This is a genomic window from Paenibacillus sp. 01T442 (assembly GCF_056398345.1).
In genome coordinates, this window is sequence record NZ_JBFTPF010000023.1 from 1 (window position 1) to 57671 (window position 57671).

54 protein-coding genes, 1 riboswitch and 1 other annotated feature (1 of these 56 running past the window's edge) are annotated in these 57671 nt (G+C 45.3%); of the genes, 47 read left to right on the forward strand and 7 right to left on the reverse strand.

Going from position 1 to position 57671, the window contains the following annotated elements:
* The first annotated feature begins 831 nt into the window (after positions 1–831).
* From AC1DLM_RS18450 to AC1DLM_RS18485, 8 genes are all read left to right on the forward strand, one after another.
* Positions 832–1119 carry a CD3324 family protein gene (locus AC1DLM_RS18450; protein ID WP_028556449.1) on the forward strand — a complete coding sequence of 96 codons (288 nt, stop codon included), beginning with the start codon at positions 832–834 and terminating at the stop codon, positions 1117–1119.
* Positions 1120–1222: 103 nt separating this feature from the next.
* Positions 1223–1600, forward strand: coding sequence for a gamma-glutamylcyclotransferase family protein (locus AC1DLM_RS18455; RefSeq protein ID WP_477570782.1), 378 nt, complete (start codon positions 1223–1225; stop codon positions 1598–1600).
* Positions 1601–1696: 96 nt separating this feature from the next.
* Positions 1697–2071, forward strand: coding sequence for a response regulator (locus AC1DLM_RS18460; protein WP_171630088.1), 375 nt, complete (start codon positions 1697–1699; stop codon positions 2069–2071).
* A 59-nt stretch (positions 2072–2130) separates the two neighbouring features.
* A complete protein-coding gene (locus AC1DLM_RS18465) occupies positions 2131–3894 on the forward strand; it encodes a GGDEF domain-containing response regulator (protein WP_441992084.1) in 1764 nt (587 codons plus the stop codon).
* Between the two features lie 151 nt (positions 3895–4045).
* Positions 4046–4534, forward strand: a complete 489-nt coding sequence (gene nikR / locus AC1DLM_RS18470; protein WP_477570783.1) for a nickel-responsive transcriptional regulator NikR — start codon at positions 4046–4048, stop codon at positions 4532–4534.
* A 55-nt stretch (positions 4535–4589) separates the two neighbouring features.
* Positions 4590–4994 (forward strand): DUF2203 family protein, encoded by a 405-nt coding sequence (locus tag AC1DLM_RS18475; protein ID WP_477570784.1) that lies wholly within the window; start codon positions 4590–4592, stop codon positions 4992–4994.
* Positions 4995–5004: 10 nt separating this feature from the next.
* Positions 5005–6657: a copper resistance CopC/CopD family protein gene (locus AC1DLM_RS18480; RefSeq protein ID WP_477570785.1), complete on the forward strand. Its 1653-nt coding sequence runs from the start codon at positions 5005–5007 to the stop codon at positions 6655–6657.
* A gap of 38 nt (positions 6658–6695) precedes the next feature.
* Complete coding sequence (locus AC1DLM_RS18485; protein WP_441992088.1) at positions 6696–6881, forward strand: hypothetical protein; 186 nt, start codon at positions 6696–6698, stop codon at positions 6879–6881.
* An 81-nt stretch (positions 6882–6962) separates the two neighbouring features.
* Here AC1DLM_RS18485 and glsA read toward each other — a convergent pair whose 3' ends face one another.
* On the reverse strand, positions 6963–7916 hold the full coding sequence (glsA, locus tag AC1DLM_RS18490) for a glutaminase A (RefSeq protein WP_477570786.1): 954 nt from the start codon (positions 7914–7916) through the stop codon (positions 6963–6965).
* Positions 7917–7940: 24 nt separating this feature from the next.
* On the reverse strand, positions 7941–8861 hold the full coding sequence (locus tag AC1DLM_RS18495; protein WP_477570787.1) for an aldo/keto reductase: 921 nt from the start codon (positions 8859–8861) through the stop codon (positions 7941–7943).
* Between the two features lie 138 nt (positions 8862–8999).
* Between AC1DLM_RS18495 and lepB the strand changes: the two genes are divergently transcribed.
* Positions 9000–9530 carry a signal peptidase I gene (lepB, locus tag AC1DLM_RS18500; protein ID WP_477570788.1) on the forward strand — a complete coding sequence of 177 codons (531 nt, stop codon included), beginning with the start codon at positions 9000–9002 and terminating at the stop codon, positions 9528–9530.
* A 44-nt stretch (positions 9531–9574) separates the two neighbouring features.
* Here lepB and AC1DLM_RS18505 read toward each other — a convergent pair whose 3' ends face one another.
* Complete coding sequence (locus AC1DLM_RS18505) at positions 9575–11122, reverse strand: MDR family MFS transporter (protein ID WP_441992098.1); 1548 nt, start codon at positions 11120–11122, stop codon at positions 9575–9577.
* 127 nt (positions 11123–11249) lie between these two features.
* Positions 11250–11678, reverse strand: a complete 429-nt coding sequence (locus AC1DLM_RS18510; RefSeq protein ID WP_477570789.1) for a MarR family winged helix-turn-helix transcriptional regulator — start codon at positions 11676–11678, stop codon at positions 11250–11252.
* 206 nt (positions 11679–11884) lie between these two features.
* Positions 11885–12139: a binding site (T-box leader), on the forward strand.
* A 70-nt stretch (positions 12140–12209) separates the two neighbouring features.
* Between AC1DLM_RS18510 and pheS the strand changes: the two genes are divergently transcribed.
* From pheS to AC1DLM_RS18535, 5 genes are all read left to right on the forward strand, one after another.
* The gene (gene pheS, locus AC1DLM_RS18515; protein WP_441992093.1) at positions 12210–13244 is read left to right on the forward strand and encodes a phenylalanine--tRNA ligase subunit alpha; all 1035 of its coding nucleotides are present in this window, start codon (positions 12210–12212) and stop codon (positions 13242–13244) included.
* A gap of 26 nt (positions 13245–13270) precedes the next feature.
* Positions 13271–15763: a phenylalanine--tRNA ligase subunit beta gene (pheT, locus tag AC1DLM_RS18520; protein WP_477570790.1), complete on the forward strand. Its 2493-nt coding sequence runs from the start codon at positions 13271–13273 to the stop codon at positions 15761–15763.
* Positions 15764–15857: 94 nt separating this feature from the next.
* On the forward strand, positions 15858–17969 hold the full coding sequence (gene zapA, locus AC1DLM_RS18525) for a cell division protein ZapA (RefSeq protein ID WP_477570791.1): 2112 nt from the start codon (positions 15858–15860) through the stop codon (positions 17967–17969).
* Positions 17970–17975: 6 nt separating this feature from the next.
* Positions 17976–18530 carry a CvpA family protein gene (locus AC1DLM_RS18530; RefSeq protein ID WP_441992096.1) on the forward strand — a complete coding sequence of 185 codons (555 nt, stop codon included), beginning with the start codon at positions 17976–17978 and terminating at the stop codon, positions 18528–18530.
* 991 nt (positions 18531–19521) lie between these two features.
* Positions 19522–20136 carry a transposase gene (locus AC1DLM_RS18535; protein ID WP_477570792.1) on the forward strand — a complete coding sequence of 205 codons (615 nt, stop codon included), beginning with the start codon at positions 19522–19524 and terminating at the stop codon, positions 20134–20136.
* A gap of 60 nt (positions 20137–20196) precedes the next feature.
* Here the strand turns inward: AC1DLM_RS18535 and AC1DLM_RS18540 are convergent, their stop codons facing one another.
* Together AC1DLM_RS18540 and AC1DLM_RS18545 are read right to left on the reverse strand one after the other, a co-directional pair.
* The gene (locus AC1DLM_RS18540) at positions 20197–20619 is read right to left on the reverse strand and encodes a cupredoxin domain-containing protein (protein WP_441992253.1); all 423 of its coding nucleotides are present in this window, start codon (positions 20617–20619) and stop codon (positions 20197–20199) included.
* Between the two features lie 174 nt (positions 20620–20793).
* Positions 20794–21162 (reverse strand): phage holin family protein, encoded by a 369-nt coding sequence (locus AC1DLM_RS18545; RefSeq protein WP_057315456.1) that lies wholly within the window; start codon positions 21160–21162, stop codon positions 20794–20796.
* Positions 21163–21402: 240 nt separating this feature from the next.
* On the opposite strand from AC1DLM_RS18545, the gene AC1DLM_RS18550 reads away from it, so the two are divergent.
* The 32 genes from AC1DLM_RS18550 (at position 21403) to AC1DLM_RS18705 (ending at position 55507) form a co-directional block, all read left to right on the forward strand.
* Complete coding sequence (locus AC1DLM_RS18550; RefSeq protein ID WP_477570793.1) at positions 21403–23763, forward strand: endonuclease MutS2; 2361 nt, start codon at positions 21403–21405, stop codon at positions 23761–23763.
* Between the two features lie 92 nt (positions 23764–23855).
* Entirely contained in the window at positions 23856–24536 is a 681-nt protein-coding gene (locus AC1DLM_RS18555) for a PspA/IM30 family protein (protein WP_441992251.1), read from the forward strand.
* Between the two features lie 118 nt (positions 24537–24654).
* The gene (locus AC1DLM_RS18560) at positions 24655–25074 is read left to right on the forward strand and encodes a DUF350 domain-containing protein (RefSeq protein WP_056609395.1); all 420 of its coding nucleotides are present in this window, start codon (positions 24655–24657) and stop codon (positions 25072–25074) included.
* Between the two features lie 229 nt (positions 25075–25303).
* On the forward strand, positions 25304–25804 hold the full coding sequence (locus AC1DLM_RS18565; protein ID WP_056609397.1) for a hypothetical protein: 501 nt from the start codon (positions 25304–25306) through the stop codon (positions 25802–25804).
* A gap of 27 nt (positions 25805–25831) precedes the next feature.
* Positions 25832–27154 (forward strand): MFS transporter, encoded by a 1323-nt coding sequence (locus AC1DLM_RS18570; protein ID WP_477570794.1) that lies wholly within the window; start codon positions 25832–25834, stop codon positions 27152–27154.
* A gap of 63 nt (positions 27155–27217) precedes the next feature.
* A complete protein-coding gene (gene cysK / locus AC1DLM_RS18575; RefSeq protein WP_477570795.1) occupies positions 27218–28138 on the forward strand; it encodes a cysteine synthase A in 921 nt (306 codons plus the stop codon).
* A gap of 199 nt (positions 28139–28337) precedes the next feature.
* A complete protein-coding gene (locus AC1DLM_RS18580; protein ID WP_056609404.1) occupies positions 28338–28829 on the forward strand; it encodes an Lrp/AsnC family transcriptional regulator in 492 nt (163 codons plus the stop codon).
* Positions 28830–28844: 15 nt separating this feature from the next.
* Positions 28845–30047 (forward strand): aminotransferase class I/II-fold pyridoxal phosphate-dependent enzyme, encoded by a 1203-nt coding sequence (locus AC1DLM_RS18585; protein WP_171630067.1) that lies wholly within the window; start codon positions 28845–28847, stop codon positions 30045–30047.
* A 68-nt stretch (positions 30048–30115) separates the two neighbouring features.
* A complete protein-coding gene (locus AC1DLM_RS18590) occupies positions 30116–30382 on the forward strand; it encodes an aspartyl-phosphate phosphatase Spo0E family protein (RefSeq protein ID WP_441992248.1) in 267 nt (88 codons plus the stop codon).
* Between the two features lie 63 nt (positions 30383–30445).
* Positions 30446–30973, forward strand: coding sequence for a hypothetical protein (locus AC1DLM_RS18595; protein ID WP_441992247.1), 528 nt, complete (start codon positions 30446–30448; stop codon positions 30971–30973).
* A gap of 32 nt (positions 30974–31005) precedes the next feature.
* Positions 31006–31158: riboswitch (cobalamin riboswitch) on the forward strand.
* 150 nt (positions 31159–31308) lie between these two features.
* The gene (locus tag AC1DLM_RS18600; protein WP_441992246.1) at positions 31309–32319 is read left to right on the forward strand and encodes an ABC transporter substrate-binding protein; all 1011 of its coding nucleotides are present in this window, start codon (positions 31309–31311) and stop codon (positions 32317–32319) included.
* On the forward strand, positions 32319–33356 hold the full coding sequence (locus AC1DLM_RS18605; protein ID WP_171630063.1) for a FecCD family ABC transporter permease: 1038 nt from the start codon (positions 32319–32321) through the stop codon (positions 33354–33356). The genes AC1DLM_RS18600 and AC1DLM_RS18605 overlap by 1 nt, the downstream gene beginning before the upstream one ends.
* A gap of 5 nt (positions 33357–33361) precedes the next feature.
* The gene (locus AC1DLM_RS18610) at positions 33362–34138 is read left to right on the forward strand and encodes a heme ABC transporter ATP-binding protein (protein WP_477570796.1); all 777 of its coding nucleotides are present in this window, start codon (positions 33362–33364) and stop codon (positions 34136–34138) included.
* Positions 34139–34161: 23 nt separating this feature from the next.
* Positions 34162–35316: a nicotinate-nucleotide--dimethylbenzimidazole phosphoribosyltransferase gene (locus AC1DLM_RS18615; protein WP_477570797.1), complete on the forward strand. Its 1155-nt coding sequence runs from the start codon at positions 34162–34164 to the stop codon at positions 35314–35316.
* A 26-nt stretch (positions 35317–35342) separates the two neighbouring features.
* Complete coding sequence (gene cobU, locus AC1DLM_RS18620) at positions 35343–35897, forward strand: bifunctional adenosylcobinamide kinase/adenosylcobinamide-phosphate guanylyltransferase (protein ID WP_477570798.1); 555 nt, start codon at positions 35343–35345, stop codon at positions 35895–35897.
* Between the two features lie 627 nt (positions 35898–36524).
* Positions 36525–37520 carry an adenosylcobinamide-phosphate synthase CbiB gene (cbiB, locus tag AC1DLM_RS18625; RefSeq protein WP_477570799.1) on the forward strand — a complete coding sequence of 332 codons (996 nt, stop codon included), beginning with the start codon at positions 36525–36527 and terminating at the stop codon, positions 37518–37520.
* Positions 37499–38320, forward strand: a complete 822-nt coding sequence (cobS, locus tag AC1DLM_RS18630) for an adenosylcobinamide-GDP ribazoletransferase (protein ID WP_477570800.1) — start codon at positions 37499–37501, stop codon at positions 38318–38320. Before cbiB ends, cobS begins: the two co-directional genes overlap by 22 nt.
* A 39-nt stretch (positions 38321–38359) precedes the next feature.
* Positions 38360–39466 carry a threonine-phosphate decarboxylase CobD gene (gene cobD, locus AC1DLM_RS18635; RefSeq protein WP_477570801.1) on the forward strand — a complete coding sequence of 369 codons (1107 nt, stop codon included), beginning with the start codon at positions 38360–38362 and terminating at the stop codon, positions 39464–39466.
* Complete coding sequence (locus AC1DLM_RS18640) at positions 39459–41057, forward strand: cobyric acid synthase (protein WP_477570802.1); 1599 nt, start codon at positions 39459–39461, stop codon at positions 41055–41057. The genes cobD and AC1DLM_RS18640 overlap by 8 nt, the downstream gene beginning before the upstream one ends.
* The gene (locus AC1DLM_RS18645) at positions 41054–41623 is read left to right on the forward strand and encodes a cob(I)yrinic acid a,c-diamide adenosyltransferase (protein WP_441992237.1); all 570 of its coding nucleotides are present in this window, start codon (positions 41054–41056) and stop codon (positions 41621–41623) included. Before AC1DLM_RS18640 ends, AC1DLM_RS18645 begins: the two co-directional genes overlap by 4 nt.
* Entirely contained in the window at positions 41620–42561 is a 942-nt protein-coding gene (locus AC1DLM_RS18650) for an RluA family pseudouridine synthase (RefSeq protein WP_477570803.1), read from the forward strand. Before AC1DLM_RS18645 ends, AC1DLM_RS18650 begins: the two co-directional genes overlap by 4 nt.
* A 127-nt stretch (positions 42562–42688) precedes the next feature.
* Entirely contained in the window at positions 42689–43054 is a 366-nt protein-coding gene (locus AC1DLM_RS18655) for an arsenate reductase family protein (protein WP_171630054.1), read from the forward strand.
* Positions 43055–43061: 7 nt separating this feature from the next.
* Positions 43062–44162: a site-2 protease family protein gene (locus tag AC1DLM_RS18660; protein WP_477570804.1), complete on the forward strand. Its 1101-nt coding sequence runs from the start codon at positions 43062–43064 to the stop codon at positions 44160–44162.
* Between the two features lie 31 nt (positions 44163–44193).
* Positions 44194–45369: an aminotransferase class I/II-fold pyridoxal phosphate-dependent enzyme gene (locus tag AC1DLM_RS18665; RefSeq protein WP_477570805.1), complete on the forward strand. Its 1176-nt coding sequence runs from the start codon at positions 44194–44196 to the stop codon at positions 45367–45369.
* An 88-nt stretch (positions 45370–45457) separates the two neighbouring features.
* On the forward strand, positions 45458–46624 hold the full coding sequence (locus AC1DLM_RS18670) for a DNA sulfur modification protein DndB (RefSeq protein WP_477570806.1): 1167 nt from the start codon (positions 45458–45460) through the stop codon (positions 46622–46624).
* Positions 46624–47799 carry a DNA sulfur modification protein DndB gene (locus AC1DLM_RS18675; protein ID WP_441992232.1) on the forward strand — a complete coding sequence of 392 codons (1176 nt, stop codon included), beginning with the start codon at positions 46624–46626 and terminating at the stop codon, positions 47797–47799. The genes AC1DLM_RS18670 and AC1DLM_RS18675 overlap by 1 nt, the downstream gene beginning before the upstream one ends.
* A gap of 182 nt (positions 47800–47981) precedes the next feature.
* Complete coding sequence (locus tag AC1DLM_RS18680) at positions 47982–48182, forward strand: hypothetical protein (RefSeq protein WP_441992231.1); 201 nt, start codon at positions 47982–47984, stop codon at positions 48180–48182.
* A 173-nt stretch (positions 48183–48355) separates the two neighbouring features.
* Positions 48356–48586, forward strand: a complete 231-nt coding sequence (locus tag AC1DLM_RS18685; protein ID WP_235550349.1) for a DUF7667 family protein — start codon at positions 48356–48358, stop codon at positions 48584–48586.
* A gap of 81 nt (positions 48587–48667) precedes the next feature.
* A complete protein-coding gene (locus AC1DLM_RS18690; RefSeq protein ID WP_477570807.1) occupies positions 48668–51910 on the forward strand; it encodes a glycosyltransferase family 39 protein in 3243 nt (1080 codons plus the stop codon).
* A 166-nt stretch (positions 51911–52076) separates the two neighbouring features.
* Complete coding sequence (gene ssuE, locus AC1DLM_RS18695) at positions 52077–52619, forward strand: NADPH-dependent FMN reductase (protein WP_441992229.1); 543 nt, start codon at positions 52077–52079, stop codon at positions 52617–52619.
* Between the two features lie 131 nt (positions 52620–52750).
* Positions 52751–53626 carry a 5'-3' exonuclease gene (locus AC1DLM_RS18700; protein ID WP_477570808.1) on the forward strand — a complete coding sequence of 292 codons (876 nt, stop codon included), beginning with the start codon at positions 52751–52753 and terminating at the stop codon, positions 53624–53626.
* A gap of 543 nt (positions 53627–54169) precedes the next feature.
* The gene (locus tag AC1DLM_RS18705) at positions 54170–55507 is read left to right on the forward strand and encodes an ABC transporter substrate-binding protein (RefSeq protein ID WP_477570809.1); all 1338 of its coding nucleotides are present in this window, start codon (positions 54170–54172) and stop codon (positions 55505–55507) included.
* A gap of 83 nt (positions 55508–55590) precedes the next feature.
* Here AC1DLM_RS18705 and AC1DLM_RS18710 read toward each other — a convergent pair whose 3' ends face one another.
* A complete protein-coding gene (locus AC1DLM_RS18710; protein ID WP_477570810.1) occupies positions 55591–56439 on the reverse strand; it encodes an AraC family transcriptional regulator in 849 nt (282 codons plus the stop codon).
* Between the two features lie 177 nt (positions 56440–56616).
* On the opposite strand from AC1DLM_RS18710, the gene AC1DLM_RS18715 reads away from it, so the two are divergent.
* Positions 56617–57671, forward strand: partial view of a tagaturonate epimerase family protein gene (locus AC1DLM_RS18715; protein WP_477570811.1) — the 5' portion only. The gene runs 430 nt beyond the window's last position; the window shows 1055 of its 1485 coding nt (coding positions 1–1055); it begins with the start codon at positions 56617–56619; its stop codon lies beyond the right edge, outside the window.

Below are 57671 nucleotides of genomic sequence, written 5' to 3' on the forward strand. Positions count from 1 at the left end.
GTCCAAGCCGATATCATGAGGCCTGGAAGGCAAATAAATTAGGGGTAGTGGAGATTACCCTTTAAAAAAGGTTGAATACGAAAAATGAGAAACTGCGAGAAAGCAAGTATTCAGCAGATAGACTCCATAATTAAGGGGCCGAACCGATTTCATCATAAAGCGGGTTAAATTCGAATTTTAGCTGTAGGTTTTCCAGTTAAATCTGTTTTTCTCCGAAAAATGAGGGAATTAGATGTAGTTTTTACAGCTAATTCGCCAATTCGGCGAAAGTCCTCACTCACTCCCCAGAAGGAAAGAATCCCTATAACCATTCTTTCACTTGAGACCAGCTCGGCAATATGAGTTAATAGGTATGTAGCCGGCCGGCTAATGCCTTCGGAAAGGAGTGATCAAGGTGATTACAACGCAAACAGAGGTGATCTCTGCGTAAGCAGAGGTCACTGTTCCAAGCGGGGGCCACTAGGCCCTCGCATAACTTTTACTTACGAGTAGACAGCGAGAAGCTTTTTACATATAATGAGAAATGTGAACACGAAGTGAACACAACAATAAACTACGGTGAAGGGAGTGCTTTTTAATGAACACAATGACAATGACAGTAGCGATGAATGTTGCGGCCGCCGCAGAGGTACTCGTCTCCTAACTGAATATCATTCGTGGAATAACCGTTCACCTGAATTGTATAATTGCATATACAACCGACAGGCACGATTATGATCGTGTTTTTTTTATTCCATTTTTGAGAATGGTAGGAGGTTAAGGGGCGATGAAGATACTCTCTGCAAATCAGTCAAAGTTAAGCTTTGCGACAATTTGAGGAGGTTTTCATCCATGAGTTATAAGAACGGGAAAGATGTTCTTCCCCCTAACCTATTAAAACAATTACAAGAATATATCCAAGGCGAAATCGTCTATATCCCTAAGAAAGAGCAGAAACGCGCTGGCTGGGGAGAGAATAACGGCACTCGCATCATCATTGAGCGGAGAAATCGTGAGATTTTCCGATTGTATCAAACGGGTTCGACGGTGTTGGAGCTGATCAAGGTGTTTCATTTGTCCGAAGACAGCATCCGCAAAATTATCGTCAAAACACGTGAATTAACAGCCAATCAGGCATAGCAGCGGCATCCTTCGTGATGCTGCTTTTTTTTTGTAGGAAAACTTAGTTTCCATGCCGAAATCATTCATACAGTGGATGTAAATGTATAGGAGGAGTAGAGAGATGATAACTGTATTTGTATATGGCACGTTACTAGCGGGGGAAAGCAATCATCATGTTGTCTCTCCGTATTTATTGGAAGTGCAACCTGGCGCGATCTATGGACGTTTATATGATGTAGGACCTTACCCTGCGTTAGTACTTACAGACGATGAACATAGGATTGAAGGAGAATGGTTTGAAGTGACCGAAGAGGGACTGGCCGCTATGGACATTTTGGAAACGTACTACAGTCCAGGTCATGCTGATAATGAGTACGAGCGAATTTGGGTAAAAGATGCCACTTTGGAGAAGGAAGGTTGGGTGTATTGTTATCCTAATCCGCGCGGTCTTCCAGCTATTCACGGCTCCTCTTGGAAATCTTACCTGCACAATAAGTAGGCGTGACTTTATTCGAGTTTTTCCGACATTTTCCTATCTTGGCCACAGATATGATGATATAATTAGTACTAATTTATGGACTCGAGGAGAGAGAATATGTCAGCTTACAAAATTTTGCTAGCCGATGATGAATTGGCACTTCGCTTTCTGCTGACGGAGACGTTATCGGATGAGGGATATCTCATCACAGAGGTTGAGGATGGTCAACAAGCGATCGAGCAGCTCAGCAAGGAAGCCTACGATTTAATTATTCTGGATTACATGATGCCGGAACGTACGGGCGTAGAGGTGTGCTCCTGGTTGAGACAAAGTGATAATGTGAATAAGGACTTGCCGGTGATTCTGCTGACGGCTAAAGCGCTGGAGAAAGATAAAGAGAAAGCGAAGGCAGCGGGTGTCACCACGTACATTGTAAAGCCTTTCAGTCCACTTCAATTATTAGATACCGTCGGACAGCTATTGCAACGCTAAGTTGGAGATGGATGCGCTGGGATCAGCTAGATTAAGCTTATAAAGGGTGATTGTCTGCTATGAGCCATAGGAATATAGAGAGAGCCAAGGATTCAGCTTCTGAATCCGATCGTGATGCAAGAATCCTCAAACAAGGAAAAAAGCTGTTTATTCGTGAATATGACAAGCAACTGCAGCAGTTGCAGTCCTTACTGACAGCGGTTCAGATGAAGCCGATCCTAGAGGATTTGCAACAATGCTATCGGATTGCACATACACTCAAAGGTAGTGCGCCAGTCTTTGGTTATATGCGAATTGGTAAACTAGCGGAAGACATGGTGCGGAAATGGGAATGGACCCTAGCTATTGAGAAGCCCGACAATGAGTTGCTTCTTTCGATGAGCCCTGTACATGAGAGTATTGAACGAACGGATGAGTTATTGCTTGAATTGAAAATGGAACTGGATATCGGCTTAACGGAAACTCAGCTGGATGAGGAGAAGGATCCTGCCTCAGGCTCCATGCTTCGAACGCTCAAAAGTCGTATTTTACTCGTTGATGATGACGATGCACTTCGCTCTTATTTGACTAGACGATTGCAACTTGATGATTGTGTGGTTGATGAAGCTGCTGATGTCGAGTCAGCGAAAAAGTTACTGCGCGAGCATACGTATGATCTGGTTACGCTAGATCTTATGATGCATCCGCAGTCAGGCTATGAGCTGTTCGATTTTCTCAAAGAAGATCCTACGCTGAAATGGTTGCCGCTTATCGTGTTATCCGGTCGTGATGATATCAGCGATAAAGTTCGTTGTTTCCATTTAGGAGCGGATGATTATGTGACAAAGCCATTCCAATATGAGGAATTGGCAGCGCGTATCTATGGACTCCTTAAGCGGACCCGGAATTTTGAACAACTGGCCTTTCGCGACCCGCTGACGGGTGTGTTTAATCGCCGCTATTTTGATCTGCAAATTGGATTAGAGCTGCAGCGCATCGAGCGCTACCCAGCGCCAATTTCTCTCGTGTTTATCGATATTGACAGCTTCAAAAACGTCAATGATACGTATGGACATCATGTAGGGGATCTGGTTCTCCAAGGTCTGGCACATCTGTTGCAGGTCAATCTGCGTTCGACAGATTTATTGGCCCGTTTTGGCGGTGAAGAGTTTGTCATCGCACTTCCGAATACGACAGTGGATCAAGCTAGGTCTATTATGCAGGATATTTTAGATAAAGTTCGTATGAAGCCCGTAGCGCAGAATGAGGGTCAAACGTTCTCCATTACGTTCTCAGCTGGTGTAGCCGAATGGCAGGTAGGGATGACGATTGCGGAGTGGGTAGCGAAAGCAGATGATGCGATGTATCAAGCGAAACAGCAAGGTAAGAATCGCATTGTTCTGGCTGACTTAGAAGATGAGGGTGCACAATTCACGAAGTTGGTTGCCCATGCGAATGCCCAGCTGCAGAAGAAAAAGCTCTTGATCGTTGATGATGACCCGATTCTCAGAGCGATTCTGATTTCGCAATTGGAGCACTTGCCGATTGTAATTACGCAGGTGTCTGATGGTGAAGCGGCATGGCAGCTATTGAGTGCTCAAGTGTTCGATGCTTGTATTTTGGACGGCATCTTGCCAGGACTTGACGGGTTTACGATCTTAGAGAAGCTCAAGACGGATACGAATGTGCGATCCAAGGATCTGAAGGTACTGATGCTTTCTGGTAAGAAGAAGGAAGCGGATGTGGCGAAAGGTCTGCTAATGGGAGCTGACGATTATATGACGAAGCCATTCTCACTCGTGGAGCTGGAGAATCGCGTCAAACAGTTAATGAAACTTATCTAGGAAGGAGGGGGACATGTCCTCTCCTTTTTTTTGCTTTTTCGTCACATGAACGTTGTCTAGGGTTCAATTTCCCTTGAATGAGGTTTGCGACTCCAACACTTTCTGATACAGTAGAATGATAGATGAAGATACAGATGAAGGAGCAAGATGAATGTCGGATAAAGACAATCTCGTACGTTTTGGAATTTCGATGCCGCAGTCTTTAATCGAGCAATTCGACCGGTTGATTGCCTTACAAGGGTATGATAATCGCTCGGAGGCGATTCGTGATCTGGCGCGCAAAGCGCTTTTGACCTCAAGCAGTATGCAGCCAACAGAAATGGTCGCGGGCACCATTGTTATGGTATATGACCACGATAGCCGTGATTTGCCGATCACCCTAATGGATCTTCAGCATGACTATCATCATGCCATCATTTCAACGATGCATATCCATTTAAACCATCAGCAATGCTTGGAAATACTCGTCGTTCGCGGTGAAGTTCAGAAGCTTCGGGAGCTGCAGCAGCGCATACAAGTGTTAAAAGGTGTTGCCTACGCTGAGCTGTCTGTTACGCATGTGGACGAGCATAGTCAAAGACATGGACACAGCCATCATCATGGGCATCATCACGCTCACGATAAGGCTGAGACGGAATAGTGGAATTCGTAGTTCGTTTGTTTTTTTGCTAAAATAAAGGATATGGAGGTGCGTTATGTCGGAGAAGAGATGGTTCTCTTTGGAAGAGGCCAATCATTTATTGCCATTTGTTGATCAGGAATTGAAGAAGATGCAAGCCTTGAAGCGTGAATTCGAGGACAAATATATGGAGTTGCGACATAAGAAGAATGAATATGCGGAAAAGCCTAGCACGGAGAAGGATCCCTTTTTCGTTATGGAAGCTGCGCTTGAATTTCTTCAACTTGAAGCGCGTGGACTTATTCAAAGTTTTCAAAAGACGGGCATTGAGCTGAAGGATATCGATACGGGACTTGTTGATTTCCCGGCGTTCATGAATGGACAGGAAGTGTTGCTGTGTTGGAAGCAAGGAGAGGATAAGATTCGTTATTATCACGGCGAGCAAGATGGTTTTGCTGGCCGTAGACCGATAGCGGATTAGAGGGATACGAATGGGAATATTACATCAACGAAGTAAAATTTGGTTCCTTCGGCTGCCGCTAGGCGTGATTGCTGTGTTAGCGATCATGCTGATGAGTGCTGTCCTTGCGCCCCAATCCGTCTCTGCGCATGCTTCACTAGTTGAAGCGACACCAGAAGCGGGAGCAAAGCTTGAAAGCTCGCCAGCTGTGGTGTCCGTCACGTTCAATGAACAATTAGACAGCGGACTCTTTTATATTAAGGTTTATGATCATAGCGGAGCGGAAGTAACGAATCGCAAAGCGATGATGAATAAGGATCAAATGGGTATCAAGCTGGATGTGCCGAAGTTGGCAGAAGGCGTGTATTTGATTAGTTATCACGTCATTTCAGCGGATGGTCATCCTGTGGGTGGAAGTTATCCGATTACGGTCGGGAATCCGCCTCAGGAGGATCTACTTGATGTACCATCCGCTCATACAGGACACGATCACAGCGCAGGACCGCTGACGACCAAGGGGCTGCTACAATACGCTTCCCGCGGCTTATGGTTTCTGATGCTGTTGGCCTTGACGGGTTGGGCATTTTGGTTACGATTGGTGAGAACTCAAGGTGAGGAAGCTCAGAAATCGGTCTCAAGTTGGTCGCTCAATCTTCAACGCGGACATATTGTTGCCCTATTACTGCTCATTTTCACACATATTGAGGATCTATTGGGCGGCGGTGGTGTGGATGAAATATGGCAGCTGCTGAGCGCGACCAATATCGGGATATCTTGGGTACTGCTTCTTGTTTTATCATTCATCGGCTTTGTACTACTGGGCAGGGCGGCATGGTTGGATGTGAGTTGGGCTTTGGCTCTTCTGGCAGTCAAAAGCTTCAGCGGCCACGCAGCCTCCTTCTCACCTCTGTGGGCGACGATTGGACTCGATTTTATTCATCTTGTAGCCGCAGCTTGTTGGGTTGGCGGATTAATTTTGCTGTATGCGAAATGGCGCCATAACAAGACGGGGCTAGGCAGTTACATGCAGAAGTTTTCCAAATTTGCACTGATCTCGATTATTGTTTTAACCGTTTCAGGGATCCTGTCAGTTTTGCTATTCTTACCGAGTCTGCGTTACTTGACTTACACAACGTGGGGAATTCTCCTGCTTGTGAAGGTAGGCGTAGTGGTGCTTGTGGCCGTGCTGGGGTTCGTGATTCGACTCTTCCTACGCAAAAAGCAAGTCAATCAATCGATCGTTTGGGTCAAGCTAGATCTATCCCTTATGGTCATCATTGTTGTGCTTGTCGGACTGCTTACCTATATGGCACCAATTCCTGCGAATGCGCCGCTTCAGTGGCATCAGATGGGAGAAAAGGTCCATGTTTCGGTCGATATTACGCCTAAAATTCCAGGCAATAACAACTTCGTTGCGAAAGTATGGCTGCCTGAAAAATCAGGTCAACCTAAGCAGGTTCTTTTGATTTTGCATAATAAGGATGATAAAGAGATTGCTCCGATTTCTATTCCATTAACGATCTATACAGATAATAAGGAAGAGGAGTCCTACGGTTTTGCTAAATATAGTTACAAATCGGAAGGGCCTTACCTGCCATTTAGAGGCAATTGGGAGTTAGAAATGCGCGTCATGGATACGGAAGATAATGAGACCGTGTATACCAAAGACTTCATTGTGTATTAAGTTTGAAAAGGTAGATTGACTATGCGAGGAGGATAACCATGGCTTGGGTTCAAATCCTAGATAAAGACCATCTTTCCGTTAAACTCGATGACAAAGATGATTCCGCTCTAATTGAAGTCAATGACGGCGGCATTTCACCGAACTATGTGACAATTCGATTGAATGAGCATGAAGTGGATGAATTGATAGAAGCCCTTCAACGGATCAAGAGATCGATGCAATAAGGTGTGGTAAGAAAGAACCTTCCCTGAGACTGAAGATAGTCAGAAGGGAAGGTTCTTTTTGTACGCATGGAAGTAGGTGCGTTAAAACATGCTCCAGTCGAACTCCTGCGATAGAATGCCAAGCAGATGCACACCTGCCGTGCTGTTGCCTTTACGGTTCAGTGCGGGTCCAACGATACCGATGCCGTATTGCCCCGGCACCATCGTCAGGATGCTGCCGGACACGCCGCTCTTAGCAGGCAGCCCAACATTCATGGCGAATTCACCAGAGGCATTGTACATCCCGCAGGTAAACATGAAGGTCTTAGCAATTTGCACGAAGCGCCGCGGAATGAGACGTTGCTTGCGGATTGGATCCACGCCGTTATGAGCGAGTACGAGCGCCATCCGCGCAAGATCTGTGCAGTTCACTTCGATGGAGCAGTGACTGAAGTACACACGAAGGATATCATCAACTTCTTTGTCCAATACACCGTTATCCTTGAGAAAATAAGCTAAAGACCGATTGCGGTGAGCGGTATCTGATTCGGACTTGAATACATTTTGATTAATGGAGAGCGAAGGGTTATCCGCAATATCTCTGAAAAAATGCAAGATCCGATCAACCTGTTCATCCGTGCTATTCCCAGCGATTAAAGAAGAGATCGCAATGGCTCCCGCATTAATGAGCGGATTGAAAGGGATGCCCGGCTCGATAAGCTCGAGCTTCAGCATCGAGTTGAAGTCATCGCCTGTCGGCTCCATCCCAACTTTGGAGAATACAACGTCTTCGCCATTATCCAAGAGTGCAAGAATGAGTGAAAAAACTTTCGAAATACTTTGCAAGGTGAAGCGAAAGTCAGAATCACCGGATAGGATTGTTTGTCCTTCGCTATCCATGATGCATATACCGAGAATATCGCCAGAAGCGTTAGCTAGCTCGGGGATATAGGAAGCGACATGACCTTCTGACGTATGCGTTGTACTAACAGCAACCCATTCGTCGATGTGGCTATGAAGCTTCTTCCAGGTTTCATCGTGCTGTTGGTGAAGCATGGCGAAGTCAGTCCTTCCTCTTCTCTAGGCTTTCCAAGCCTGCGGATGATTGTCGCTGATCAGCTCTGTCGCTGCTGCATTCGCAATGACTTGCTCTGGGTTCTTGCAGCCTGGAATAACGGATGTAACCGCGTCATGCTTCAAGCACCAAGCCAGTGCCCACTTGGCCATATCCATGCCTTCAGGCACTTCGTTTTGCTGAATGCGCTGAACTTCCTCTAGCTTCTGTCTCACGCTGTCAGCATCGTGACGATGACGAACGTCCGTGTTACTAAATACAGCACCTGGCTTATATTTACCGCTGAGATAGCCACTGGCCAACGGAACACGTGCGAGTACGCCGAGGTCTTGATCGATACAAGATTGGAAAACCTGATCTTCCGGCGCGCGATCCAGACGGTTGTAGACAACTTGAATAGCTTTGGAATTCACCTTTGTAGAAGCGGCAGTCTGATGGATATTGGCATTGCTGCCGATCGACGTGCCTAGGTGACGGATTTTGCCAGCTTGTACTTGTTTATCTAAGGTCGTCCATAGATCATCATTATCGAATAAAGCATCAGGTCCGGAATGGAATTGGTATAAATCAATATAGTCCGTATGTAAAGCTTTTAGAGATGAGTCAAGCTGCTTGATGACGGATTCAGCGCTAAACTCATCAGTTCGTGTGAATAAATCATGGAAATGATGACCGAACTTCGTCGCTACAACCCACTTATCGCGATCGCGGCGGGATAAATAATTACCGATGAATGACTCGGAAAGATGATCTCCATAGCATTCTGCCGTATCTATTAAGTTGATACCAAGCTCAGCAGCTTGATCCAAAATCGCGTCCGCTTCTGCTTGTGTATAGGTTAATCCCCACTCACCGCCGAATTGCCAAGTACCAACACCAACGATGGAAACTTTCAGATCTGTTTTGCCAAGTCTACGAAATTTCATGTGTAGCACTCTCCTTATATAGGGTATCCAAATTCATTATACAACAACATTTTATTTTATCTCACCTTAATGTAAGCTTTTCATAAATGGGTTACTGTGTAAATAGGAATAATTTAAGGCGAAAGGATGTTGTTTCTATTGTTCAAAAAATATGTGCTAGGCCTATTGAAAGAATGGGTGCCTACTATAGCGTTTGCAATCATTATCGCACTTGTCGTCAATACCTATGTTGCGCAAGCAATGACAGTTCCAACTGGTTCGATGCTGCCTACTATTCAATTACAAGATGAGCTGATTGTTGAGAAAATGAAGCCACTAACCGACTTTGAATTCGGCGATATCGTTGTGTTTTGGCCGCCAATCGAGGGGAATGAGGATCGTTATGTGAAGCGTCTGATTGGATTGCCTGGCGATACGATTGAAGTCAAAAATGGGGCTTTATATAGGAACGGAGCTAAGGTAGACGAGCCCTATATCCAAGCGCCTATGACATATACTTTTCATCAAGTGACAGTACCTGAAGGGAAGTACTTCTTCTTAGGGGATAATCGCAACGACAKCTATGATTCTCATTTATGGCCGGCAACACCTTTTGTAGCTGAAAAAGATATTATCGGTAAAGCCGTATTTCGCATTTTTCCTCTGAGCCAGATCGGGACAATTGATTAAGTGAAAAGAAGCTCCCAACCTCATTTAGAGGAAGGGAGCTTTTTTCAATGAGCAAGATGAGGAGAAACCTGGTTCTCATCTTCACCGTCATCTTCTTTTTTCTTTTTACGGTCGGAAAGCTTGATGTTCCCAACGAAAAGCGTAAGGACCGCGCCGAGTAGCACGAATACCAGACCGTAGATAAACACTTGATGGAGAGAGGAAATAAGCGCATCTTTAATAATTGGCAACTTCTCCACTAATTCTTTTGGCAATTTGGCCAACTGCTCAGGACTTAATAGGGAGGAGTAAAGCGATTGCGGGTTTTTATGGATCATATCAATTAACGGACTCCCTACTTCCGCGGGGAACTGTTTCACTACTGGCTCTAGATTTTGTTCAAGTAAAACTGTTGATTTATGATTCATAATAGCGCCGAGAATCGTCATCCCGAAAGTACCACCAATTTGACGGAAAAATTGGCTGGAAGACGTTACAACACCAAGCTCCGATTTCGGGAAGCTTTCTTGTAAAGCGAGAGTCAGAATTGGCATGACAAGCCCCATTCCTAAACCGAGTAGAACCATGTAGCTAGAAGCTATCAACTTCGTTGTAGAAATACCCATTGTGCTAAGTAAAACAAAGCCAACAGCCATGACTATCATACCGATGAGCATTTGTCTGCGAACACCAATCTTATCAATTAATTGGCCTGAAGCGACGCTGGCAGCAATCATTGTAATCATAAGCGGTGTCATGACAGTTCCAGAAGCGGACGCGCTAATACCGACAATCCCTTGCATGAAGAGCGGAACGAACATAATTGCACCGAACATGCCAACCGCCATCAGGAAGCCTACGCCATTTATGGTGGAGAAGGTTCTATTTTTGAACAAACGAACTGGAAGGATTGGCTCCTGTGCTTTACTTTCAATGAAGACGAACGAAACTAATGATACGACAGCTAGTATGAACAGACCAATAATCTGCCAAGAGCCCCAAGCATACTCACTACCGCCAAATGTGAGCGCAAGAAGTAAACTCACTACACCGACAATCATCGTGACGATACCTGGTACATCGAACTTAACTTTTCCTACTGATTTATGCTTCGGCAAAGCAATTGCGATCAAAATAACTGCTAGAATACCAACAGGCAGGTTGATGTAGAACACCCAACGCCAGTCCCAAGCATCTACGATCCAGCCACCGACTTGCGGCCCGATTACGGAGGATAAACCAAAGATCGCTCCGAAAACACCTTGCCATTTGGCACGCTGCTTACCAGTGAATAAATCCCCGATAATAATCATGGCCATTGGCATCATGATACCACCGCCAAGACCTTGCAGACCGCGGAATAAGATAAGTTCAGTCATGTTCTGCGACATACCGCAAAGCGCTGAAGCAACGATGAAGATGATGAGTCCTGTTACATAAATGACGCGGCGGCCTATTAAATCAGCCAGTTTACCAGCGATGGGTACGATAACCGTGGAAGTCAGCATGTAAGCTGTCGTTAACCAGGTCATCAGCCCGAGTCCGCCGAATTCACCGACGATACGCGGCATGGCTGTTCCTACAATCGTACCGTCCAAGGCTCCGAAGAGCATGGCAATGATCAAGCCAGTGAGGAGGAGTCCCCTATTTTTGAGCTCAGGCGCAGCAGCTTCGGAGACATCCTTAGGCGCTGCTTTTTGAATAGATTCCATTTGTATCACTCCTTAGATGAAATGAAAATTAATAAAATGAAGTAAATTTTTCGAATGCATTTACGAAAATATGAAGTTCATCAGGCGGAAGCTGCGATAATCCACGGGCAATTACTTTCTTCTGAATTTCGGTGGCTTCAGCGAGAATCTCATCTCCCTTAGGCGTATTTTCAACGAGTACAATACGACGATCAGTCTCATGATGCTTACGTATTACATGCCCACTTTGGACAAGCCGATCAATCATGACAGTTATTGCACTGGGCTTTACACCTAATTTCTCAGCAAGTTGAGATTGTTTCGGTGATTGTTCCTTTGAGATCATCGCTAACATAAATAAATGCCGCGGTGTTAGTTCTGAGTCTATTTCGGCAATAACCACGTGAGCTAATCTGCGATGCGCTGTCTCAAATGCTGTGCGGAAGCGATTGGTATAGTCCGTCAATTYATCTTCCAAGTCAAGACCTCCTAATAAATTGTTAGAATTGTCTAATAATTAAACAATATAATAATTAAATCAAGTAATAGTTAAACTGTTTAAGTAAAATATAAACCTGTCGATGAATGAAGTCAATAGGTCATTTCTGAAAATTTCAGAAAACCAAGGAGTGATGTACTTGCATATCCTTTGTATCTTGCATATAATAACTGGTACATATACGTGGAAATGCTTTGACGGAGAAGAGTATGCAGTGCTTCTTGACAGGGAGGGAAAGCCGATGATTGAGAGCTGGCCCCGAGAATCAGGCTGCGGAAGTTCGCTCCCGAGCAGTCCTTTGAACAGAAGCGCTAAGTAGCTTCTCAGTAGAGGGAACCGGACACATCGTCCGTTATCTGGAATGAAGTGAGACTCGTTTATTTGTCAACTGGACATAGACGAATCTAATTAGGGTGGTACCACGGCTTTTCGTCCCTTGCGAGGGAGCGGAAAGTCTTTTTTGTGTTTTCATAAAGGGCGATTCAGAGGCCTAAATCAGGAGGGATTTCGATGAAAGAGCGGTTAGAGGCTTTGAAGCAGGAAGCGCTGCAGGAGCTAAGCTTTGTTGCAAGTCAGCAGGAGCTGAACGATTTAAGAGTTAAATATTTGGGCAAAAAAGGACCGTTAACCGAGGTTCTTCGCGGCATGGGCGCGTTAAGTGCTGAGGAAAGACCGGTCATCGGCCAAGTAGCGAATGATGTTCGCGCAGCGATCGAGGCTGTTATTGAAGAGAAACAAGCAGCGTACACGAAGGAAGAAACTGAAAACAGACTTCGTTCTGAAATGATCGACGTTACGTTACCAGGACGTCCTTCCCAGCAAGGTGCTGTACATCCGCTAAGCAAAGTTATTCAAGAGATTGAAGATATTTTCATCGGGATGGGCTACACCGTTGCAGAAGGTCCAGAGGTTGAGCAAGACTATTACAACTTCGAAGCTTTGAATCTGCCAAAGGATCATCCGGCTCGTGATATGCAGGATTCGTTCTATATTACGGAAGAAATTTTGATGCGTACGCAAACATCCCCTGTTCAAGTAAGAACGATGGAGAAGCGCAAAGGTGAAGTGCCGATCAAAATCATCTGCCCAGGCAAAGTATACCGCCGCGATGACGACGATGCCACTCATTCGCACATGTTCCAACAAATTGAAGGTTTGGTCATTGACCGCAACGTGCGGATGAGTGATCTCAAAGGGACATTGCTTCAGTTCGTACAAGAAATGTATGGCCCAGCGACCAAAATCCGCATGCGTCCAAGTTTTTTCCCGTTCACAGAGCCGAGTGTTGAAGTCGATGTGAGCTGTGCAATGTGTGGCGGTGAAGGCTGTCGTACGTGTAAGCAAACAGGTTGGTTGGAAATTCTCGGAGCGGGCATGGTTCATCCGCGAGTTCTTGAAATGGGTGGCTATGATCCGAAGGAATACACAGGCTTCGCATTCGGTATGGGTGTTGAGCGTATCGCTATGTTGAAATATGGTATCGAAGATATTCGTCATTTCTATACGAATGATTTGCGCTTCTTAAAGCAATTTTTACATGTGTAAGCATTAGGAAAAGGAGGGTATAAAGCATGAAAGTTTCTTATCAATGGTTATCGGAATATGTTGACGTTACTGGCTTCACTGCCGAAGAATTAGCTGAAAAATTAACCCGCAGCGGTATCGAAGTGGATATCGTCGAGGATCGTAATAAAGGTGTATCGCATGTTGTAGTTGGATTTGTAAAATCCCGTGAGAAGCATCCGGATGCTGACAAACTGAGCGTTTGTGTGATCGATGCTGGGCAAGGCGAAGACTTGCAAATCGTGTGTGGTGCCAAAAATATTGATGCTGGTCAAAAGGTTCCTGTTGCGATGATCGGTGCTGTCCTTCCGGGTGGACTGGAAATCAAGCGCGCTAAGCTGCGCGGTGTAGAATCCCAAGGGATGATCTGCTCCGCGAAAGAACTAGGATTGAACGATAAACTGCTTCCAAAAGAAATTCAAGAAGGTATCTTGGTCTTGCCTGAAGATACAGAAATTGGCCAATCGATTCTAGATGTATTGGCAATTAGCGATAAAGTTATGGAGCTCGACTTGACGCCAAACCGCTCCGATTGCTTGAGCATGCTCGGAGCGGCATACGAGATCGCGGCGATCCTTGGCCGCGAAGTTAAACTGCCAGATGCGGAAGCTGCGCTTCAAGCGGCAGGAACTGTCGGCGTGAAAGCTGCGGACCGCATCAGCGTGAAGATCACAGCGACGGAACAGTGCACGCACTACGCGGCTCGCCTGATCGAAGGCGTGCGCGTGGGCACTTCACCGCTGTGGATCCAGAATCGCTTGATGGCTGCGGGCATCCGCCCCATCAATAACATCGTCGACATCACCAACTTCGTGATGTTGGAATACGGCCAGCCGCTTCACGCGTTCGACGCGGAGAAACTAAACAACGGACACATCGACGTACGACTCGCTGAAGCTGGCGAGAAGCTCGTTACACTTGACGATGTGGAACGTACCCTAGAACCGCACATGCTGCTCGTCACGGACGGCACCAAGCCTGTGGCGATCGCCGGAGTTATGGGCGGAGCCAACTCCGAAGTGACGGATGGAACTTCGCGGATCCTGCTTGAATCCGCGAAGTTCGCTGGCAGCTCTGTGCGCCGCACATCGCGCCAGCTAGGTCTTCGCTCGGAAGCGAGCCTTCGCTTCGAGAAAGAAGTGAACCCGGAATCGGTGATTCCGGCATTGAACCGTGCTGCTGCGTTGATTGCGCAATACGCAGGCGGTAAAGTCGCTGACGGCATCGTAGAAGCCGCTAGCGGAACGCACAAGTCGGTCAGCATCGAGCTAGCAGCTGACCGCGTGAACAACTATCTCGGCACAGCGCTTTCCTTGACCGAGATGGGGCAAATCCTTTCACGCTTGCATTTCACATTCGAGCAAGCTGGCGAAGGCAAGCTGCTCGTGCATGTGCCGAGCCGTCGCGGAGACATTACGCGTGATGTCGATTTGATCGAAGAAGTGGCACGTCTCTTCGGCTACGATAACATCCCGACAACCTTGATGACCGGTGTTACGACGCCAGGGTCACTATCCAAAGAGCAATCCATCCGCCGGATTACACGCAATATTCTGACGCAAAGCGGATTGAGTGAAGTGATTACGTATTCCTTCACCAACCCGCGATCACACGGTGGCGCAGGTGTTGAAGTGAATCCTCAAGCACAAGTCGATGCTATTCCTGGTCTATACCGGGCAGCGAAGCCGATTTCACTCGCGATGCCGATGAGCGAAGACCGCAGTCAACTGCGCACAAGCTTAGTACCACATTTGCTTGATGTTGTTAGCTATAATCGCAATCGTACGATGGATGATGTCGCCATTTTCGAAATTGGCAAAGTATTTATTACGGACGAAGCAGCGCTTACGGCTCTACCGCAAGAAAAGCTGTTACTGTCTATCGTATTGACAGGCAAACGTCGCCAAGCTCATTGGGCTCAGAAGGCAGAAGCTGTTGATTTCTACGACATCAAAGGGATTTTTGATCGTTTAGTGGGGTACCTTGGAATTAAGGGACTGACATATACGTCCGCAGCACCAGAAGGCTTCCACCCAGGTCGTACTGCAGAAATCTCACTAGCTTCCGCTGAAGGTCCCAAAGTAATTGGTCGTGTAGGCCAACTACATCCGACTGCGCAACAACAGCGCGATCTGGATGATACTTATGTGCTTGAAGTTGAACTAGCGCCTATCTTGGAAGCTGCTGGCGAGGAGATTGTTTATAAGTTGTTGCCTCGTTATCCGTCTATCGGACGTGATATTGCAGTAGTGGTGAATACAAGCGTCCCGGTTGGACTTATGGAGCAAGCGATTTCCGAAGTTGCAGGGGAGTTGTTGGAGTCCATTCAGGTATTTGATATCTATACGGGAGAGCGCCTAGGTGCTAATCGTAAAAGCGTAGCAATCGCACTTGTGTACCGTCATGCTGACAGAACTTTGCTTGATGAAGAAGTAACTGAACTCCACGCCAAAGTTGTGACAACACTTGAACAACAATTTGAGGCAGAGTTAAGAAAATAGTGTAACTTTCCTTATAGGTTGCAGGAATATAGGCTGGTCTTATCGAAATTATTCTCGATAGGACCAGCCTTTCATCTTAAGGGAGGATTTTAATTTGACTACTGAAGATAAAACAAGAATTACTGTTGATATATATGGACACCAATACAAGCTCAAAGCAGATACAAGCACCAACCATATGAAGGCCGTTGCAGAATATGTGAATGACCAAATGTTCCGTATTGCCAAAGGTTACCCTCGTTTGGATTCGCAGCGGATCGCTGTTTTAGCCGCAGTAAACATGGCTGATGAGTGCTTCCGAATGAATGAAATTTTGGAAGAGCTTAGCAAAGTTCAGAAAGAGCAGGAAGCGACGAAAATCGCCTACGAGAAGCTAACAACACGGTATCATGAATTGAAGCAAGAGGACGACAAGAACCAAGCCTTACTCGCTGAGCAAAAAGGGAAGTTGGAACAAATCCCAGAACTAGAAAAACAATATAAGCAAGAAATTAGTAAGGTAAGACAAGAACAAGAACAATCGAATCAGCAAATGCTGCAAATGAAACAGAAATATGAACTTGGTAATCAACAGTTAGACCAGACCAAGCAACAACTGGAACAAGCAAAGCAACAGCAGGTTCAAGCCAAACAACAAATTGATCAAACGAAACAACAGATCGAACAAGCCAAGCAACAGATCGAACAAGCTAAACAACAGAATGATCAAGTGAAACAACAACAAGAGCAAGCAAATAAACAAATAGATCAACTCAAGCAACAGCTTGACCAGGAGAAACGCCAAGCCTTACAAGTCAAACAGCAACTTGACCAAGAAAAACAACAGCATCAACAAAGCAAGCAGCTGCTTGATCAAGAAAAGCAACAGCATCTACAAAGCAAAAAGCAGCTTGAGCAAGCGCAGCAACATAAATCGCAGCAGCTTCTAAAGTTAACTGAACAACATAAAGTTGAGTTAGATGCCATCGCGGACGCACATCGCAAAGAAAATGAAAGTTTGCACCAACAACTTGAAGAAGAGAAACAATCGCTTATCCAGTTACATCTGCAAGATAAAGAAAACGCAGAAATTCAGCACCAAGAAGAGTTGGCATTACTATCCAAGCAAAGTGGATCTGATATCGATGTCATCCATAAGCAGTACCAAGCACAAATCAAATCTATAACCGTGCAACACCAGGAAGTACAAGCTTCCATGGCTCGAGAACATCAATCTCAACTAGCGTCTTTGAGACAAGAGCATCAATCCGCTATCGAGACACTTACAGACGGTCATCAAGCTGCAATAGCACTTTTGGCAGAGGAACATCAATTTGCCATCGCGATCTTGACTGAAGAACAACAAGAGGCAATCGCACTCATGACAGAAGAGCATCAAGCAGAATTAGTAGCTATTTCAGATAGTCATCTCAATGAAATTGAAACAATTTCAGAAGAATACCAATCGGAGTTAAAAGTAATTACGGATAAACTCCAAAGTGAATTAGCAAATCAAATGGATGAGCACCATTTCGAGATTGCTTCATTGACAGAAAATCATCAAAATGAGATTGCTTCACTCACAAATAAACACCAAAATGAACTGAGTGCAATTTCAGAGAAACATCAAAATGAATTGGAATCGCTCTCTAAGCAGCACCGAGATGAATTAACCTTGAACAATACGAAAAATCATAACGAAATAGCAGCCATTGTGCGAGGCCACCATGCTGAGATTCATGTGATTAAACAAAAACACCAAGCTGAGTTAGAAGTAGCAGCAAGCGCTCATAAAGAGGATATCGACTCGCTCGCGTTGCTATATCAGGAAGAAGAAGAGGCTAAAGCCCGCCGATTCGAAGAGGCGAAGGGTGATCTAGAAGGTCACTATCACAAACAACAAGCATCGTTCCAACAACAGCTTGAGGAGCAAAAGGCAGCGATCATTCAGCATTATCAAGGGAAAATTGAACAATTACTTGCACAAATGCAGACGGAACGAGAAACACGCGCACAAGAGTTCGAAGAAGAGAAAGAACTTATTTGGGCTCAAGCACAGCAGGAAAAGGAAGAACTTCTACAGCTGAGCATGAACGACGAAGCTCAACAAGAAGAACTTCATGCGGTCAAAGAGGAATATCGGAAATTGCGTGAAGAATATGCGAAGCTTCAAATCGAATATAACGAATGGATTGAGCTTGTAGAAGCCGATAGTCCAATTGGGTAGCCCTAAGTGACAGTGAACCTATTGGATTACGTCTTAATGTCGGTCATTGCCTTAGGACTGTTGATTGGCTACTTTAGAGGATTTATTTCACAAATCGTTTCTATTTCGGGTATGATCCTAGCTTATCTAGTTGCCTTTTATTTTTACAAGGATCTTGCTCCGTTACTCAAGAGCGCGATCTCATTACCAACTTATCAAAATTATCAAAAATATGAATTCATCGTAAAAGGACTCAATTTAGATACTTATATTCTAAATGCCATTGCCTTTGCTCTCCTGTTTTTTGGTGTCAAACTTGCACTTATGGTTATCGGCAGAGCCTTGAATCTTCTTGCCAAAACGCCAGGACTAAGTGCCATTAACCGTTGGAGCGGCGCATTACTGGGGTTAGCAGAAGCGCTGCTCATCATTGTAATTGCTGTAAATGTCATGACCATCATTCCATCAGACGGCTCCCAGAAGCTGCTAGCAAGCTCATCTATAGCTCCTTATTTGATTAACGAGCTGCCGCAGGTTGCGGGTAAACTCCATGACCTGTGGAAACAAGGAATTTCCCTATAGAAACTACTGCCTTTTGAAAAAAATGCGGTAGTTTTTATTTGTTATACGGGGAGACAACCTATAATGCAAAGGGGATAAGGGATAAGGGATAAGGGATAAGGGATAAGGGATAAGGGATAAGGGATAAGGGATAAGGGATAAGGGATGAGGATGAGAGGTAAGAGAAGAGAGAAGAGAGAAGAGAGAAGAGAGAAGAGAGAAGAGAGAAGAGGGGGAGGTGTAGAGTAGAGGTTGAGGTTGAGGTTCAAGTAGCATGGGTAGGCCTGCCGTGGGGCAACTACATCGCAAAATATTTTTTCTGAAGTATCTACAATTTCAAAATTAGCCGATTCCCCCAAATAGTTAACACTTTCACAATCTCAGAAATGACTTTTAGGAACCTTCTGTACAATATTTCGGATCCAATTTATGAATACAATGAGTCAATCGAAATCGAGGTGCATTGCTACTCCGCCCTATAAGAATTCTATTCCCACATAAATCAGGTAAACAATTAGTCAATCGAAATCGAGCCCGCACCACTACTCCATCGTCAAAGAATTCCACTCCCACACAAATCAGGTAAACAATGAGTCAGTCCAACTCGAACCCGCATCACTACTTCACCTAAAATAATTCGATTTATTAACAAAACGGTTAAGAAATTAGGCGATCTAATTCGAACCCACGTCACTTACTCTGCCCTGAAAGAATTCCATTCCTACAAAAATCAGTACACAATGAAATCTAAGTCGAGTCCACTTCGTCCTTAAAGTAAKGTTCCACTTCCATTCGAAGCTGTTTACAGATCTCCTCCCCATACGATGCGCCGCGAGTGTTGTAACATAATTAGCTTAAACAAGTAGACAATTGCAATCAATTGTAGGTATCTCAGAAAAGATAATAATCCAGAGTACTCTCGCCAAAATAAACATTTTTTTCTTTACATGGAAACAAATGTTCGATATAATACATATAGGAACACAAGTTCTAATAATGGGGAGGATCTGATATGGAAATGCATCTTTTAGGTTCAATGAGTAATGCTTTCCAATCAGAGGAAGAGTGTGAGCAGTTCTTAATGAGAAGTCGCTGGGCGAATGGGTTCTCTTGTCCGAGATGTGATCATAATTCATTTTATAAAGTGAAAACACGTAGTTTACTTGAATGTAAGGAGTGMCGGACTCAAATATCTATTACTGCTGGTACTGTCATGCATAAATCGAAGTTACCTTTATTACTCTGGTTCAAAGCCATTCGAAAATTGATTCAAGATGAATTGACCTATTCTATCCCAGCTTTTGCAAATTTGCTTAGTGTGAACTATCGGACTGCTAAGTTGATACTTGAAAAAATTCAATTAGCCTTACACAAGCAATATGCCCGTATGGGGAAGCCTAAGACAGAAAAGCTTACTGCAGAGTCTATAGCAGACAATTTTGAGCAACCAAAGAGTGAAGAGAAAAGCATTAGAGTTAAGAAGAATACGAGTATTTTAGCAAGCTTCCTGTTTAGGACTTCTAGAAACGTTAAATATGCCGAAGAAGATATGTTTAAAAAGTGGATGCATGCGTGTATATCTGTGTTTTTGTATCCGCATTTTTTACGATATTTTCAAGTCGTCTGAAAATAAAGAAAAACCTGATCACAGAAGTCGTGAAAAGGTTATTTGAGTAAGAACTAGTAATTATTCAACGATAAGCGTTGTTTTCATATTCGCATGGCCAGATCCGCACATGATGGAGCAAGTGATAGGAAATGATCCTGTTTTATCTGGTGTAAAGGTAACGGTTTTATTTCCATTGTTGAGGTTGATGTTAAACTCTTTAATGGATGCTCCGTGAATACCTTGGGAATTGTCGAGTGTGATTGTGACAGACTCGCCTTTTTTGATGCGATATTCGGTTTTATCAAATTGAAAATTTGTAGCTTTTAATACAACTTCTTGTCCACCTGCTGCAGCTTTCGTAGTAGCGGTTGGTGAAGCTGTGGCTGCCGTAGTTGCAGCTGACGTTGTAGTAGTTGGTGTTGTTTTGGAGTCTTTGTTTCCACATGCTGTGATGGCAATAAGTACTGCTAGTCCCATCATAAGAATTGTAAGTTTTTTCATGGGTACCCCTCCGTATACATAATAATATCCTCATTATTGTACACGACCTATTTCCAAATTACAGTGACAAACTGGTGAAACCACAAAGAAAAGATCGGCCCGGCGAGTGAGAACGCTGCAGGCCGATCTTTTTTTTGGCTTTACCTTAGCTATCAGTTATGGAAACTGACAAGTTTATCGACGATCTTCTCTGCCTGTGAGCCCTTGTTCGAAAGGGGTTTTTACAGGAATGAATAGGTCGATGATCCCAATGACTAAAGCAGCTAAAATGGCACCTATCATGCTCGTAGACACATTGGTCACAATAAATTGAGCGGCCCAAATGACTAATGCGCTCACAATGAAACCTACGAGACCTCTGCCAAATGGAGTGATTTGTTTGCCGAAGATTCCTTCAATGATCCAAGCCGCGATTGCGATAACGAGCGCCAAGAAAAATGCACTCCAGAAACCACCGACTTTAAATCCAGGGACTAACCAGCTTACAAACATTAAAACCAAAGCTGAAACAATAAACCTTACCAGATGTCCAAGAAGATGCATGTCGTGAACCTCCTTCTTTCTGTCATGGTATGGAACCATTGACAAAAAAACGATTTTTTGAGCTGAATGCTTTGATTGTGATGATTTGCAGTTCCTTTTGGCAGAGGAATAGATGCACAACTTAGTGTAACCAACTTTGTAATAATTATGGGGGCAGTAACTTCCATATAATCATTGTCTCCGTAGCTAATCAGGATCTATTTGGTTTATAATATAGGTTAGAGAAAAGAGGTTGGAACATTGAATCCGAAAATAATAAAAACATTAGAATATCAGAAGATTTTACATAAAGTAGCTCATCATGCTTCGACATCTTTAGGTAAAGAGACAGCAGAGAAGCTGGAGCCTAAAGGGGATTTCGAACTCGTTAAGCTTCGCCTACAAGCTACTGATGAAGCGGTAAATGTAGAGAGGTTAAAAGGTAATGCACCTTTCGGAGGCATCCGAGATATTCGTGCGCCTCTGCATAGAGCTAGAATTGGTGGCATGTTAAATCCAACAGAGTTGCTGGAGATTTCAACCACGATGTTTGGATCGCGAAGATTGAAGCGATTTGTACTTGCTGCCCATGAGGAATATGCCATCCCTATGTTAAAGGCACAAGTGGAGTTGTTGACTGAAAACAAACAACTAGAAGATAAAATCAATAGCTGCATCGATGAGAATGCAGTAGTTGTGGATGGAGCTAGCCCTGAACTAGGGCGAGTTCGAAGTGAGCTTCGCACAGGTGAAGGTAGAGTTCGCGAAAGATTGGAACAAATGATTCGCAACTCTTCTGTCCAAAAGATGCTGCAGGATGTGCTCATTACGATTCGGAATGACCGATTCGTTATTCCTGTGAAATCAGAGTATCGTTCCAGCTTTGGCGGCATGATTCATGATCAATCGGCTTCTGGTGCGACTCTCTATATCGAACCAGATGCTATTGTGCAATTAAATAATAAAATTCGTGAACTCAAATTTAAAGAAGAAGCTGAGATCGAGAAAATTCTGCGGGCGTTGACTGAGCTAGTTGCTGAACAAGTGGAAGTACTTGTTTTGGATGTGGATCAATTGGCAGAGCTTGATTTTACTTTTGCCAAAGCAGGTTTAGCTAGAGAATTAAAGGCGACAATGCCAAGGTTGAATGATAGAGGCTTTATTAAGATTAAAAGAGGAAGACACCCGCTGATCGCGGCGGATGCCGTTGTGCCACTCGATCTGGAGTTGGGCAACGATTACTCACAAATTATCGTCACAGGCCCGAATACAGGCGGTAAGACGGTGTCTCTTAAAACTGTTGGCCTTCTGAGTCTGATGGCGATGTCTGGACTGTTTGTACCCGCTGAAGAAGGGACACAGCTCTGCGTATTCGATGCCATTTATGCGGATATTGGCGATGAACAAAGTATTGAGCAAAACTTAAGTACGTTTTCCAGTCATATGACGAATATCATAAGCATTTTACGCGATATGACACCGAAAAGCTTAGTATTACTGGATGAGCTAGGCGCAGGTACCGATCCTGCTGAAGGATCCGCACTTGCGATTTCAATTTTGGACTACATTCATCAAATTGGCTGCCGCATTATTGCAACTACGCATTATTCCGAATTGAAGGCGTATGCTTATCAAAAGCAAGGCACGATTAACGCTAGCATGGAGTTTGATATTCAAACGCTTAGCCCCACATATCGCCTGTTAGTCGGTGTTCCTGGTCGAAGTAATGCGTTTGCTATTGCTGAGCGACTTGGATTGTCTCGTCGCATTATTGAACATGCGCGCACGCAGGTAGGAGAGGAAGATCAGCGCGTAGAGTCGATGATAGCATCCCTCGAGGAGAATCGCCTGATCGCAGAATCTGAGCGTTATGCTGCGGAAGAGCTGCGCAAAGAAGCTGAAGCGATGCGCAAATCGCTGGAGGCGCAGCAGCTTAAATTCGACGAGCAACGTGATAAGCTGCTCGAAAAAGCGGAGCGCGATGCACGCGAAGCCGTTATCAAAGCTCGCCGCGAAGCTGACGAGGTTATCGCGGACCTGCGTCGCATGGCATTGGAAGAAGCCGGAGGGGTCAAGGATCACAAGCTAGTTGAGGCGAAGCGACGTCTGGATCAAGCGACACCAGAACTGCGCAGCAAGCAAGTGCGTGCTTTGAAGAAGCGTCCTGAGCAAATTGAAGCAGGGGATGAAGTCAGGGTGATTTCATTAGGACAGAAAGGTCACGTTGTTGAGCTTGTAGGATCAACCGAAGCCAATGTTCAAATGGGTATTATGAAAATGAAAGTTCAGTTATCCAACCTTGAGAAAACTGGCAATGCGCCTCAGTCAAAGCAACCGCAGAAAGTGGCCACGACGCTGAAGCGAACGCGCGATGATAATGTCAAAATGGAATTGGATATGCGCGGCATGAATATGGAAGAAGCTTTGATTGAGGCAGACCGCTTCTTAGATGAATCCTTCTTGAGTAATTTTGGCCAAGTGTATTTGATTCATGGTAAAGGCACAGGTGTGCTTAGAACGGGGATGCAAGAATATTTGCGTCGACATAGACACGTGAAAAGCTATCGGATGGGTAATTACAATGAAGGCGGAGCCGGGGTTACAGTTGTCGAATTGAAATAACTTATAAATTTTTGATCCTTTTTGAAACTCATTCTTCGGTAATGCGTATGAAATAGATATAAAAGAGTATTAAACCTTAGGAGGAATTTTAGATGGGAATTTTCAAAAGACTTCGTGATATGACAATGGCTTCAATTAATGATTTATTGGATAAGGCAGAAGATCCTGTCAAAATGTTAAATCAGTTTTTACGCGATATGGAAGAAGATATTTTGGAAGCTGAGGCGGCAGTTGCGAAACAAATTGCTATCGAAAAGAAATTTAAACTACAATTTGAAGAGTCCGAAGAGATGGTTACAAAACGTACAGAGCAGGCTATGAAAGCCCTGGAAGCAGGGAATGAAGATTTGGCCCGCCGCGCACTGGAAGATAAGAAAGAGCACCAAGGTCGTTATGATGAATTGAAACGTCAATATGATCTAGCCAAAACGAATGCGGATCAACTTCGTGCACAATTGACAGAGATGAAAGACGAGTTCAATAAAATGAAAAACAAAAAGGATTTGTTAATTGCTCGCGCAGAAACTGCGAAGGCACAAAAACAAATCAACCAAGCAATGTCAGGGTTTGGTACAGACAATGCGGCTAAAGGCTTCGATCGCATGAGCGAAAAAGTGTTGCAAATGGAAGCAGAAGCACAAGCAAGTGGAGAAATTCGTGCCAAAAACCGCAGCTTGGACGATGAGCTTGATGGTTTAGGCTCAAGTAGCAGTGCAATTAACGATGAATTGGCTGCAATGAAAGCTAAGCTTGCTGAAAAAAAACAATCCTAATGTTATACTAGTTGTACCTGCGAGAGACTGAGTCATACTCAGTCTCTACTACCATATATAGGGAATAGGGAATGGAGTTCGAGTCTCTCTACTTGTGTAAAGGAAGGCAGGAGATGATATGAACGAAGAGGTGGATGTCTTGTTAAGTAATCCGTATTTAGCAACGCTTGCTTTTTTTGCTGTAGCAGTGGTCGCGCTTGTTGTTTTCCTTACCATCTTCGAAATGGTCACAAAGTATGATGATTGGGCTGAAATTAAAAAAGGAAATCTATCGGTTGCCATGGCTACTGGTGGGAAAATTTTTGGGATTTGCAATTTGTTCCGTTTCGCCATTTTAAACAATGACACCATGATTCACTCTCTCGTTTGGGCCGGATATGGCTTCGTGCTGTTGTTGGTTGCCTACTTTATCTTTGAGTTCCTAACGCCTTATTTCAAAATTGATGAGGAAATTAAGAAGGATAATCGTGCGGTAGGTTTCTTATCCTTAACGTTGTCTGTCTCCTTATCCTATGTGGTTGGAGCTTGCGTAACTTAGTATCATAAAATATAGAATGTATTGTTTCACTTAATAATTCGGCTATATTTCTTGATAAACGCATCCGTCCTATAAGGACGATGCAGCCGTTTATTTTGCATAGTCTTGGAGGCTTGAACAATGAAATACCTGTGGGGAACCTTGTTTGCTATTGCACTTGTGTTTGTAGCGGCAGGGGTTTATTATGTATGGAAATATGCATAGATGCAATTAGCTGGAGGATTTCGCAATGAGTAGCAATGAAGAAGTTGTATGTCCGTGGTGCCAAACCGAGATCGTATGGGATCCCGAAATTGGGCCAGAGGATGAGTGTCCACACTGTTTTAATGAATTGAATGATTACCGCAGCATTGATTTGAAGGTTAAGCAGACAGGGCAGAAGCTTCGTTTCAATGAGCAAGAATATGCCGAATCCGATGAGGATTTATCATTGGCTTGGGATGATTCCGATGAGCCGCTTGATAAGTATGGCGAGAAGGTCCAACAATTAACAGATGAGCAGGAAGAAGCACCAGAGTGCTCGAGTTGTCATGAATTCTTGCTCCTAGCTGGAACTGAAGTGACAAGCGGAGCTTCCTTCACCCCCACTATTCCMAAAACGTTGGGGAGTGCGTTCTTAACAGGCCCTTTCACGACGGATGTTTATGTGTGTCCATCTTGCTTCCGAGTTGAGAAAGTGCTCTCAGATACGGACCGATTGCTGATGGTTGAACGCATCAAATCAGAATAAGATCGTTGAAAATGGAACCGAGTCCTCGTGGATTCGGTTTTTTTGCATGCATGTGGTCATATTTTCACTCCAAAGGGGAAGCTTAACAAGAGCCCATATTCGGTCTTAGTTAGGAGGAGGAATATGCAAACGAATCAAACGAATGTGAAAAGCAAAGGGAAGCTGGACGCTCAAGCGATCCTTCTGCTCGTTGTTCATGCACTATTCGGCGGAGCAAATGCCTTATCAGGTACATTCGTCGGTGTTTATCTATGGAAAGCCAAAAACGACTTTACGTTAATCGGTTGGTTCACCTTAACGACCCATTTGACGATGGCTATTACTTTTTGGTTAGCCGGAAAGTGGGTGAAAGAACACAATAAAATGAATTGTTTGCGTATTGGTGTATCCATATCGGCCTGTTTTTACATGCTGGTGCTCTGGATGGGGACTAGCAGTGTCCATTACTTCGTTTGGTTGGGTATGGTCCAAGGAATCTCTGTAGGCTTATTCTGGATAGCTTTCAACGTCGTTTACTTTGAAGTGACAGATCCAGATAATCGCGATCGATTTAATGGTTGGGTTGGCCTATTAGGTGCTGGTGCRGGGATTATTGCTCCGTGGATTTCAGGTTTACTCATCGTTTCATTAGGGGACGGAGCAGGATATCGTCTCATCTTCTCTATCTCGTTAGGCATATTTCTATTAGGCGTTGTGGTTAGTTTTTTTCTGAAGAAACGGAAATTGAGTGGCACTTACGAGTGGCTCTTGCCGCTGCGGATCCTTAGGCAACCTCAAACGCCTTGGAAGCGAGTAAGTCTGGCTTTACTTTTTCAAGGCGTGCGAGAAGGTGTATTTGGATTTATGATTGGATTACTCGTGTACATATCGACTTCAAGTGAAGCAAGTTTAGGTAATTTCGCTCTAATTACTTCATCCGTAGCGTTAGTTAGCTTCTGGGCAGCAGGGCGCTTCATTCGACCTTCTTTTCGTAAAAAGAGTATGTTTATCGGCTCGGTGATGGTCGTTCTCGTGATCTTTCCATTTTTTTGGAAAATGTCGTTCAGCACCTTGCTGATATTCGGGATTGGTTCTGCACTCTTTTTTCCCATGTACTCGATTCCAATGGTGTCCGCAGTGTTTGATTTGATTGGATCGGATGATGAAAGTGCCAAACAACGGGAAGAGTACATTGTCTTGCGTGAGTTATCACTGAATGTGGGGCGCGTATGTGGCGTGCTTATATTTATATGTGTTATTTCTTGGAGTAAAGAGCCTCTTGTCATCAATGTGCTGTTACTCGTCATCGGAAGCTCCACTTTCTTCTCATGGGTATTTATTCGAAACCAGTTGCCGGCAGCCAAGTCTTGACAGCGGCTAGGTTTCAGGCTGAAAATGTGAGTAGCATGAGTATGGGATGAGGAGGGGGCACCAATGCCGCCAAAAATGGTGAATAGCATCACAGAGCTGATCGGAGATACCCCCGCGRTGCGCGTCAATCGCTTATTGGAACCGGAAGCTGCTGAGCTGTATGTAAAGTTGGAGTATTTCAATCCGAGCGGGAGCGTAAAGGACCGGGCTGCATGGAATCTCATTGATCAGGCTGAGAAGTCAGGACAACTTCAGCCAGGTGCAACTATCATTGAGCCTACAAGCGGAAATACGGGGATCGGACTAGCGATGAACGCGGCTGCCAAGGGCTATAAGGCTATCTTGATTATGCCGGACAATATGAGCAAGGAACGCATAAATATCCTGAAAGCATACGGCGCCGACGTTGTTCTAACGCCAGCCGCATTACGGATGCCAGGTGCAATTGCTAAGGCTGTGGAGTTACGGGATCAAATCCCCGGAAGCTTTATCCCACAGCAGTTTGAGAATCCAGCGAATCCGAGCATTCATCGCATTACGACTGCACCTGAAATTTTGCAGCAAATGGAGGGCCGGTTAGATGCTTTCGTTGCTACCTCAGGAACTGGAGGTACGATTACGGGGACTGGTGAAGTGCTTCGGGAGCATTTGCCGAATATCCAGATTTATGTAGTGGAGCCAAAGGGGTCACCAGTACTGTCTGGTGGATGCCCAGGGCCACATAAGCTCGTGGGGACAAGTCCAGGCTTTGTTCCGGCTATTTTGAACACAAGCGTCTATGATGAGATCGTGCAAGTGGCGGATGAGGATGCCATCCAAACGATGAGGGATTTGGCGAGCAAGGAAGGTATCCTTGTCGGTCCTTCGGCTGGAGCCTCAGTATGGACGGGGATGCAGGTTGCAAGAAAGCTCGGAGCAGGAAAGCGAGTGCTTTGCATTGCACCAGATACAGGTGAGCGATATTTAAGTATGGATCTCTTTTAACTCGTGTACGAGGTGGAAAGGGGCGCTAGAGTCACTTGGATGGTTATCCAGTGGCTTTTTATTTTGCCAATTCTAGTGGAATTTTCGAATATAGATAAATATTCTGCCTTTCTTCCGCGATCAGTAATTGAATTAGGACAGCAATTCATTGTAAGATGAATGGATGAATGAAACATATCTCAGAAAGGTAGGTTTAACCATGGATACTTTGAAGCTTAAAATTCTCGATTTACTAAAGGAAGACGCCCGCAGGAGCGCGGATCTGATCGCCACCATGTTAGGAACGGCGGAGGCCGAAGTTGCGCGAGCGATAAGCGAGATGGAAGCGGATAAGGTCATTGTCAAATACGCGACAGTCGTGAACTGGAGCAAAGTAGATGACGAAAAGGTTACCGCCCTAATTGAAGTGCAAATTACGCCGGAGCGCGGGCGCGGGTTTGATGCGATTGCGGAACGGATCTATTTATATCCGGAAGTCAAATCGGTGTATCTCATGTCTGGCGCGTATGACTTGCTCGTTGAGATTGAGGGGAGCTCGCTCAAACAGGTGGCTTCATTCGTTTCCAACAAGTTATCGCCAATCGACCGTGTGCTTTCTACGAAAACGAATTTTATTTTGAAAAAATACAAACAAGACGGCATTATTTTCGAAGATCAGGAAGATGATCACCGAATGCTTGTTTCGCCGTAAGGGAGAGGTAGCGCTATGATCAAGGATGAGACTACGATTCAATCAAGCAAAAAATCGATGCAGGACTACCTCGCTCCTGCGGTACGTGAAATGAAGCCTTCTGGGATTCGGAAGTTTTTTGATCTCGTTAGCAATAGTAAAGAGGACATCATCTCACTAGGTGTTGGCGAACCTGACTTTTCCACACCTTGGCACGTTCGTGAAGCAGCTGTACATTCCTTGGAGCGCGGCAGAACGAAATATACGCCAAACTCTGGTATTCCTGAGCTCCGCGAAGCGATTGCAAACTATTTGTATACATCCTTTAAAGTGAAATATGAGCCTTCGAACGAGGTGCTTGTAACGGTAGGCGGCAGTGAAGCTATTGATCTAGCGCTGCGTTCACTAATTACACCTGGGGATGAGATTCTGATTCCTGAGCCTTGTTATATTTCTTACTCGCCAATCACGGCCATTAGTGGTGGTGTGCCAGTGGGTATCGAAACTTTTGCGAAGGATCAGTTTAAATTGACGGAAAAGGCACTTCGCGATGCGATTACGCCAAAATCCAAAATATTAATTCTATGCTATCCTAGTAATCCAACTGGCGGCATTATGACGTATGAAGATTGGCTCCCGATTGCCAAAGTTGTTGAAGAGCATGATCTGATTGTCATCTCCGATGAAATTTATGCGGAATTGACGTACGGCCAGAAGCATGTGAGCTTCGCAGCAGTTCCTGGGATGCAGGATCGGACGATTCTCGTTAGCGGATTCTCCAAAGCTTTCGCAATGACAGGCTGGCGGATGGGGTATGCTTGCGGTCACAGAGAGCTCATCTCAGCTATGACCAAGATTCACCAATATACGGTCATGTGTGCGCCTGTCATGGGGCAAGTAGCTGCACATGAAGCGTTGACGAATGGCTTGGAAGAGAAAGACCGGATGATTGAATCCTATAATCAACGGAGACGATTAGTTGTCAAAGGCTTCCGTGAAGTCGGACTTGAATGCCATGAACCACAAGGCGCATTCTATGCGTTCCCTAGCATTGTGGCAACAGGATTAACTTCGGATGAATTCGCACAACGACTTTTGTATGAGTCTAAGGTAGCTGCAGTGCCTGGTGATGTATTTGGTTTAGGTGGAGAAGGTTTTCTACGATGCTCTTATGCCTATAGTGTTTCCCAACTGAATGAAGCATTAGAGAGAATCGGTAATTTCTTACGGAAATTATAATATTCTTTGTAAATTCATATGTTCATAGGAGACGAAAACTGGTATTCTAAGAGTAAGGAGGGATGAGCATGGCTTTTATGGAATATCAGCTTACTAACTTTCAGAAGCAATTTCAAATTCGCGAGCAAGAGTTCGGACAGCGTTGGCTGACCAGAAATGCCAAGAAGCAAAATTCCCTAGCTTTACTTGAAGAAGAGATCCATACATTGAGACGTAAAATGGAACAGATGGTCATGGAAGGTCGAGAAATGACATCTGATGCGGTAGTTGAATTAAGTACGATACTGGATCAAAAAATAAATGAATATATGACATCTGGAAAGAAAAGTCGGTGAAAACCGACTTTTCTGGCGACTATCGATAAAGAGAGAGTACTTGACGGAGGGAAATACATACACATGAAAGCAAAATGGTTATTCGTTGTCATGCTAGGAATGATATTAATGCTTACAGCTTGTGGTGGACCGAAGGCAGATGTATCGGTATTTATGATGGGACCAAACGGGTTTCCAAGTGAAGCGGCGGAGAAGCTGGAAGTATCTCTGAAATCCAAGGTAGGCGAAATTCCTACAGTGAAGTTGAATACATCACCTATTTTTTCATTGGAAAAAATGATTGTTGAGCTTGCTGCTGGTGGTAACGGGATCTTCATCTTGGGAGAAGAGCAGTTCAAAGGCTTGAGCAACCAAGCAGGATTCGTTTCATTGGATAACATCATCAACCCTAAGGATTATCCAGATGGGGTTATCGAGATCAAAGAAGAAGGTAAGGCCGCGGAGAAGCATCTGTACGGCATTCCACTTACTGGAAACAAATGGATGAAAGAACAAGGCTTTGAAGGTAAAGGATTATACGCGTTCATTCCTCAGAATGCTCCAAAAATGGACGAGGCGCTGAAAGTTATCCAAATTATTGCGCAAAAATAAGCGAACATCTATAATCGACTAATAGCACCAATGTATAATTTGCAACTGTAGGTACTGGTAATATTCCAAATGGAACATTATTAGTTCAGGGGAAGCCGGTTAAAATCCGGCACGGTCCCGCCACTGTAATTCAGTCTTGTGAAAGTCTGGAGAGTCAGAATACCTGCCTATAGTGCCGATACAACATCCTTCGAGGAAAAGGATCGCGTTAAATCAGGAAGCAGCGCACGTAAGTTCGTTGCCATATACCGCGATTTATCGTCTCCTTCGTTCCTAGTGAACAAGGGGATTTTTTTTGGCTGTAAATTGAAAATAAGGAAAAGAGGGCTAAAGTGATGAAACAGAGCAATTTCAAAAGGGGTCTTATCTTAACATTAGCGGTTGCGACCGCGATCTCGTTAGCGGCATGTGCGAAGAAGGAAACAGAAATTACGGATCCATCGAAACTAGGTGGTGCGGGGACGAAGGCACCCGTAACGTCGGCAACTCCTGCCGCTGCGAAGAAAACGACGTATCCATTGAAAGTAAAAGATGTGACAGGTAAAGAGTTTACGTTCGACAAAGCGCCAGAACGAATCGCGTCGGTCTCGCCAGCAGAGACAGAATCGCTGTTTGCGATTGGACTAGAAGCGAATATTGTCGGTGTATCGGATTATGACGATTATCCGGAAGCAGCAAAATCGAAGCCGAAGCTAGGCAGCATTACGAAGCCCAATATGGAGGCAGTCATTGCTACGAATGCGAATATTGTTATCACTGGTGTTTCCATGAATGCTAAAACAGTGGATGACTTGCGTGCGATGAACATTAACGTGTTTAAAGTAGATCCCAAAACACTTGATGATGCGATCAATAATATTCAAACGTTTGGACTGATTACCGATCATCAAGAACAAGCGGAGAAAGTTGTCGCTAAAATGAAAGCGGATCGTCAGAAAGTTGTCGATGCTGTAAAAGATGTGAAGCAAGAGAATAAGAAAAAAGTGTATATGGAATTTGCCCCAGGCTGGACCGTAGGAAGCGGTGTGTTCATGGATGAATTAATTACCCTATCTGGGGGGATTAATGTTGCTGCGGATAAAGCAGGCTGGTATGAAATCAGTGAAGAGAAAATCATTCAACAGAACCCGAACGTGATCTTATTCGCAAACGGGATTGTTGATATCAAGAGCAAGAAGCCGTTAGAAGAAATTATTCGTACGCGCGGTGGGTGGGATGCGATTGACGCCGTGAAAAATAAACGTGTGATAGGTCTTGACCAGAACTCCGTAAGCCGCCCAGGTCCGAGACTGACGGATGGACTACTGGAAATGGCGAAAGGGATCTATCCTGAATTGGTGAAATAATGAAAAGAAAATTGATGTTTGGAGGAGGAGTAGGCGTTCTACTCCTTCTTCTTTCTATTGTGGTGAGTTTATCCATCGGGTCGGCACAGCTTCCACTTTCACAAATCGTGGGGATTCTAGCGAAGCATCTTCCTTGGATAGGAAGTCATGTCGAGGTGAACTGGCCGCAATCTTCGGAACAAATCATTAATAAAGTAAGAATCCCTCGCATGTTACTAGGTATTCTTGTAGGGGCTGTACTCTCCATAGCTGGTGCTGGTTTCCAAGGGGTTCTGCGCAATCCGCTTGCCGATCCTTACTCGTTGGGCGTATCTTCAGGAGCTTCTGTTGGGGCTGCAGTTCTTATTTATTTCGGGCTGCAGTTCGCTTGGTTCGGGCAATGGTCGATCCCCATTGTGGCTTTCGCGACGGGGCTTATTTCCCTGTTCTTGGTCTTGAAGCTAGCGATGATTGATGGGAAGCTAAAGATGGAAACGCTGATTCTATCCGGCGTTGTGATGCAAGCCTTTCTTGGGGCGTTTGTATCGTTCTTAGTTTCGATTTCGAACCAAACGGTGAATGAAATTATTTTCTGGCTCATGGGCAGTCTATCGATGCGTGGATGGGCATATACGTATATGATTTTACCTTATCTACTAATCGGTATAGTGATTCTGCTAAGCTATGCGAGATCATTAAACCTGCTGGCATTAGGAGAGCGTCAGGCTGCACATCTCGGTGTTCATGTTGAGCGTACGAAACTGATCGTACTCATCGCTTCGACGTTGATCACGGCTGCTGCCGTGTCTGTCGCAGGGGTGGTTGGCTTTGTTGGGCTGATCGTACCGCACTTGGTGCGACTGTTGGTTGGTCCGGATTATCGACTAATCATTCCTTTATCCGCGATCTGCGGTGGTATTTATGTGTTATGGGCGGACACATTAGCTCGAACTCTCCTAAGTCCTACGGAAATTCCTCTGGGAGTGATTACGGCGTTTCTGGGTGCACCATTTTTTGCCTATCTGCTCCATAAAGATAAGAAAACGTTAAGAGGTTGATCACGATGATTCAAGTGGAGGGGCTCTTTCAGAGCTTTCGAGAACAACAAGTGTTGGATAATATAAGCTTCGAGGTCGAGCAAGGGGAGTTTTTTGGGATCATTGGTCCGAATGGCAGCGGGAAATCTACATTACTGCGACTTTTATCCGGCATGGATCCGGTCATGCATGGCCATGTGCTTTTAAAAGGAAAAAAGGTATCATCGTATTCGCGCAAAGAATTGGCCAAATGGCTCGCTGTACTTCAGCAAGATGCGTTGCCGCCTGTTGGCTTCACGGTTCGTGAAGTCGTGGAGATGGGACGCTACCCGTTCCAAAATTGGTTAGGGGAAGATACGACTGAATCAGATGGACTCATTGATGCCATTATCACAAAGCTTGAGTTGGAAGGACTCGTAGATCGCACGATTGAGCGACTAAGTGGTGGGGAGCGGCAGCGTGTTGCACTTGCCAAGGTGATGGCTCAGCAGCCAAGCTTGCTCATGCTCGATGAGCCGACTACTTTTCTAGATATCGGTTATCAAATACAGATGATGGATTATATTCGTTCTTGGCAGCAGGAGTCGGAATTAACGGTTATAGCTGTTCTGCATGATTTGAATTTGGCTGCGCAGTATTGCACGAGATTGATGATCGTACATGAGGGGCGAGTAACCGCCATCGGAACACCTGCAGAAATTATTACAAGTACACAAATAGCTGAAGTATATGGAACAGAGCCGATTGTACTTAAACACCCGGTGAGTGATGTTCCACAGATTTTATTACAACCTGGGAATTAATAAAGGGCTGGAGGAAGTTGATAATGAACAATTTACATAACTTGATAAACGCGATTGAACCTATCCATCAAGAGGTGGCTCTGCAAGCCAATGACCATTTGAATCAATTGACGAAGCCGCAAGGAAGCTTGGGAAAGCTTGAGGATATCGCACGCCAAGTCGCTGGGATTACAGGTGAAGTGATGCCGACTTTTGAGAAAAAAGCGGTTATTGTCATGGCTGGTGATCATGGTGTTTGTGAGGAAGGCATCAGTGCCTTCCCGGCGGCAGTGACACCGCAAATGGTACTCAATTTCTTGTATGGCGGGGCTGCTGTAAATGTCCTTGCTAGACATGCCGGAGCAGATGTGGTTTGTGTAGATATGGGGGTTAATGCGGATTTGGAGCACCCCAATCTTGTCTCTCGCAAAGTTAGAAAAGGCACGCGCAACATGGCGAAGGAAGCGGCACTTTCTTTGGAGGAGACGACCCAAGCGATTGTAGCTGGCAGTGAAATTGTGGACGATTTGGTGGCAAAAGGGTACCGGCTTTTCGCTACGGGTGAAATGGGGATTGGCAATACGACGGCGAGCGCAGCAATCTTATGCGCACTGACGGGATTAGACGCTAGTATTGCTGTAGGTCGTGGAACCGGCATCGACGATGCGACTTGGCTGCATAAGCAGTCGGTTGTGAGTACGGCGCTGGATGTGAATGGGTTGACTGGGCGTGGAGTAGGTGCGAGTGCAAGTGCAAGTGCAAGTGCAAGTGCAAGTGCGAGTGCAAGTGTGAGTGCAAGTGTGAGTGCAAGTGCAGAAGAAGGGTCAAGTGGTGATTATGCACTTGAGGTGTTGAGCAAAGTCGGCGGATTGGAGATCGCCGGTCTCGTTGGGGTAATTCTGGGCGCAGCGAAGCATCGCTGCCCGGTTGTCGTCGACGGTTTCATTTCGTCGACCGCGGCGCTCGTGGCGAGCCGATTAGCCCCACTAAGCGCGTCCTACATGCTCGCCTCGCACTTATCGCAGGAGCAGGGACATGCGAAGGTGCTCGAGTCGGTTGGCCTCGCGGCGATGCTGCAGATGGATATGCGACTGGGTGAAGGCACAGGCGCAGTGCTTGTGTTCAACTTGATCGATGCCGCAGGCAAGATCATGAAGGAAATGGCGACCTTCGAAAGCGCAGGCGTTTCGAGGGAGTAGCAAGCAGAGAGAAGGAGGAGAACACGATGGCGGTTCTGGTAACGGGCGGCGCGCGCAGCGGCAAGAGCTCCTTCGCAGAGAAGCTAGCCATGCATCGCTGCCAGCAGGGGATTTACATTGCGACCTCCCACATCTACGATGAAGAAATGAGAGAGCGGGTGAGTCTGCACCAGCAGATGAGACTTAACTCGGGTTTCCCTTGGGAAACCCGGGAGGAGCCATATGCGCTGCGAGACTGTCTCACGCAACTTCAGGAGAGCGGMGAGGGTGCTGTGGTGTTAGTAGACTGCCTGACACTATGGCTGACGAACTGGCTGCTCTACTACGAGCAGGAGAGCGATGCAGTTCAACTCGTATCCCATCAAATTGACGAGTTAGTGGATGTTGTGTCCTCCTACAGTGGACAACTTATTTTAGTTACGAATGAAGTGGGCGACGGTATTGTGCCTGAATACCCGCTTGGCCGTCAATTCAGAGATTTGGCTGGACGGATGAATCAGCGTGTGGCTGAAGTCTGTCAGCAAGTTTTTCTGGTTACGGTCGGTATCCCGATCGAATTAAAAAGTAGAGCTTATTTGTAAAGAATTTATATGTTACACATAATAAGTTGGCAATATTTCTCTATATAATCTTCCGTCCTTGAAGGACGAGTAGCCGTTTATTTTGACATCTAAATTATAAGTTTGTTTGGTTCGGGTTAAGTGGAAAGAGAGTAGTTGTAGGAGTAGACATATAGGGATGGCATTGCTGAATCACATGAAAGAGGTTGTAGCTGGAAGTATCGTAAATATACGGTGGGCCAGAGGCAAATAGATGGATTTTATACAGTTATATTTGGGGATTTTTCGAGCGTATTATGAATAAATGGAAAAACTGCAGTTAATTTTGTACATTTACCCAATATGAATAAAAAAAGGTGAATTTAACGACATATTTTACAGTTAAATCGAGTTTTCAAAGAAATTTCTCATAAATAGCTGTATATTTTATTTTCCATTTAATACAAATGTGCAACCTATGCGACCCTCAAATCAATAAACAACACCAATACCGTCTGAAATCCCGTGTGTTAGGAGTCTTTGTGGAAAAATAATGTTTGTGTTTCATGTGATTAGGCGGCTATATGTCCTCATAAACAATTTGAGACGTTTAAGAGGGCAGCGTAGCCGTAATTTATAGACAAGTAAGTACGGAATGGTGAAGCCCTTATGTGGATATATACATGGCAGGAAATCGTCTGGATGACGGCTGCTGCAATAGCACTAGACTGGTTGGTTGGTGATCCGAAATGGCCCACGCATCCGGTTATACTCATTGGACGCTGGATCCACTGGGTAGAAGACAGACTGTACCCAAGGAAGGTCACATCAAGCAACGAAGAGGATGAACACCGCACAAGGCTGCGCATAAAGGGCCTTTTGCTCATGCTTTCCACAATTACTCTAAGTTTTATTGTGGTACTTGTGCTCGTACATTTCGCAAACGATATTCATCCGTGGCTAGGGTATGCGGTGTCAACCTGGCTCATCTCCACGACGGTGGCGATCAAAGGCTTAAAGGATGCAGCGTATCTCGTCTACAATCCGCTGCGTGAAGGGAATCTCGCGGATGCTCGCAAGTACACCGGCTATATCGTTGGCCGGGATACGGATGCGCTCCACGAGGAGGAGCTCACGCGAGCCGTCGTGGAGACGGTCGCGGAGAACATCGTGGACGCGGTCATCGCGCCCTTGTTCTATGCGCTCATCGGCGGTGCGCCGCTGGCGATGTTATACCGGGCATCGAATACGCTGGATTCGATGGTCGGCTACCGAAATGACAGATACCGTCATTTCGGCACCGCGTCGGCCCGCTGGGACGACGCCCTAAACTGGATCCCGGCGCGGCTCACCGGGATCCTGCTGATCCTCGTGGCCATGGCGAAGCCGGGCCTCTCAGCTCCGCGTGCGGCGGCGGCGATTCGCCGCTTCGCGCATCTACACCCCAGCCCGAACAGCGGGATCCCGGAGTCGGCGGTAGCCGGGGCACTCGGGATCGAGCTCGGCGGGCTGAACGTCTATGGCGGCGCGGCGAGTGAGCGCGCCCGCCTGGGCTGGCCGCTGCGTCCGCGAACGCAGCGGGATATCGTGAACGCCGTGAGCATGCTATACGGCATCAGTTATCTAGTGATGGGAGGACTCCTATGCGTCGTACTCATTTTTTAATGGACTGGCTGCGTGCCTGTGCAGCCGCCTTTCAATTCCTAACACGTCTGCCGATTCCGGTGCAGATTGATTATACCGAGCGCGTGTTTCAGCGCAGCTCCATGTTTTACCCGCTAGTTGGTTTCGTAATCGGACTGCTACTCATGGTGGCAGGAGCTGGGCTTTCCTATGTGCTGCCAACGATGCCAGCATCCATCCTGCTCCTAGCGATTTGGGTCATTCTCACAGGCGGACTGCATCTGGATGGCCTAATGGATACCGCAGATGGAATTCTCAGTCACCGTCCCCGCGAGCAAATGCTTGAGATTATGAAGGATAGCCGCGTGGGTGCAATGGGCGTTATTGTGTGTGTCCTGCATCTATTACTAAAATTTTCCTTGCTCTATACCTTGCTGGATACCTACCAAGCAGGAGACCGAGGAAGTCTGCTTCTTCTACTGGCCATCGTGCCGATATGGAGTCGTTGGTTCATGGTAGCAGCCATTCGAATGTGGCCTTACGCAAGGCCGAATTCGGGGTTAGGCAGTCTGTTCCGTGGCGTTAACAGCAAGCATGTCACGATATCCTTAGTAGTAGCCCTATTAACGACTACGCTATGTATTTGCACTGCGAACCCAACTTCGTTACCGAGTTGGAGCATTGTTCTAGGCTATATGGCCATCACCACGCTAGTTGGAAGCGGAATTGCCGCTTATATCAGCAGCAAGCTTGGTGGACTTACCGGAGATACGTATGGCGCTTTAAATGAGCTGCTGGAGAGCGTGCTTTTACTAGCCGTCATCATCATCATTGGCCTGTAGGGTAGGGGCTGTCATCTTCTCGTGAAAGGAATGACCATTATGTTAGAGCGTTATGGACACGGAGGCGATCTGTGGACAGCGGAAGAAGCTTTTAATCGGCCGAAGGAACAGTTTCTGGATTACAGCTCGAATATGAACCCTCTGGGGCCTCCAGAGGTCGTCAAAGAGATTCTAACAACAAGCTGGCGCGATATTGTCAAATATCCCGATCCTGCTGTGCGTGAGCTTCGCCGAAAACTAGCTCAGAAGTACGAGATTGATCCGGAGAGTATTTTAGTTGGCAATGGAGCCGCAGAGCTGATCGATTTGATCATCCGTGTTGTGAAGCCAAGCACGACGGGGCTTGCTAGGCCGTCTTTTAGCGAGTATGAGGAAGCAGTTCACAAAACGGGTGGCAAGTTAACCAATATCCCCCTACTTCCTCAGCATCAATTCGAACTACGATGGCAGGATGTTGAAGCAGCACTGCCAGCCCTTGACTTGTTTTTCCTCGGGCATCCTAATAATCCTACAGGCAAACTGATTCCTCGCAACGTACTAAGCAATCTGCTTCAGAGTGGGCGTAAGCTCGTGCTGGACGAGGCTTTTATGGATTTTGTTCCACAGGAGTCGGAACATTCGCTGCTGAAACTTGCTTCAACAAGCCAAGACTTAATTGTGATCCGTTCGATGACGAAGTTTTATTCCATCCCAGGCATTCGTTTAGGTTTTATGGTAGCTCACCCTGATTTTATCCAGCAACTGCGACAGCAGCAGGTACAATGGAGTGTGAATTATCTCGCCCAACGTATGGGGGTTGCGGTTCTGGAAGATGATGCGTTTGAACAGTCTACTAGAGAGTGGTTGCGCATCGAGAGGCCTTGGCTCATCGAGCAATTAAGTCATATCGGCTTGGATGTTGTGCCAAGTGATGTGAATTTCTTGTTATTTTCATTTCCTGTGTCGAGTGGGATTAGCGTGAAACAGGCTCAACAGCATATGGGTCGCCAAGGCATTCTGATTAGGGATGCTTCATTATTCGAAGGGTTGAATGAACGTTATTGTCGCGTAGCCATTCGTCTTCGTGAGGATAATGAGCGTTTACTGCAAGCCTTAAGAAGTATGATGAACGATTTAACAAGGAGCGGAGGTACCGGCCATGAGTGAATCAAAGTCAGCAGTTCTCATGATTCAAGGCACAGCTTCTGATGTTGGCAAAAGTATTCTTACGGCGGCCTTATGCCGTATTTTCGTGGGGGACGGCTGGCAGACAGCGCCTTTTAAATCGCAAAATATGTCCCTCAATTCTTACATTACGTTTGATGGCAAAGAAATTGGCAGGGCGCAAGGTGTGCAAGCAGATGCATGCCGAATTGTCGCTACGACAGATATGAACCCGATTCTCCTTAAGCCTAAGCAAGACATGGTGGCTCAGGTTGTTGTTCATGGGAAGCCATATGCCGATTTAGAGGCAAGGGCGTATAGAGAGTCCTATTTGCCCAAAGCCGAAGTTATCGTGAAAGATGCTTTAGAACGCTTGCGCTGCGCATATGACATTGTCGTTCTAGAAGGAGCAGGAAGTCCGGCGGAGGTCAATCTAAAAGATCGTGACATTGTCAATATGCGTCTAGCCGGTTGGGCAGATTCACCGGTACTGCTGGTAGCTGATATTGATCGTGGCGGGGTTTTTGCTTCGATTGTGGGTACGCTTGAAATCTTGACCCCAGAGGAACGAGACCGGGTGAAAGGCTTTATTATTAATAAATTTCGTGGGGACGTCAGCTTGCTGAAGCCTGGCTTGGATTGGCTGGAAGAGCGAACAGGGAAGCCGGTTCTTGGCGTCATTCCCTATTTGCAGCAGCTAGGTATTGAGGACGAAGACTCGGCATCACTCGATTCCAAACGTACGCTAAGCAGAAGGTCTTCGAACCATCAAGGGAAAAATCCAGATCAATTGGACGTTGCTGTCATTCGCTTGCCTCGTCTTTCGAACTTCACGGATTTTGATCCGCTGCAAGAAGAAACCGACATACATTTCCGATACATCGATTCGTTAGCTGAATGGGGTGAGCCGGACGTCGTTTTACTTCCAGGAAGTAAGAATACAATGGAAGACTTGCACTATCTGAAGGAGTCGGGTCTGGCTGGGCGATTAGTTTCTTTTGCTCATGAGGACAGAGGTTGGATCGTTGGTATTTGTGCAGGTTATCAAATGCTAGGCGTCACACTCTCGGATCCAGGAAGGTACGAATCAGAGCATGCTGAGCTTGAAGGCTTAGGGCTGCTTCCGACAGAAACGGTGTTCACGCCAGACAAACGAACTGTAAGGGTGCGAGGCATCAGTACGCTTTTCGCTGCTAATTTGGTTATCGATGGTTATGAAATCCACATGGGACGGACGCAATATGTGCATGAAATCGTACCTCCTTTCCAAATTGCTCCTCAATTAAGCACCGATTCAGAGGAGCCTCTTGAAACTTCGCTTCATCCTGACGGAGCAGTCTCACTAGATGGCCGTGTGTGGGGAACCTACATCCATGGTATTCTGCACAATGATGATTTCCGTAGAGCTTGGTTGAACCAGATTCGATTGCATAAGGGTTTATCCCCAATCTTACAAGGACTAAGGTATAAGGAACGCCGAGAAGCGGCATTTGATCGATTAGCTGACCATGTACGAGCTCACTTGGATATGGAGCGAGTTTATGAGATGATGGAAGTAACACATCCTACGAGGGCTGGAGGAGTTTTAAGATGAAAATATATACGCGCACAGGAGATGCAGGCCAAACCGGTGTGATTGGTGGTCGTGTGGACAAAGATGATGATCGTGTCGAGGCCTATGGAACGACGGATGAGCTGAATAGCTTTCTAGGTCAAGCGATGAGCTTCATGGATCCGCAGAAATACCCCGATTTATTGGCGGATTTGCTGCAAGTTCAGCATGAACTCTTTGATTGTGGTTCAGATCTTGCGCTGTTGAAGCAGGATTTGCGTCCTTATAAAGTAACAGCAGATATGGTAGATGCGTTAGAAGCTTGGATTGATAAATATGATGCCGAAACGCCAGATATCACTCGCTTTATTTTGCCTGGAGGCGGGACTGTATCCTCTACCTTGCATGTTTGTCGTACAGTTTGCCGTAGGGCTGAACGTCTTGTCGTTACACTAGCCCGCACACAGGAGATTAATCCCGAGGTGCGCCGATATTTGAACCGGTTGTCGGACTTTTTCTTCACGATTGCTCGCACAGCGAACTTCCGAGAGGGGATTGCAGATGTGGAATATATACGCAGTGCTGAGGTGTTTAAACGTAAATCATGAGCTACTATGAACCATTAGTATACATTGTCCCGCCAGAGGAAGAAGGCTTCATCCTCAAAACGGTGCTCCAAAAAAGATTGATGGTCTCACGCAAGTTGTTATCCCGCATCAAACTTACGGAGCGAGGGATTACGGTTAACGGGGAAAGGCAGTACATCAATATCAAAGTGAAGGCTGGCGACCGTGTCGAAATTCGAATGGAAGAAGAGCAATCCGAGGATATTCTGCCTCAGGATCTTCCACTGCATATTCTTCACGAAGATGAGCATCTGCTCATCTTAGCGAAAGATGCGGGCATCATTGTCCATCCAACGCATGGTCATTATGTGAATACGATTGCGAATGGGGTCGTGTATCACTGGCAGCAAGCGGGGATTACGTGCCGTTTCCGTCCGATACATCGGCTGGATCAAGAAACCTCTGGTGTCCTCGCCATTGCCAAAACACCCTATGTACATCAGCAAATTTCCGAGCAAATGATTCAGCATCTCGTGAAAAAAGAGTATCTCGCGTTCGTTTGGGGCACGGTAGCCTCACCTTCAGGGACGATCAATGAACCTATTGATCGTGATCCTGAGCAGCCTCATGTACGCATCGTTCGCTCTGATGGTTATGCAGCTGTAACGCATTATGAGGTCGTGAAACAATTCGAGAAAGCTGCACTCGTTCGGATTTGGCTCGAAACGGGGCGTACGCATCAAATTCGTGTGCATATGCGCCACTTAGGTCATCCTTTGTTAGGGGATAAGATGTACACACTGGAACAGTATAGGGACGATGCAGATGAACTGGAAGCCAGTGATCGGTTAGATCGTCAGGCGCTGCATGCGTTTAAACTAGGCTTTGTGCACCCAGGTACAAGGGAATGGACCGAATTTAACGCGCTACTACCTGCCGATTTATCCGAACTTGAGCAATGGTTAGCCGATAAAAGGTAAAAAATCGAAAATCACTCCAATATCTGGATGGTTTTTCTTTGCAATTACTTGACTTTCCATGGCAATTAGCCCAAAATTTTAAGTAGTTCTATTTGATCATCATACGGCATAAAGGAGTTATTACAACGTGGGAGTTAAAGTGTATGGTTACGATAAATGTGGGACGTGCAGGAGTACTATAAAGTGGCTGAAAGCACACGATATTGAGATTACTGATTCCATCGCTTTATTTGAAACGCCGCCTTCAGCGAAGGAACTAGCGGATTTGCTTCAGTTAAGTGGCTTTGAGATTAAGAAGTTTTTCAATACATCAGGCGACGTCTACAAAGAGATGAATTTGAAAGACAAGCTGGCAGGTATGTCACAAGAACAAATGCTTGATTTGCTAGCCTCGAATGGGCGATTAATTAAGCGACCTATTGTAACGGATGGACATAAAGTGACGGTAGGCTTCAAAGAAGATGTATTTGAGGATGTTTGGGCGAAAGGGTGATAGGGACGTGGAAGACAACCAGAAACCAACACGCAAAAAGTCACCACTAGCCATTGGCGGATTCATCGCTGTCCTCTTATCACAAGGCAAGCTGCTGCTTGCCGCTTTGAAGTTTGGAAAAGTTGGCGGCGCTGTCATCTCGATGTTTATCACGATCTGGGCTTACGCTTACTTGGCGCCGTTGCCGTTTGCGATTGGCCTGGTGCTTATGATCCTCATCCATGAGTTAGGTCATGTGCTTGCAGCGAAGATCAAGGGGTTTCCCGTGTCGGCACCAGTCTTCATCCCATTTCTCGGTGCGTTGATCACGATGAAAAAGAATCCAACTGATGCGGCGACAGAAGCCTTCATAGGTATTGGAGGTCCTGTTCTAGGGACGCTCGGAGGCGTAGCCGCTTTTGGTGTAGGTGTTTATTCGGATTCAGCAGTGATCGTTTCCGTTGCCTACGCAGCTTTTTATCTGAATCTGATCAACTTGCTGCCTATACATCCGTTGGACGGCGGACGAATCTCAACTGCCGTAACACGCTGGTTATGGTTAGTTGGTTTAGTTGGCGGGCTCATCATCATTATCTATATCGATAGTTACTTTTCGAGTAAGATTATTTTCTTGATCATCTGGGCGATGTTTGCATGGGATTTATACAAGAAATATGTGCGGTATCGCCATAAAGAAGAACGCGTAACTGTCGCTACACGATTCGAGTTTCCAGCCAATCATTTGCTGCAACAAGGCTATATGATCCCAGGGGAGAGCCATACGCGTGATTTGGACTATATCACCTATTCGGAACTACAAGGGCCAGGCGCAGGACGACAAACGTTGAATATGTCATGGCATGCGATTGGTTTCGAAGGGCACGCATACTTGCCTGTGCAGGCGATTGTTAAGAGAGTGCAATTGGTAAAAGCAGAACGCATAAATAAAGAGGATGGCTTGCACCTTGGTCTTCAGGTTCAAGTGGAATACTCCCCACTAGGGATGCAAGAAAGCTATTATGAAGTACCCGTTAAAACACGCTGGAAGTTTGGGATCTCGTATTTGGTATTAATTTTATTTTTGCTCTATATGATCAGACTTGTTCATCAGGTCGGCATCATTTCCTAACATCACATTTCACATAATGAGGAAGCTATCTATGACATTTAAAGGATCCAGACGGCTGCAGCAGCTAGGCTCGGCTATTTTTTCGGAAGTAGCTGAATGGAAGAGAGAGGTTATGAACCAAGGGGTAGACGTCATAGATTTAGGTATAGGAAGTCCTGACCAGCCTCCCTCAGATCGTATTTTGGAAGCAATGGCAGACGCAGTTCGTAATCCTGTTCATTACGGTTACCCAACATCCGAAGGAAGTTTGGCCTTTCGCGAAGCGGTAGCCAAATGGTATGACTATCGATTCGGTGTCCATCTCGATGCTGAAACAGAGATCTTAACTTTAATGGGCTCACAAGATGGGCTTGCTCACTTAGCGCTTTCTCTCTGTGATCCTGGGGATATGGCCATTGTCCCTGATCCAGGTTATCCTATATATTCGGCAAGTCTTGTCTTGGCAGGGGTTGCCCCCTATTTACTACCGCTGCGTGCAGCAAATCATTTTTTACCCCAACTAGAGGACATCCCAGATGACGTGGCTGCTAAGGCGAAATTCATCTTGCTAAACTATCCAAGCAATCCGTTGTCTGCTGTTGCAGATCGTGCTTTCTTCGAGTATTTGATTTCGTATGCGAAGAAGCAGGATTTGCTTATAGTACATGATCTTGCCTATTCCGAAATGGCTTTTGATGGCTATAAGCCCATGAGTATTTTGGAGATTGAAGGTGCTAAGGAGGTTGCTATTGAATTCCATTCTTTATCGAAAAGCTTCAATATGGCTGGTTGTCGCATCGCATTTCTAACAGGTCATGCAGATGCAGTTAAAGCGCTCAAGACGCTGAAATCGAATATTGATTACGGAGTATTTGGGGCTATACAAGCAGCAGGTATTGCAGCATTAGAAGAAGATATGGAAAGCGATCATTCTGTCTCAAGTATGTATGAGAAAAGACGAAATTCTTTTATTTCGGCATTAAATGATGCGGGTTGGATCATTCCACCACCGAAAGCAACGATGTTTATTTGGGCTCCTATCCCTAAGGGATGGACATCTCGACAAATTTCCCGGGAAATGTTGTTTCAGACAGGCGTAGTTGTCATTCCTGGCGATGCATTTGGCGCTGAAGGAGAAGGATTTGTCCGTATTGCTTTAGTGCAAGAAGAAGCTCGATTACTTGAGGCAGCAAGGCGAATAGGAGATTGGCTTCGGTCCTTAGAATGAAAGTTAGAGATTTTGGTAAAAATAGGAGAATGAGAGACATATTTAGGTATAAGATTGAGAAAATTTATACGTTGAAAGGGGTAAGTATATGGATGCCATTTCTTCACTATCAGAGCTGTTAGCTGAACAGAAGCCGTCATCGTACGTAGAGATTCCCGGAATTTTAGGACAGACGTTCGGTCAAGCGACAATTGCTGCTACATTACCTATTAGCAAACTATTTTCTATTTTTGAGGTGGATTTAGAAGTACAACGTGCGATCATTCCGCGTAACCTCTCTAAGTTAATTGACTATGTGAATTTATATTTGGAAGATCGCCAGCCAATCTATTTCCCTGGCATCATTTTCTCAGCAAGAGGCGCAGGACATTACGATGAAGACCACCAAGCCCTTCGCTTACAGCCAATTGAGAAATTGTATGTCGTTGATGGTCAGCATCGATTGGCAGCTTTCCAACGGATTATGGAAACGTTGCAAAGTCAGATGGCACGAGCGAAAGATCGTCGTGAATATGACAAAATGGATGAGATTACGGAAAAGCTGCGCCGTTTATATGCGTTCCCAATCTCAACAATGACCTATCTAGACATTAATGCGCGTCAGGAACGTCAATTGTTCTCCGATATTAACAAGCTTCCTCGTAAGCTTGGAGGCAACTTGGCTGTCCTTCGTGATCAACGCCGGTTCTATCATGTGGCAGCTACAGAGCTAGCAGCGAAAGCGCCTGCGATGCAGAAGCTAACTGTCGATATGTTCTCAGAGCGTGGCAAATCGCCGKAGTATCTTTTCTCCTACCATTTGTTGATTGAAATTCTAGTTGGATTGTTTGAAGGAAGAATGAAATCTGCTGCTCGTAATAACAACTATCAGTATGCGGATAAAGATTTGCAGGAGCTTATTTCGCTGGCAGGCGGCTACTTTAACGGATTATTGACACACTTGCCATCACCGACCAAGGGTGAAATTGTGTGGTCTGAGAATATCCAAATTGCGTTAGCCCTCTTCATGCATGAAGAAGCGACGAAAACAGGCAGCTTTAATCGCTACGCACTTGAGCATGCTTTGAAAATATTGCCACATGTCAACTGGAATAGTATTTATGCTGGAGAAGAAAAGGATCGTCTCCCAAGACGTACACGTATCATGAAAGCTTACAACCACATTAAGAGCTTCTATCAAGATCAGAATGCATTCCTAATCAGTGATGCAGAAGACTATAAAGCTAGTTTTGCGAATAAGGAGGACGTGAGCTAATGGAAGGATTACGCCTGAAAATGACTATCCATCCTTTCTGCGAAAAGTTCGGTCTCGCGACTGTGGCTTTGCGCGTTCAGGACCTGCTGAACTATACGATGATCGATCCCATGGTTCAACGGAAGCTGAGTAACATGCAGCGCAGGAAGATTTCGACTTATTTGCAAGAACGCGAATTGGACCATGTGTTCTTCGGTCCTGTAACCTTATCGCTTCGGGAAGTGAACCAACTCTCCAAAGGAGTGAAGGAATTCCTCTTGCGACACGGCTCGAAGCTATCCATTCTTGATGGGCAACATCGGATTCTAGCACTTGGCTATGTGAACGATCAGATGCAGAAAGAAGTACGACGCTATGAGAAGAAGCTGGCTCTGCTGAAGATTAAGCAACGGAAGTTTAGTGACGATGCGGAGATTAAGCAAGAGGTTGAGGAAACAGAAGGCACGATTAATCAACTTGAGGGTAGACGTTTAGACCTGATGGAAACACAGCTAGCTGTGCAAATTTATATCGGCTTAACGGAGGAAGAAGAGCAGCAGTTATTTGGTGACATTAACTCCAAAGTGCAGCTGGTTAGTAAAGAACTCGGTCATTCCTTTGACTCCATTGATCCGCTTAATCTAGTTATTCAGCAGGTCGTGGATCACAATGTGTATCTGAAGGCGGCGGGTGTGGAGAGACGCAGTAACTTGACCTCTTTTAACCGCAACTTTACATGCTTCAGCTGGTTGTATGCAACGGCGACGATGCTGTTCTCAGGTAGAATGCAGCCCTCTTATGAACTGCAGCGTAAAATTCGACATGATCCATCGACGTATGTTGAAATCTTGCATCAATTCTTCAATACGATTCTACCAATGATGCCAGAGCAGCCAGGTTTGGCACAATATACATCCGCGAACCGTGTGATTCAGGAAAGTATTGCCCTGTATGCGAATCGATTCTTATTCCCGAATGGCGAATATAATGATGAGTGGACGCAGTCCTTACAATTGCTAGAAGGCTTCGATTGGTCACATGACAATGAAGAGTTAATCTATGTATTTGGCTCGTTGGATAATGGGAAAATTAACCTCATTCACGAGAAATCGTTGAAAAAACATGTGAAGCTCGTGCAATTCTTCCTAGAAGGCACGGATTCCGCTAGTGATTCCGAAGAAGTATCCACTGCATAGTTGGAAGCTTAATAACCCTTTCGATCTCAATGAGAATTGAGACTGAAGGGTTATTTTTCGTTTGTATACCTTTCGTCAGATTACTAGTCTCAAAATATACGAATCCTAGTATTCATTTGTCTATACCAAAAATAAAGAACTAGCATACGATATCATATAAAGCTAGAAGGGAGGAAAACACAATGAGTTGCTCCGTATTTGCTACTTTGCATACTTTGTCTCGCATTTCACTTGGTACGGTCATCACAGTTCACGCGGGTACTACACCGAATCATACAGGCAAATTTCTTGGTATTGAACATGGGAATGTTATTCTAGCAGGTAATAACGGTACGATTTTCTTTGTTGCCATCGAGAGAATTGCTGTGGTTCATATCCCTTAATGATCGTACTCAACTGAGAGTAAGAAGGAGCAAGAGAGTGGACGAGCTCTCTTGCTTTCTTCCTTTTTCACATAAATAGCCATGACGACAAAGAGAGTAGGACACTGTTTCGAGTCTCCTAACTTTGTCTATACTAGTTAATGAAAGCGACTCCACCCGGCAGGGGGCTAAGAATGATGTTAGCCGTTCATCAACGTATGGCGGAATTATGGACACTACGCAGAGCCCGAGAGCTAACTCGAGGCGAGCAAGAGGAATTAATGCTATGCATGGAAGCAAACGCGACTTATGTATGGAATCGATTAAAACTAGAAAATTTATCGCTCTGTGCCTCACTGACAGGGGATTATGATTGGTTGCATGACATTTGTGAGCGCATCGAAAAGATTGAACCCAAGCACTGACTAACTGTCGGTGCTTTTTTCCTTTTCTGCAAGAGTGTGGACAGGTATAATAAGGATAGTTCAATGCTAAGGAGATGCCGCATGGTCAGCTGGTTCAAGCAACGGGGAGTAGCTCCCTGTACGTTTTTTCTTTTAGGATTCATGCTTCTGATTGCCCTCATACTTAGACTGGTTTTGGCCCCCACATGGGTAGGCTATGATACGGACGTGCGAACGTTCATGGCGTGGGCAGATCGCGCTTATACGGTAGGCTTGAAGGACTTATATACGAATGCCAAAGAATATTTTCTGGATTATCCCCCTGGCTACATGTATGTCCTATACGTTGTGGGCTTTGTACATCATAAGCTGTCTATTCCTTGGGAAAGCAGCAGCTCCTTACTTATTCTTAAGCTTCCATCAATCCTTGCAGATCTTGGGACTGTTTATCTGTTATTTCGACTAGCGCTCAGTAAGCACGAAGGAGCACGTACCTGGAAGCAGGCGCTCTGGATTGCTGCCCTATTTGCCTTCAACCCAGCCATTTGGGCAAATTCCGCGGTATGGGGACAGGTAGATTCTTTTTTCATGCTGTTTATTGTGGCTACATTATTGATGCAGATGAAAGGCAAACTACCGCAAGCCGCCTTCTTTATCGCACTTGCTCTGTTACTTAAGCCTCAAGCGCTGCTGTTCGGTATCTTCTTACTGATAGATGTGATAAGGGCACGTAAGTTGATGGTTTGGCTGCTTAGCGTGTTGACAGGCGTAGCCACAATGGCTGTTCTTTCACTTCCTTTTGCAGTGGGCAGAGGCTATGGCTGGATGATTGAATTGTATTCGGGCACGTTAGCTTCCTATCCGTATGCATCACTCAATGCGTTTAATCTGTTCGCACTTCTTGGCGGGAATTTCGTGGACATCAACAGTGGTTTCTGGCATTTGTCTTATAAATGGATTGGAGTCGTATTAATGATTCTGTCCATCGTATATGTCTGTCTACTTTATTGGCTCGGTAAGAATAAACGTGGTGCCGTCTTATACATATCGTTCTTATTTATTACGGCTATGTTTATGTGTATGACCAAAATGCATGAGCGCTACTTGCACTATGGCTTATTGTTAGCATTAACGAGCTTCATTTACATGAAGGATCGCCGAATTCTATGGCTGTTTATCGGCTTTAGTATTACGCATTTTATCAATATTGGTGATGTACTCCTGCGGAGTTTTCATCAGGACTATCACATTCCGCGATACAATCCTTTGATGCTGACGGTTTCAGCGATCAATGTTATGATGTTTGTCTATGCTTGTATATTGGGATGGAGGCTTTTCGTGAAATCAGATGGGGATGAAACTGTGGAGGAAACTATGCCTCTAGTTGACAACAAGGTCGAAGTGCTTCCAATGGATGATGACCTACAAGAAAAAGCAACGAATTTGAGAGAAACCTCACCGTGGAAGGCACTTTTCCATAAGCCAGAGGATCATATAGAAAGAGGGAAGCGTGGGAGCTTTTTCTCGCGTAAAGATGCCCTATATCTAGGCGTTCTTATGGTGATTTATACGATCATTGCACTGTTCCATCTCGGCGGGCATAAAGATCCAACGACGTTCTGGCAGCCAACACGTGGAGGAGAGACGGTCATTGCTGATCTCGGCAGCCTGCATCAGATTACACGTATTAATAGTTTTGCTGGTGTTGGGGAAGGTGCTTACTCCTATTGGTTCTCGAATGATGGCGAACAGTGGCAGGATGCTATGGCGGTTAAATCTGACCACACGAAAGTGTTCACCTGGCATACCGTAGAAGCGAATAAAGAAGCTCGCTATGTAAAAATTGTGATTGATACGCAAGAGAGTGCGAAGCTGCATCTTCATGAGATTGGGATTTTCGGAGATGGGGGAACGACGCCATTACCGATCGCTAGTCTGAAGGAAGTAGATGTGGACGCCGCCGATAATGGGAAAACAGCTCATTTATTTGATGAGCCAAGTGTTGTCCCGTATACACCTACCTACAAGAATGGCACGTATTTCGATGAGATTTATCATGCAAGAACAGCGTATGAGCACCTTCACAAGATCGAGCCTTATGAAAGCACACATCCGCCGCTGGGCAAAATATTCATTTCCATCGGTATTTATGTGTTCGGATTAAATCCATTCGGCTGGCGTATTATAGGTACGCTATTCGGAGTAGGCATGATTCCAATTATGTATGTATTCGCAAAGCGGATGTTTGGCCGTTCCGAATATGCCCTTATTGCTGCCTTTTTACTCAGCTTTGATTTCATGCATTTTGCCCAAACAAGAATTTCCACGATTGATGTGTACGGTGTATTTTTCATTATGCTAATGTTCTATTTCATGTATCGGTATACAACTTTGAGCTTCTTCCGTGAAAAGCTGTGGACGACGCTAATCCCACTGGGACTTTCAGGATTGTTCTTCGGGATCGGTGCTGCTTCCAAATGGATCGTCATTTATGGCGGTGCCGGCTTGGCCGTCCTCTTATTCATCTCGCTATGGGAGCGATACAGAGAGTACCAATTTGCCAAGCGAGTACTGAGGGAGAACAGTCGCGATGAAGCTGATGTGGAGGAGAGCGAGGGAGTTTATGATGATCTTCTCTCTGTGGAAGAATCTACGAAGCTCCTAAGAGTACAAAAGCTTTTCGTACGCAACACATCGCTTACCATACTATGGTGCGTACTCATGTTTGTTATCGTGCCGTTAGGCGTCTACACGTTATCCTATATTCCTTTCATGATGGTTCCAGGTCCTGGACATCAGTTAAAAGATGTTGTGAGCTATCAGGTACATATGTACAAATACCATAAGGATCTCGTCGCAACGCATCCGTTCTCCTCACCATGGTGGGAGTGGCCGATGATGATACGCCCGATCTGGTATTATCAAGCGAAGCTGATGCCGCAGGGCATGCTTTCGAGCATCGTTTCATTCGGTAATCCGTTGGTGTGGTGGCCAGGCTTTATTGCCGTGCTGATGTCCTTCTATCTCGCGTTCAAACGCAAGGACAAATTGCTGCGCATGCTGCTCATTGCCTACTGTTCACAGTACCTGCCGTGGATGTTGGTACCGCGACTAACGTTTATTTATCACTATTTTGCAATGGTACCGTTCCTAGTACTGATCTTGACCTACTACATCAAGGACTATTTGGAGCAAGGGCCGCTGCAGCGAAGAAGATGGGTCTACGGCTACTTAGCCGCTGTCTTCGTACTATTCGCACTGTTCTATCCGATTCTATCGGGGATGATTATACCGGCGAAATACTCCTTCTTTTTAAGATGGATGCCGGGCTGGAATTTCTTTTAAAATGACGGATTGACGTCTCTTAGATGCCATGGTAATATAATTCCAAGTGAATTACTGTGAATTAAAATAAGTCGACCGAACAGCAGGAGACTCCCACTATGTACCCGAATACATGGAGGCGGAGTCTCTTTTTTCACCCACAAATTGCTAATGGAGCGTGAATCAAATGGCTAAAGTAGTAATTATTTCAGGAAGTCCAACCCCAACCTCCCGATTACATGGTGTCATTGAAGTTGCTAAGAGCGAGCTTCTGCAAGCAGGTTTGGAAGTAGATTGGATTAAGGTTCGCGACCTGCCGGCTGAGGATTTGTTATATGCGAAGTTCGACAGTGAAGCCATTGTGGATGCGAGTAAGCGTGTGGCTGAAGCAGATGCTGTTTTCGTAGCTACGCCCGTCTACAAAGCTTCCTACACAGGCGTGTTGAAAGCATTCTTGGATCTGCTGCCGCAAAAAGGACTCGAGCGTAAAATCGTACTTCCATTAGCGGTTGGAGGAACCTACGCGCACTTGCTTGCGATCGATTATGCACTCAAACCAGTGTTGTCTGTCCTAGGCGCACAGAATATTTTACAAGGCGTGTACGTGCTTGATAAACAAGTGACATGGGGCGACCAAGGTCAAGCTATTCTCGATGATGAAATCTCTTCACGTTTAAAGGAATCCGTAACGGAATTCATTCAGGAAATTAAATGGCATACGAGCCGCTAATTACATAGCACACGCTGACCCGTCTTTGGTAACTTTTGCTGATGGCGGGTTTCTGCGTGTCGGGAACCTGTGTGGCGTGCTATACTACTTGTAATGAATTCATATTTTCACAGGAATGGGAGCTATTATCAATGTCACAAAATTCATCTGAATCTGTGCTGCTCGTAGACGGCATGGCCTTATTATTTCGCGGGTTTTATGCTACATCATCTAGTGGTTACATCATGAGAACCGATAACGGTGTGCCTATCAACKGTGTCTACGGATTTCTGAAATATTTACTCGATGCAATCGGCACGTTCAAACCAACTCACGTCGTATGTTGTTGGGATATGGGAAGCAAGACCTTCCGTACGGAGAAATTTGAATCTTATAAAGCGAATCGCGGACCTGCCCCCGAGGAGTTAATTCCACAATTTGATTTGGTCAAAGAAGTGACAGCCAGCTTTAACATTCCGAATGTCGGCGTTATTGGTTATGAGGCAGATGATTGTATCGGCACCTTGGCTCGTACATACAGCCCCCACACAAAGGTGCAGATCTTAACCGGGGATCATGATATGCTCCAGCTCGTGGATGAGAATACCGAAGTTATTATTATGAAAAAAGGGCAATCCAACTACATGGTGTACACGCTAGAAACGCTCATGGAGGAGAAAAGCCTAACCCCAGCTCAAATCATTGATCTGAAGGGGTTAACGGGTGATACTGCTGATAATTATCCAGGGGTCAAAGGAATTGGGGAAAAAACGGCAACTAAGCTCCTCAACGAATATGTGAACATCGCGGGTATCCTCGAGAACTTAGCTGCACTTCCCAAAGGTGTAAGGGCTAAGATCGAAGCGGAGCTGGATATGCTGCATCTATCGCTTGATCTGGCAACGATTCGCTTGGATGCGCCGGTCGCTTGTGCGCTTGAAGATTGCGCGTGGGCGATGGATCGGGAGAAGGTCATTAGCAAATTCGATGAAATTGCGTACAAAGGATTAATAAGATTGATCGGATGAGACATCAAATAGGGACAGTACCTGAAATCAGGTGCTGTCTTTTTTATACCTGAGGTCTTAGGCCAAGCTGTGTGGTCAGTTAAGTAGCTAGTTTTTCAAATAAATGTAAAATATACAGTTAATATTGCCGATTTATCTGAAATTTAATGAGTAGATGGAAAAAGTACATCTAATTCGAGGAAGATTGATAGTTTGGTGGTTTTTATCAGAAATTAACTGTAGGAAATCCAGCTATTGCTCCCAAATAGCGAGAATCAGCAAAAATAACAACATAAAATCCATTTAATTTGTTTGTGGCGATGGAGATTGGTTCGGCTGTTGAAATAGGAGTAGGAGTAGGAGTAGGAGTAGAAGTAGAAGTAGAAGTAGAGGTAAGAGAAGGAGTAGAAGCGGGAGTAAGTTTGCTGAGTTTACACGTAGCGGAAACTGAAAATTGAACAAAGATGACGGTTTTTTTGATTACCGAATGTTAATTTTTAGCAGATAATAGAAATGTAAGCGATTACGGTTTCTGAAAATGTACGTAAAAAGGGGAGAAAAACCATGAAAAAGGCAGTAGTCACATTAATGTCATTATCCATGATTTTCACAGCAACCGCTTGTTCTTCGGGTACTTCTAGTAACCAAAGTGGAGGAGCTACAACGGCGCCACCAACAACGACTCCTAGTGCAACTGTCAGTGCAAGTAAGGATCCAGTAAAGCTTCGCATGGCCTGGTGGGGCGGTCAAGCGCGCCACGATTATACGCTGAAAGTTATCGAAATGTATGAGAAATCACATCCGAACGTGAAAATTGAAGCTGAATATGCAGCTTTTGATGATTATTGGAAAAAGCTGGCTCCTCAGGCTGCTGCTAACCAACTGCCAGATATTATACAAATGGATATCTCGTATTTAACACAATACGGTGGAAGAAACCAATTGGCGGATTTGACGCCTTTTACGAAGAGTAAAATATTGAACGTGGACGATGTTAGTCCAAATGCAGTTTCAGGTGGTCAAGTAGGCGGGAAGCTTGTCGCTATGAACTTAGGGGTTAATGCTTTGACCAGCATCATGGATTTCGAGATGTTGAAAAAGGCTGGTATTACGCCTCCTGAAAAGAACTGGACATGGAATGATTTGGATGCAATTACGGCCAAAGCAAAAGCTGCGGGCAAAATCACGGGCGGCTTCCGGGATGACGTTTTCTTCCCCTATTACCTGCGTACACTTGGTCAAAAAATGTATAACGCAGAAGGCACAGCCCTTGGTTATAACGATGATAAGCTGTTTGTTGACTATTTCAATCGCTCCCAGAAATATTATGACGCTGGAAGTGTACTGGCGCTTGATAAAGCTGCTCAAAAGAAAGGCACACCAGAAGATGACGAGTTGACATTGGGTAATTCCATTTCATCCAATGGTTGGTCTAATCAATTCATTGGTCTAGCTACGGCATCTAAGCGTGAGCTTGTGCTTCAGCCAATGCCAGGTCCTGATGCAAACAAAGGGTTATTCTTGAAACCAAGTATGTACTGGTCCGTATCAAGCAGTTCCAAAGTACAAGAAGAAGCTGCTAAATTTATTGATTTCTGGATCAATGATATTGAAGCAAATAAAATTATTAAAGGCGAGCGCGGCGTACCTGTTGCTTCTAAAGTGAAAGAAGCTTTGAAACCGCTGTTAAGCCCGAATGAAATCAAAGTATTTGACTATGTCGCATGGGCTGAGAAAAACAGTGCGCCAATGGATCCTCCGAACCCAGTTGGTTCCATCGAAATCGAGAAGCTGCTTAAAGATACAGCTGAGAAAATCATGTACAAGAAAATAACGGTTCAAGAAGCGGCGGTCTCATTCCGTAAGGATGCAACAGCAATTTTGGACAAAAACAAAAAGTAATACGTGATTCTAGTAACAGGTACTCATAATCGGATACTTCCTTAAGTGTTCAGATTGTGGGTACTTGTTTTTGTTCTACCTCACTATCGCACAACAGCCGACTGCCTATAACGCAGCGGCGTCATTTTCGTCATTTGACGGAACACACGTCCGAATTGCACGAGGGAGCCGAAACCTACTTGCTCGGCGATCACGATGACTTTTAGCCTCGTCGTTGCCAGCAGCCTCTGAGCTTCTTGCACCCGAACGAGATTCACATATTCAACGAGTGAAAATCCGGTGATTTCTTTGAACATCCGACTTAAATAGGCGGGGCTGATTTCAAATTGTTCGGCAAGATCTTCCAGTCGCACCGGTTCATCGAAATGGGTGTTGATAAAACGTACGATGGTGGATATTTTCCGGTGTAAGGGCGAGACGTGTTCAGGTGAAGTGATAGGATGTATGCGAACGAAACGTGCTGTGAATAACAGCAATTCAATTAGAAAGTGTGTGATCGCGAAAGTTTGTCCAATATGGGGATCCTTCGCTTCATGAATTAATTTGCCAAGAATATCTTCGACGAGTCTTCGAGTAGGCAGATCCAATCGCAGAACAGGCGTAGCATGTGTGAAGGCATCTAGCAGGAATGGAGCCTCTTCTTTCGTGTGGTCCAATAGGCTATCGCTAAAATTAATGACAACTCGCGCATGACCTAGTTTATCCGAATCTGAGGTAGCGTGAAGCTCACGTCGATTAATGAGGACCAAATCTCCTGGGAGAATGAGATACGATCGATCACGGATAAAATACATGCGTTCTCCTTCGTATAAATAATACAGCTCGTACATATCATGCATATGCTGAGTCCTCTCGAAAGGGCCCGAACGATGAATATGCTGAATGTAAAAAGGGCCTTTATCTTCATTGCCGAAGGTAACGGTACGCGACATATAGGGCAACTCCTTATTTGGAAATGAGGTAACTGAAGTATATCATGAAATTAGTGAAAAATATGAATAGTTTTTACTTGAAATAGGAATAGATGAAGAGAAAACGCTCCATACTTGCGATAAAATGAAGCTATAGATTGATTAGCAAACGCTTGCACAAATAGGAGGAAATTTAATATGAACGCACTTATAGAGGCAGTACGCGCAGGACAAGTAAACGAGTTCTCATCCGATGTCATTAAAATTTATACATCTTCCCTAACGCAAGTGGGAGATACGACTCTGCTTATGGTACGTACAACAGAAGGTAAGCAACTAATCGTCGTAGGCTCAGGAGAATTGTTTGACCAACTGCAAGGTGAAGTTGTAGAAGGCGGTAAAGTAGCTCCTTTAACACATGCAAATCGACTGGTTATCAATCAATTTTTGCCTTATACAGCTCCTCAAGCCTTCGGTACACAAGTAGCGACTATGGGCTTAGGTGATCGACTTGGGATTGCAAGTCCTGGCCATATCCAAACGATCCGCGGCAAAGACATTCGTCCTGTTCTAGCGCAACAAAGTATTCGTGAGCTTGCTTTGACGGGCCGCACGTATGAGGATGTATTGGATGCAGCAGCTTATGCCGTTCTGCAAGAGGGCTACACAGATGGTTACGGCGCTGACGGCGACCACTTGAAGAAAGAAGAGGACATCGAGTACGCGTTGCGTCTTGGTTTTACGATGTTGACACTAGATTGCTCCGAGAATATCGACAACACGATTGAATCCATGAGCGAAGCAGAAATCGCGGCGAAATATGAGCAACTGCCTGCTAGCTTGCGCAGCCGCTATGAAGAGCGCTACCTTCAAACAGCACCCAATGTACCAGGAGCTACTCTTGCCTATACAGCAGAAGCTTTGAAGAAAGATGTATTGATCTATGATGCAGCTATTAATTTCATGGAAGCGATCTACCGCAAGTATATCGTTACACTTGATCGTGCAGTTGATTTCGAAATTTCCATCGATGAAACAGCGACGCCAACTTCCCCTGAGGCACACTATTTGGTAGCGAATGAGCTTCGTGATCGCGGCGTTGTGATTTTCAGCATGGCGCCACGCTTCTGCGGCGAATTCCAAAAAGGGATCGACTACATCGGAGATATCGCGCAATTTGAGCGTGAGCTAGCTAGTCATGCAKCGATTGCTGTTCATTTTGAATACAAGCTAAGCATTCATTCCGGCAGTGA

What these genes read in the sequence shown, in the direction of transcription:
- AC1DLM_RS18675 (WP_441992232.1), top strand. Translation starts at nt 46,624, where the DNA reads ATGGAAGGATTACGCCTGAAAATGACTATCCATCCTTTCTGCGAAAAG.
- cobD (WP_477570801.1), top strand. Translation starts at nt 38,360, where the DNA reads ATGTTAGAGCGTTATGGACACGGAGGCGATCTGTGGACAGCGGAAGAA.
- ssuE (WP_441992229.1), top strand. Translation starts at nt 52,077, where the DNA reads ATGGCTAAAGTAGTAATTATTTCAGGAAGTCCAACCCCAACCTCCCGA.
- AC1DLM_RS18485 (WP_441992088.1), top strand. Translation starts at nt 6,696, where the DNA reads ATGGCTTGGGTTCAAATCCTAGATAAAGACCATCTTTCCGTTAAACTC.
- AC1DLM_RS18465 (WP_441992084.1), top strand. Translation starts at nt 2,131, where the DNA reads ATGAGCCATAGGAATATAGAGAGAGCCAAGGATTCAGCTTCTGAATCC.
- AC1DLM_RS18540 (WP_441992253.1), bottom strand. Translation starts at nt 20,619, where the DNA reads ATGAAAAAACTTACAATTCTTATGATGGGACTAGCAGTACTTATTGCC.
- AC1DLM_RS18680 (WP_441992231.1), top strand. Translation starts at nt 47,982, where the DNA reads ATGAGTTGCTCCGTATTTGCTACTTTGCATACTTTGTCTCGCATTTCA.
- pheS (WP_441992093.1), top strand. Translation starts at nt 12,210, where the DNA reads ATGAAAGAGCGGTTAGAGGCTTTGAAGCAGGAAGCGCTGCAGGAGCTA.
- AC1DLM_RS18710 (WP_477570810.1), bottom strand. Translation starts at nt 56,439, where the DNA reads ATGTCGCGTACCGTTACCTTCGGCAATGAAGATAAAGGCCCTTTTTAC.
- AC1DLM_RS18645 (WP_441992237.1), top strand. Translation starts at nt 41,054, where the DNA reads ATGAAAATATATACGCGCACAGGAGATGCAGGCCAAACCGGTGTGATT.
- cbiB (WP_477570799.1), top strand. Translation starts at nt 36,525, where the DNA reads ATGTGGATATATACATGGCAGGAAATCGTCTGGATGACGGCTGCTGCA.
- AC1DLM_RS18690 (WP_477570807.1), top strand. Translation starts at nt 48,668, where the DNA reads ATGGTCAGCTGGTTCAAGCAACGGGGAGTAGCTCCCTGTACGTTTTTT.
- AC1DLM_RS18560 (WP_056609395.1), top strand. Translation starts at nt 24,655, where the DNA reads ATGAACGAAGAGGTGGATGTCTTGTTAAGTAATCCGTATTTAGCAACG.
- AC1DLM_RS18450 (WP_028556449.1), top strand. Translation starts at nt 832, where the DNA reads ATGAGTTATAAGAACGGGAAAGATGTTCTTCCCCCTAACCTATTAAAA.
- AC1DLM_RS18595 (WP_441992247.1), top strand. Translation starts at nt 30,446, where the DNA reads ATGAAAGCAAAATGGTTATTCGTTGTCATGCTAGGAATGATATTAATG.
- AC1DLM_RS18665 (WP_477570805.1), top strand. Translation starts at nt 44,194, where the DNA reads ATGACATTTAAAGGATCCAGACGGCTGCAGCAGCTAGGCTCGGCTATT.
- AC1DLM_RS18455 (WP_477570782.1), top strand. Translation starts at nt 1,223, where the DNA reads ATGATAACTGTATTTGTATATGGCACGTTACTAGCGGGGGAAAGCAAT.
- AC1DLM_RS18545 (WP_057315456.1), bottom strand. Translation starts at nt 21,162, where the DNA reads ATGCATCTTCTTGGACATCTGGTAAGGTTTATTGTTTCAGCTTTGGTT.
- AC1DLM_RS18580 (WP_056609404.1), top strand. Translation starts at nt 28,338, where the DNA reads ATGGATACTTTGAAGCTTAAAATTCTCGATTTACTAAAGGAAGACGCC.
- AC1DLM_RS18460 (WP_171630088.1), top strand. Translation starts at nt 1,697, where the DNA reads ATGTCAGCTTACAAAATTTTGCTAGCCGATGATGAATTGGCACTTCGC.
- AC1DLM_RS18615 (WP_477570797.1), top strand. Translation starts at nt 34,162, where the DNA reads ATGAACAATTTACATAACTTGATAAACGCGATTGAACCTATCCATCAA.
- AC1DLM_RS18585 (WP_171630067.1), top strand. Translation starts at nt 28,845, where the DNA reads ATGATCAAGGATGAGACTACGATTCAATCAAGCAAAAAATCGATGCAG.
- pheT (WP_477570790.1), top strand. Translation starts at nt 13,271, where the DNA reads ATGAAAGTTTCTTATCAATGGTTATCGGAATATGTTGACGTTACTGGC.
- AC1DLM_RS18495 (WP_477570787.1), bottom strand. Translation starts at nt 8,861, where the DNA reads ATGAAATTTCGTAGACTTGGCAAAACAGATCTGAAAGTTTCCATCGTT.
- AC1DLM_RS18590 (WP_441992248.1), top strand. Translation starts at nt 30,116, where the DNA reads ATGGCTTTTATGGAATATCAGCTTACTAACTTTCAGAAGCAATTTCAA.
- AC1DLM_RS18640 (WP_477570802.1), top strand. Translation starts at nt 39,459, where the DNA reads ATGAGTGAATCAAAGTCAGCAGTTCTCATGATTCAAGGCACAGCTTCT.
- AC1DLM_RS18650 (WP_477570803.1), top strand. Translation starts at nt 41,620, where the DNA reads ATGAGCTACTATGAACCATTAGTATACATTGTCCCGCCAGAGGAAGAA.
- AC1DLM_RS18610 (WP_477570796.1), top strand. Translation starts at nt 33,362, where the DNA reads ATGATTCAAGTGGAGGGGCTCTTTCAGAGCTTTCGAGAACAACAAGTG.
- AC1DLM_RS18480 (WP_477570785.1), top strand. Translation starts at nt 5,005, where the DNA reads ATGGGAATATTACATCAACGAAGTAAAATTTGGTTCCTTCGGCTGCCG.
- AC1DLM_RS18600 (WP_441992246.1), top strand. Translation starts at nt 31,309, where the DNA reads ATGAAACAGAGCAATTTCAAAAGGGGTCTTATCTTAACATTAGCGGTT.
- AC1DLM_RS18685 (WP_235550349.1), top strand. Translation starts at nt 48,356, where the DNA reads ATGATGTTAGCCGTTCATCAACGTATGGCGGAATTATGGACACTACGC.
- AC1DLM_RS18705 (WP_477570809.1), top strand. Translation starts at nt 54,170, where the DNA reads ATGAAAAAGGCAGTAGTCACATTAATGTCATTATCCATGATTTTCACA.
- AC1DLM_RS18475 (WP_477570784.1), top strand. Translation starts at nt 4,590, where the DNA reads ATGTCGGAGAAGAGATGGTTCTCTTTGGAAGAGGCCAATCATTTATTG.
- AC1DLM_RS18555 (WP_441992251.1), top strand. Translation starts at nt 23,856, where the DNA reads ATGGGAATTTTCAAAAGACTTCGTGATATGACAATGGCTTCAATTAAT.
- nikR (WP_477570783.1), top strand. Translation starts at nt 4,046, where the DNA reads ATGTCGGATAAAGACAATCTCGTACGTTTTGGAATTTCGATGCCGCAG.
- glsA (WP_477570786.1), bottom strand. Translation starts at nt 7,916, where the DNA reads ATGCTTCACCAACAGCACGATGAAACCTGGAAGAAGCTTCATAGCCAC.
- cobS (WP_477570800.1), top strand. Translation starts at nt 37,499, where the DNA reads ATGCGTCGTACTCATTTTTTAATGGACTGGCTGCGTGCCTGTGCAGCC.
- AC1DLM_RS18505 (WP_441992098.1), bottom strand. Translation starts at nt 11,122, where the DNA reads ATGCTCTTCGGAGCCTTGGACGGTACGATTGTAGGAACAGCCATGCCG.
- AC1DLM_RS18605 (WP_171630063.1), top strand. Translation starts at nt 32,319, where the DNA reads ATGAAAAGAAAATTGATGTTTGGAGGAGGAGTAGGCGTTCTACTCCTT.